The following is a 55803-nucleotide window of genomic DNA, read 5'->3' as shown; positions in this document are numbered from 1 at the left end:
TTGCCCAGCTATCTCAACTTCGACGGCGCCTATTGCCGCGACCTCGTCGAGCTGGGCCGCTGCGACGCCTGGGTGCAGGAGGCCGAGCTGCGCACGCTGCTCCGCCCCGGCACGGCCACGGTCGAAAGCCCGGTCGCCACCGGCCCGTGAACGCCCTCGGGCCCGCGCCGCCTCAGCCCTCTGGCGGCACCCGCCCGGGCGCGCGCCCCACGACCGCCATCATGCCGCCAAGCCCGAGGACCGTGAACCCGGCGCCGGCCAGGAATGTCGCCTCCGAGCCCACCAGGTCCCACAACAGCCCGGCGATCAGGCTCGCCAGCAGCACGGCGACGCCGCTGGCCAGATGGAACAGTCCGAACGCCGTGCCGCGGCGCGCCGCCGGGGCCGTGTCTGCGACCAGCGCGGCCAGCAGGCCCTGGGTCATGCCCATATGCAGCCCCCACAGCCCCACCCCCGCCATCACCGCGCCGATCCCCGACCCAAGCCCCAGCACCGCGTCGGCGACGGCCAGCACGATAAAGCCCGCCGCGAGCAGCCCCCGCCGGCCCAGCCGGTCGGACAGCGCACCCACGGGGTAGGCCGAGGCGGCGTAGACGACGTTCATCACCACCAGCACCAGCGGCACGAAGGTGTTCGACAGCCCCGCCTCCTCGGCGCGCAGGATGAGGAAGGCCTCGCTGAAGCGGGCCAGCGTCAGCACCGCGCCGACCGCGACCACGCCCCAGAAGTGCCCGCCCAGCGCGGCCAGGTCGGCCCGGCGAATCGGCGCGGCCGGCACGTCGGCCGCAGGGGCGGGGGCCGTCTCGCGCACCGCGAAGACCAGGATCGCGACCGCCACCAGCCCCGGAATCGTGGCAAGCCAGAACACCGGCCTGAAATTGCCGGCGAACAGCAGCATCAGGCCGATGCCGCCGAGCGGCCCGGCAAAGGCGCCGACCGTGTCGAGCGACTGGCGCAGGCCGAAGGCCGCGCCGCGCAGCGCCTCGGGCGCCAGGTCGCCGACCAGCGCGTCCCTGGGCGCGCCCCTGACCCCCTTGCCGACGCGGTCGGAGAACCGCGCGAACAGCACCCAGCCGGCCGTGGGCGCGATCGCGAACAGCGGCTTGGAAAGCGCGCCCAGCCCGTAACCTGCCACCGCCAGCAGCTTGCGCCGCCCCAGCCGGTCGCTCAGCCATCCCGAGAACAGCTTGGTGATCGACGCGGTCGCCTCGCCGATGCCCTCGATGGCGCCGACGGTGAACGTGCTGGCGCCGAGCACCGTGACCAGGAAGACCGGAAGCAGCGAGTGGATCATCTCCGACGAGACGTCCATGAACAGGCTGACGCAGCCCAGCGCCCAGATGCTCCGCGGCAGGCGGACGACCGCCCCGGCCCCCTGCGCCCCGACCCCCTGCGCCGCGGCCTCCTGCGCTTCGTCCGCCCTGCCCATCGAGGCCCCGTGCCGCGGCTGTCCACTCCCCGCGGATCATCGTCCGGCGGCGTGGCGATGACAACCGGCTTGCCCGGCCGGCCGCCGCGTTGCCCTCAGTGCACGCGATGCGCCACGAAGTCGAAGCTGACGGCGACTTCGCGGCCGATGTTCACGAACAGCGACATCGGCCCCACCCCGAGCCCGTAGTCGGTGCGGTCGATCCGCAGCGTCCCGCTGGCGTGGGCGGTCTGCGCGCCCACATCGAGCGTGAGCGTCGTCGTCACCGGCTTGCTTTTGCCGCGAATCGTCAGCTCGCCATCGGCGCGGTAGCGGTTGCCGTCGATCGGCGTCAGCTTCAGCAGGCGGTAGACCACGTCGGGGTGGTTCGCGGTATCGAACCATTCGGCCGAAGTGGCGAAGGCGCTGGCCCTGGAGTCGCCCAGATCGATGCTCCCGCTCTTGATATGCAGGTCGAAGGTCGCCTTGTCCGGCGCGCCGGGGGGAAACAGGCCCTGGCCGGAGAAGCGGTGGAACCGGCCCGCGGCCGGTTTGCCGTTGCTCACATACTCGAAGCCGATGCGGGATTTCGCCGGCACCACCGTCCATTGCGGCATGGCGGCGACGGCGCGCGACATCGCCGGCGCAGCGACCAGCACGCACAGCGCCACAACGCGCGCAGCCCGGCGCAGCCGCGGCGGCCGCGCGCGGCCCCTCCTGCCGGGGCACGGGGCGGACGGCATCTGTGGAATCGGCTCCGGCATCTGGGATGTCCTCATCGAAGGCTGTGCACGACGACCCGCGCCGCAATCTCGGTTGCCGGGCTAACGGCCTCGCCGCCTTTGCTAGTCGTTTCCCAGGCGCATGGCTGCTCACGACTTCGTCAACGCCGCGCGGCCGCCGGCCGCACTCGGCCTTCGGCGTCGCCGCAGCCGGTCGCGCGGGCCGGCCGGCGCCGCGGCGCACCGCCGTGCCGGGCGCGCGCCGCCGCGGCTCACTCGGCCGGCCTGGCCTCCGGCGCCCGGCTGTGCACGGCGGGGGGAATGCGCTCCTCCTGCAGCTGGCGCATCAGGCCCCAGGCCATCAGCACCAGGACCACCGAGAACGGCAGCCCCGAGGTGACCGATGCCGTCTGCAGCGCCGACAGCGGGTCGCCGCCGGTGGCCGAGCCGGCCAGCAGCAGGATGGCGCCGACCACGCCCTCCAGCACCGCCCAGAACAGGCGCTGCTGCCACACCGGGTCGGGATCTCCGCCATTGGTCAGCATGTCGACCACCAGCGAGCCCGAATCCGACGAGGTGGCGAAGAAGATCGCCACCACCACGATGGCCAAGAGCGACACGATCGTCACCAGCCCGCCGGGCAGGCCCAGCTGGTTGAGCAGCACGAACATGGCGTCGGTGGTGCCCGCGCCCTTCAGCGCCTGGTTGCCCTCCTGCAAGATGAAGTGCAGCGCGCTGCCGCCGAAGATGGTGAACCACACGATCGACGCCCCGGTCGGCGCCAGCAGGCAGCCGACGATGAACTGCCGAATCGTGCGGCCCTTGGAGATGCGCGCCAGGAACATGCCGACGAAGGGCGACCAGGCGATCCACCAGCCCCAGTAGAACAGGGTCCAGTTGCTGATCCAGTCCGAGCCCTCCTTCGAGAAGGTGAACATCCGCAGGCTGGTCTCCGGCAGGTGCTGCATGTAGTAGCCGGTGCTGCCGACCATGAACTTGAGGATGAACAGCGTCGGCCCCAGCACGAACACCACCACGGCCAGCGCGATCGCCAGGTACATGTTGATCAGCGACAGCCGGCGCACGCCGCTGTCCAGGCCCAGCATCACCGAGGTGATGGCCACCGCCGAGACCGCGGCGATGATGCCCACCTGCCAGCCGGCGCTGACCGGGATGCCGAACACCTGGGCCAGCCCGGCATTGATCTGCGTGGCGCCCAGGCCCAGCGAGGTCGCCAGGCCGAACAGCGTGCCGAACACGGCCAGGATGTCGATCATGTGCCCGATCCAGCCGTGGATCGCCTCGCCGATCAGCGGATACAGCGCCGAGGCCGGCCGCAGCGGCAGGTCGTAGCGAAAGCAGAAATAGCCGAGCGAGAGCCCGATCACGATGTAGATCGCCCAGGGGTGCACGCCCCAGTGGAAGAAGGTGATGTTCATCGCCTCGCGCGCCGCGGCGGGCGTGCCGCCGTCGCCGATCGGCGGGTTGTTGAGGTGAAAGATCGGCTCGGCGACGCCGTAGAACACCAGCCCGATGCCCATGCCGGCAGTGAACAGCATGGAAAACCACGACCAGGTGCTCCACTCCGGCTCGTCGGCATCCTTGCCGATCTTCACGCGCCCGTAGGGGCTGATCGCGAGATAGAGCACGAAGACCACCAGCCCGGTCACCTCGCCCACATACCACCAGCCGAAATTGGTCGAGATCCAGCTCATCAGGTCGCCGGCCAGCCGGCCCAGATTGGCCGGAGCCGTGGCGCCCCAGACGACAAAGGCCAGGATGACCGCTGCAGAGACAAAGAATACCGGGGGATTTGTGTGCGTCTTGAGATGTGTTCGAATGTCCGTCATCATCCCCTCCTTGAACATGATCTGTAGCTCCGAAATAACTGAAACGCCTAAGGCTTCAAACGGAGCCTGATTTTCGTTTAGGGTAACATCGAGTCAGCCAGAGCCAAAACGTGGTACTCAAAGCGGAGGAGTCAATGTTCTCAAAGATACTCGTTCCAATCGATCTCCAGCACGAATCATCCTGGCGCAAGGCCCTGCCCGTTGCAGCGGCGCAGGCGCGCCAGCACGGGGCCAGTCTGACCCTGCTCAACATCGTGCCGCACGTCCACCCGGTGGACCCCGCGCGCAATGTCGAGGAGGAGCACGGCAAGAAGCTGCGGGCGCTGGCCGCGCGCGCGATCGGCAAGGACGCGGCCTGCGATGTGCGCGTCGCGCACTATGATTCGGTCCACCGCGGCATCCGGCAGATCGCCGCGAAGGATGGCTTCGACCTCATCGTGATGAACTCGCACCACCCCGAGCTCAGCGATGTCCTGCTCGGCTCGAATGCCTCGCAGGTGGTGCATCACACCGACTGCTCGGTCTTCATCGTGCGGTGAGGCCGGCTGTCCCCGGAGGCCGCCGCCCGATTCGGCCTCGGGGTCAACTTTTTTTCGCAACCGACATTTTCGAAAGGGTAGAGGCACATGCATAAGACACAACGAGCCCACAAGGCAGCCATGCGCGCAGTCCGACCCGCCTGCCTTTTGACCGCCGCCGCGCTTGCCGGCGGGCTCGCCGGCCCGGCAGCGGCCAACCACCTCAAGCTAGATATCGTCAGCTGGGGCGGCGCCTACACGGCGGCGCAGATGCAGGCCTTCGTCGGGCCCTACCGCGCCCAGGTCGACCCGCAGGCCGAGGTCGTCCGCTATAACGGCGGACTGGACGAGGTGGCAGCGCAGGTGCGCGCCCACAACGTCACCTGGGACGTGGTCGATGTCGGCCGCTCCGACGCCCTGCGCGGCTGCAAGATGGGCCTGTTCGAGTCCATCGACCCCTCGATGCTGCCGCCGGCGGCCGACGGCACGGCGCCGCGCGACGACTTCCTCGACGGCATGCTGCCCAACTGCGCGGTGGGCGAGAACGTGTTCTCGAACGTGATCGCCTATGACGCCAACCGCTTCGCCGGCAATGCGCCCAAGCGCGCCGCGGCCTTCTTCGACCTCCGCGCCTTTCCCGGACGGCGCGGCATGCGCGACAACCCGCGCGGCAATCTCGAGCTGGCGCTGATGGCCGACGGCGTGCCGCCGGGCAAGGTCTACGACCTGCTCTCGACCGAGGCCGGCGTCTCGCGCGCCTTCGACAAGCTGGCGAGCATCGCCGGCGCCATCGTCTGGTGGACCGGCGCCGAGGAGCCCGAGCAGCTGCTGGCCGAGGGCCGGGTCTCCATGACCACCTCGTATAACGGCCGGGCGCAGAGCGCGATCGACCGGCGCGGCGCGCCCATCGGCATCGTGTGGGACCACCAGGTGCTGGACTATGAGCTGTGGGCCGTGGTCAAGGGCTCGCCGGTCCGGGACAAGGCGATGAACTTCATCCGCTTCGCCTCCGACCCCGCGCGCCAGGCCGAGCTGGCCCGCAGCATCGCCTACGGCCCGGCGCGCCGCTCCGCGATGGCGCTCTTGGGCGACGCGGCACGGGCGAAGCTCCCCACCTCGGCCGCGCACATGAAGACCGCGCTGGTCACCGACCCGCAATGGTGGGCGGCACACCAGGCCGAGATGCAGAAGCGCTTCGACGCCTTCATCGCCCGGGCCAGGTTCGTCTCGGGCGCGCCGGGCAAGGGCGGCACGCTCTAGGCGCCGCCCGGCGGACCGGGCGGCGCGGGCGCTTCTAGCTCGCCGCCGCCGTAGCCTTGGCCGGCTGGATGTTGTGGTTGACCCGGAACAGGTTGCCGGGGTCGTACTTCGCCTTGACGCCCGCCAGCCGCGCCAGGTTGGCGCCATAGGCACCGCCGATCCGGTCCGCCTCGTCCTCGGGCATGAAGTTCACGTAGACGCTGCCCGTGGCATGGGGCGCCGCGGCATCGAACAGCTTCCTGGCCCAGCCAATGCAGGCGGCGTCCTTGCCCGGATCGCGCCAGCGCGTATGCACGTTCATGATGAAGTGCGAGTCGCGCTGCGGATAGGCGGTGGCGTCGGCTGCCACCAGCGCCATGGCGCCGCCGACATGGGCGACGAAGATCTCGCATTCCGGGTCCGGCAGGTTGCGCACCGCGTCCAGCACGATGTCGATCGCCGCGTCCGACAGCTTCGTAAAATCGTGGCTCTTCCAGTAGTTGCGGGCGCCCGGCGTCAGCAGCGGGTCGAAGGCGGCCTGCCAGCCGGCGAAGGGATGCGGCCCGATCACGTCGGCGATCGGCGTGCCCAGCCCGCGCAGCTCGGCCAGCGCCTTCTCGCCCTCGGCCATGTCGCCGCAATAGCAGGCGGCGAACACCAGCACCTCGCGCCCGTGCCACTCCTCGGGCAGGAAGGGCAAGGGCGGCGCCTTCCTCATCACCGTCCAGATCGTCAGCTCGTCGGGCGCCTCGTCGGCGATGCGCCGGTAGGCGCGCAGCAGCTCAGATGCGGCGTCGATGGGGTGGACCACCAGCCCGGACAGCACCTCGGGCCCGACCGGGTGCAGCGCGAACTCGAACGAGGTCACGACGCCGAAATTGCCGCCCCCGCCCCTGAGCGCCCAGAACAGGTCCGGGTTCTCCTCGGCATCGACCCGGATCATGCTGCCGTCGGCGGTCACCACGTCGGCCGAGATCAGGTTGTCCACCGTCATGCCGTGCTTGCGGGTGATCCAGCCGAAGCCGCCGCCCAGCGTCAGGCCGGCGATGCCGGTGGTCGAGTTGATGCCGGTCGGCAGCGCCAGTCCGTGCGCCTGCGTCTCCTTGTCGAGGTCGCCCAGGCTGGCGCCGGGCTCGACCCGCGCGCGGCGCCGGCGCGGATCCACATGCACCGACTTCATCTGCGACAGGTCCAGCATGACGGCGCCGTCGACCACCGAATGGCCGGCGATCTGGTGCCCGCCGCCGCGCACCGACATCAGCAGGCCGTGCTCGCCGGCAAACGCCACCGCGTGGCGCACGTCGTTGGCACCCAGCGCGCGGATGGCCAGGGCCGGCCGGCGCTCGTGCATGCCGTTCCAGATCGTGCGGGCCGCGTCGTAGCCCGGCTCGCCCGGCAACGCGACCTGCCCGCGCAGCGCACCGCGCAGCGAATCGATGGCATCCGACGCAATCTCGCCGTCCCGCCCATCGAGCGTCTTCACCTTAATGTTCGCCATGTCGTCCTCCTCGCTGGAGATTCAATGCCCGCTCCGCGATCCCGCCGCCTCGGACGGCGTGCGATTTTACCCGCCATCGCCCCGTCAACGCTACTGACGGTTTGGTGAGTCGCGTGGCCCCGCGCCAGGCAGCGCCAGGAATGGCCCCCAAGCCGCACCCTGCGCTGCTTGCACTGGCTGGATCGAAGCAACCGGCATCCCGAATCTCGAAAACTGAGCTCCTGACAGTTGCGCCAGATCGGGCGGATTGCCCGCTCTGCGCCCCGGCACAGTGCCGCCGTGGGCGCAGCCGTTCCAGTTCAGGAACTGAATCAGACCGGTTCAGAAACTGAACTGGAGCCGCGGCCGGGGTCGCGATACCATCGGCACGCAAGCGGACACAGCGCAGACTCGGGAGCACAGCGCAGACCAGGGTTCACAGCGCAGCGAGGCCCAGATGAGCAAAACCGGATACCAGCAGTTCTGCCCGGTCGCCATGGCGTCGGAAATCCTGTGCACGCGCTGGACCATCGTGCTGCTGCGCGAGCTGCTCGCCGGCTCGACGCGCTTCAACGACCTCAGGCGCGGCGTGCCGCGGATGTCTCCGGCGCTGCTCTCGAAACGGCTGCGCGATCTCGAAGGCGCCGGCATCGTCGAGCGGGTCGGGCCGTCGGCCCCGGGGGGGGCGCGCGAATACGCGCTCACCCAGGCCGGGCGCGACCTCGGCCCGGTGATCGAATCGATCGGCGTATGGGGCGCGCGCTGGATCCACTCCGAAGTCTCGCTCGCCTATCTCGACGCGCAGCTCCTGATGTGGGACATGCGGCGCAACATCCGGGCCGAGCCGCTGCCGCCCCGGCGCACCACCGTGCTCTTCACCTATCCCGAGCAGGAGCCGGCGCTCAGGAAATGGTGGCTGATCGTCCAGCCGGACGGCGAGACGGATCTGTGCTCGGTCGACCCGGGCTTCGACGTCGACCTCTACGTCACCACCGACCTGCGCACCATGACCGGGATCTGGATGGGCCTGACGCGGCTCGGCCAGGCGCGCCGCGAGGACCGCATCAGCATCATCGGCGACCGGGCGATCGAGGACGCGATGCCGTCCTGGCTCGGCTTCAGCCCGTTCGCCCGGATCGAGCGACACGTCGCCTGAGCACTGCCCGATGGGCGGGCCGCCCCGGCGCGTCGCGCCAGGGCGGTTTTTAACGGTCAACTCGCCGCGCGCCTGCGCTCGACCGGACGGGACGCCCGACGCGGCGCCTGGGCGCGGCGCGGCCGCTCGTCGCGGGGAAACGCGGCGCCTCGGCCCGTGCCGCCCGTCGCGCCGTCCGAGCGGATGCGGCGCAGTTCGGCAAGCGTCGCCGCCGTCCCCGGCGGCTGGGCGGCGACAGCGCGCGCGATGTGGCGGATCTCCGCGCGGCTGACCCCGATATCGGCCAGCACCCGGTCGCTCAGCCCGCTCAGCTCTGCCTCGGTGCGGCGCGCCCTTTGGGCCCGGCGATGCGCCTCGGCGAGACGGTGGAAGACGGCCGCGACCGCCCGCGCGACGGCCTTCCAGCCCGCGTAGATGGCGGCTGCCCGCTCCTGATTGGCCCGCTCGAGATAGGGACGCAGGGTCGGATTAGCGGTCAGATAGGCGTAATGCAGGGCCATGACGAAGCTCCTCTTGTGATCGCGAGCCTGGCCGGTATGGGTCAGCATCGCTTTTCCGTTAGTGTATCATCGGTTTCCGCTTTCTTGTCTTCGGTGCTAATATCTGCGCATAAGGCCGACTCGACAAACGAGAAGTTGTTGCAAGACAGATTAGAGAAACTAATTCATTGGGGGTCCCATGAACCGCCGCCTTCCACCCCTGAACAGCCTGCGCGCCTTCGAGGCCGCGGCGCGTCACCTCAGCTTCAAGCGCGCGGCGGAGGAGCTGCACGTCACGCCCGCGGCCATCAGCCAGCAGGTGCGTACGCTCGAGGAGTATTGCGGCAACGCGCTGTTTCGCCGCCTGACCCGCGCGCTCAGGCTGACCGAGGCGGGCGAGGCGGCGCTGCCCGCCCTGCGCGAGGGCTTCGACAAGCTGGCCGAGGCGGCAGCGGCGATGCGCGCCGAACGGCGCGCGGGGATCCTCACGGTCTCGGTGCCGCCCTCCTTCGGCGCCAAGTGGCTAGTGCCCCGTCTCGAGCGCTTCCGCACCGCGCATCCCGAGCTCGACGTGCGCATCGACGCCACCGATGCGCTGACCAGCTTCGCCGAGGACGGCGTGGACGTGGCGCTGCGCTATGGCCGCGGGGTCTACCGCGGGCTGGTCGCCGAGCGCCTGATGGGCGAGGTCGCCTTCCCGGTGGCGAGCCCTGAGCTGATCGAGCGCGGGCCCCCGCTCAGGCGGCCCGAGGACCTGCGCCGGCACACGCTTTTGCATGTGCAGTGGCGCAGCGACGACGAGGCGGCGCCGAACTGGCGCATGTGGCTGAGGGCCGCCGGGGTCGAAGGAGTCGATGCCGAGCGCGGGCCGCGCTTCAGCCTCGAGAGCATGGCCATCGAGGCGGCGATCGAGGGCCAGGGCGTGGCCCTGGTCAGCGGCACGCTGGTGGCGGCGGACCTCGCCGCCGGCCGGCTGGTGCGCCCCTTTCCGCCCTCGGTCTGCGAGGCCACCGCCTTCGCCTACTATCTCGCCTATCCCGAGGCGAAGGCCGGCGACGCCAGGGTCACCGCCTTTCGCGACTGGGTGCTGGCCGAGGTCGAACGCGACGGGGCGGCGGACTCCCCCGACGCGCCGACGGCGAAGGCGGCCGCCGGCTGACAGGCGCGCGCAGGGCGTGCACGGCCGGCGACGTCAGGGGTCGGGATGAAACGCAGCGAGCCGCCGAAAGGGCGGTCAAAATTCTTACAGGTCTTATATAAGACCTGTAAGAGTTAACGCAGCCAAACCGGGCGCCGCCCGGCCCCTTCGCGCCGCGCTCCTCAGCGCCCGCCAGGCGAGCCGGCGGCCTCGGGCGCCCGCTGCAGCGACAGGCGCGAGGTCGAGGCCATCAGGCCGCCGATCAGCCCCAGCGTGGCCAGGTAGACGATCAGCTGCACGCCCGCCGGACGGGCGATGTAGCCGATCAGGGTGTGCAGGAGCTGGCCGAGCAGGCTCTGCTCGGACAGGATGTGCGAGGTGTCCCACAGCGCGTGGCCGAGCGCCGGCAGCGCGCCGGCCTGCACGAGATAGCCGGCCCCCTGGGCCGCCAGCCCGGCGGCGAGGAACAGGATCATCGCGCCGGTGACCCGGAACAGGTGGCGCACCGGAAGCCGGAGCAGGCCAAGATAGAGCGTCGCGCCGACGGCGCCGCCGCCGACGAGCCCGAGCAGCCCGCCGGCGAGCATCGAGCTGTGCTGCCCGGCGCCGGCCACGGCGATGCCGTAGAGGAACAGCACAACCTCCGAGCCCTCGCGCAGCACGGCGAGGCCGACCACGATCGCCACCGCGTAGAGCGGGCGCGCCCCCAGCGTGACGGCATGGCCAAGCGCGCTGATGCGGTGCTTGAGCTCGCGGGCATGGCGGGCCATCCAGATATTGTGCGATCCGAGCATCGCCGCCGCCGCGAACAGGATCGCGGCGTTCAGGTATTCCTGCCCCATGCCCGAGGCCGCCGAGGTGATCTCGCGCGCGAGCGCCGCCAGAAGCGCCGCGCCGGCCAGCCCGGCCACGATCCCGGCCGAGACCCAGCGGAAGCGCCCGGCGACGCCCCTGGTCGCGGCCAGCACGATGCCGACGATCAGGGCCGCCTCGAACACCTCGCGGAAGACGATCAGTGCGGTTGCTGCCATGCCATTGTTCCCGACGTTATTTCACCACGATGCGGCCCTTGGCCGTCTTCTCGTGGAACTCACCGACGAACGGATAGGTGCCGGCCTCGAGCGGGCCGATCAGGATCGCCCCCTCCGCGCCGCCGGTGATGATCTTCTCGATATTCAGCTCGCGGCTCTCGAATTCCTCGGGCGTCGCATCCATGTTCTTGACGACGAGCTTCACCCGCTTGCCCGCCGGGACGGCAATCTCGGCGGGATCGAATCGATGGTCCTTGATCGAGATCATGTAGCTGTCCTCGGCCGCCGGGGCCGGCGCGGCCAGCAGGCAGGCGGCGAGGAGCGCCGCGGCGCCCGGCGCCATGCGGCTGGGAGCGAGGCCTCGTGCCCGCAGCGCGCGGCGGGCTCCCGTCAGGGCGGATCTCTCCATGCTCTTCGATCTCCTGTCTCAACCGTTGCCGGCAGGTCTTTTCCGACTTTTTTAGTCTGGTATAACCCGAGACGTATTTCGTCAAGTGCCTGCGTCAAGCGAGGACAGAGTCGAGCCGCAAATCCCCCATAGCGCGGGATTGACCAGCGGGCCAACCGATCTGTCGCCCTATGCCCGAAAGTACCAGGGGGAGTCCCGGCGCAACGGGGCTGAGAGGCCAGAAGGCGCCGGGCGCCCGGTGAAGCGACCCTTCGACCTGATCCAGTTCATGCTGGCGTAGGGACCGTGGACATGCGCTCGCCCGCCGAAACATCCGACGACATGCGCCCGGCCACGACTCCGGCTCCGGACTGGATCGCCCTTGTCCGGAACCCAGGAGCACACCATGGACGCCGTCACCCCGAAGGTCACCTGCGGGGCCGCTGCCGCCTCGCACAAGCTGCATCGGCCCGGAGAGCGCGTCCCCGAGCTGCACGTGCCACTGCGGCTGATCGACCTGCACCCCACGGCACCGGCTGCACGCTTTCGTCGGCCATCGCCGCGCGGCTCGCGCTCGGCCACCACCTGCTGCGCGCGCTGCGCGGCCTAAGGATCGTGTCGCGGGCGCCATCGCGGCGGCCGGGATGCTCGGCGTTGGGAGCGGCACGCGGCCGGTGCATCACGGCTGTCGGAGCGCGGGGCGGCCGTGAAGGGCGGCGGCCGGGCCGTCGCTGTCCGGACCGTCACCAGCCTGGCCACCAGTTCCAGCGACCGGCCAGGCGCATGAGCGCCGAGCTCATCACGATGCGCACCAGGGTGGCGTCGAGGAACACCGCGGTGGCCAGCGTGAAGCCAAGCATCTTGGCCGGCAGAAAGCCCGTGCCTGCGAAGGACCCGAACACCAGGATCATGATCGCCGCGGCGAAGGTGATCACCGCGCCGGTGTGCGAGATGCCGTGGACGATGGCATCGGTCTCGCCCGACTCGCTCCGGCGCGCCGCGGCGATGCGCGAGATCAGAAACACCTCGTAATCCATCGAGACGCCGAACACGGCGCAGAACACCACCAGCGGCATCCCGGGAAACACGCCCTGGACCGGCCCGTCGACCCCCATCAGCGAAGCGCCGAGCCCGTGCATGAAGACCAGCGTCGCCAGACCGATCGCCGCCGCGGCGGAGAACAGGTCGAGCAGCACCGCCTTCACCGCCACGACGATGCCACCGAAGGAAATCGTCAGCACCAGGACAGCCCCGACGATGACCAGCCCGAAGACCTTGGGCATCCAGTGCAGCATGATCGCGACATAGTCGAGCGACGCGGCGGGCATGCCGCCGACCTGGACACTGGAGCCCTGCCAGGTCCCCTCGGCGCTGGACCCCAGCGCACGAACGCGGTTGACCAGCCGCCCCAGCGCCGGGTCCCCAAGCCCGCTGTCGGGCACGACCCGGAACAGCATCTTGCGGTTGTCGCTGCCGAGGAACGGGGCGAGGGTCTGGCGCGACATGCCTTTCAGGGTCTGGGGCGTCGCGTCCTTGGGCGCCACCTGAGGCAGGCCGATCACCGTCTCGACATTGTCGAGCGCGGCGAGGCGGTGCTGCAGCGCGCGCGCGAAGGCCCAACCGCGCTTGTCGAGGAAGCCCTGTCCCGGCGGCGCCTCGGCGACCACCAGGATCTGGTTCGCCACGCCGCCCCGGCCGATGGCCTGCAGCGCGTCGAGCCCGCGGGTCGATGGTGCGTCGGCGGGCAGCCAGTCGCGGCTGTGCGCCGTGACCTGCAGCCCGCGGACCGGCAGGGCGAGCAGCACCAGGGGGGCCGCGGCGAGCAGCAGAAACACGGCGGGGCGCGCGCAAACCGTGCGGCTGACTTTGGCGAAGAACCGCCGCGCCGTCGCCGTGCCGGCCAGGCCGCGGCCATCGACCAGGCCGGGCGCCAGCAAGAGGAAGACCACCGGCAGGAGCGTGGTGGAGGCGAACACGGCCGCGGCGCTGGCCAGCGCGCCGGCAGCGCCGATCGAGCGAATCTCGTCGATCGGCACGATCAGCATGGCGGCGAAGCCGAGGAACACCGAGCAGCCCGCGACCACGATCGTCGGCGCCGACTTGCGCACCGCGGCAACAACCGCCTCGCGCGGCATGCGCCCGGACTCGGCCTCCTGGCGGAACAGGTTCACGGTCAAGAGCGAGTAATCGATGGTCAGCGCCAGGCCGATCAGCGAGATCACGGTCTGCGTCAGCGCCGACGGCGCCCAGGGCAGCAGCACCGCCGCAAGCCCGGCACATCCGTAGCCCACCGTCACCGCCGCCGCAGCGCACAGCACCGGACACAGCGCCGCCCGGACGCTGCCGAGAATCGCCACCAGGAACAGGAGCGTCAGCGGCAGGGCCGCGATCTCGCCCCGGCGCGCGCCGCGCCGGCTGGCCCGCACGACGTCGGCGCGCGCGAAGAACGGCCCGGTCCAGGCGATTTGCACGGCCGCGTGCTGGCCAGACGCCGGCCGCGCCATCTTGTCCGCGAGCCGATGCAGCGAGCCCTCCAGCGCATGCGGGTCCGATCCGGGGCGGAACTGCACGGCGATGATGGCGCCGGTGCCGCCCTTGCCGACCAGAAGGTCCGTGGGAAGGTCGAGCGCGGACCGGGCGTTGAGCACCTGCGGCCATTTGCGCAGGGCCGTGACCGTGGTCTTCAGGAGCTGCGCGTCGGCAGGGGTCTTGTACGGCCGCACGCCGGTGAAGACCACGAGGGCGCTGTGCCCGGCCACGTCGCCGAACGTCTTGGCAATCTGCTGGTCGACCCGCGCCGACCGGGTTCCGGCGACGGTGCCGCCCGCCGCAAGCGCGTGCTGCAGGGCGAAGAAGCCGGGAACGGAGGCGCCGCAGGCGACCAGCCACAGAACCACCACCCGCCAAGGGTGTCCGGCGATCACTCTCGCCAGTCGGCCCCAGATGGAAGTCTGCGCCGTTTCCATGGAGCGGCTGGTCACCCTTTCCCTTCCGCCGGGGCGCTCCGACACCCGGCTTGCGATCACGCGTCGCCGCAGCCCGCTCGGCCGGTATGCCCGACCGCACGCGGGGTGAGCGTGCCCCGCCCTCGCCTGCCGCGACTGAGAGAGGAACGGTCCTGAGCTCAGGACGTTCTCTGCCGGCCGCCAAATTGCCCCGGGAGGGCGCGTCGCGCAACCGTCTGATCAGGGGGCGGATCGCGGCGCGCCCATGGTGGCGCGCGAGGCGTCGAGCAGCGCGAGCATAAGGGCCTGGGTGTTCATGCTCGTCTCCTCGAAGACGGAGCCGGGACTCGACCAGGCAAGCGCGATGCGCGCGTCGCCGCGGGTGGGAAACTGCGCGACCGTCACGCCGCAGCCCCGCAACAGCCGGCGGACTTTCTCGTTCTCGGGCAGAAAGACCATATAGACCGAGTGCACCAGCCGGTTGCGCGCGACGGCGAACGCCCTTGCCAGGAGCCTGCCGCCGATCCCCCGGTTCTGGAAGTCGCGCTCCACCGAGAGGGCGACCTCGGCGCGGATCGGCCACGCGTCCGAGACCCGGATCAGCTCGGCCACGCCCCTGAGCGTTCCGTCGACCAAGCAGCCAAGCGCGATCGTGCGCAGTGGATCTATGCGGTCGCAGTAGGTGTCGATGTACCGGTCGCCGGCCGGGGCGCAAAAGCGCATCTGCCGGTCATCCGGGTCGAGCCGCAGCAGGTGCGCGCGCAGCTCGCGCCACTCCCAGGGCAGCAGTCTCCTGACGATCATGCTCGGATCCTCCGATCCGCGCGGCGAGCCAGACCCCGGGCAACTCGCAACCTCCGACCCTGCCGCGCGGTTCCATTCGCCGGGCGGCGCTCAGTCGCTCTCGTAGATCAGCCGACGTGCGTAGGCAGGGATGTCCGCCCGCCGCAGGCCGATGGCGGCGAGCTCCTTGTCGGGCAGGCGCCGGAGCACCTGCATCATGCGCCCGTATTCGAGCTGCTTCAGAGCCGCCGGAAGCGCGCGTCCGGCCCGCCTGGCGATGCCCCGGACCGTGGCCAAGGCGCGAACGGCGCCGCCGCCCGCATGGGACAGGCTGAATGTGCTCATTTCTGCCTCCTCGGTGTCGTGTTGCGTTACTTGCTCGCGGCCCAGGCATCGACCTCGTCGGCAATCCGCTGAAGGATCTCGTCGTCGAGCCGACGACCCCGTGCGCGCGCCCGCTCGCAGCGCCGCCGCATCTCGCCTGCCCAGCGCAAGCTCTCAGCGAGGGCGTTGAACGCGTCGGGTAGCGATCCCCTCGGGTGGGTCGCACGTGCCGGAACAAGGACTTCGCTCGTCATCGATACCTCCTCTCGCAGCCGTTCCCGGCTGTTCGTGGCTCGCGCTTCCACCGCCGCGCGCGGTATCCGCGCTTTACAGGATTGCTGCGGCGCACTACGATTTACCGCACCGCACAAAATAAACCTGCGGGGGCGCCGCGGAACCTGGAACGGGGTCAAAGCGGCTGTGCGCCGCGCGCAAAAGGGGACGAGTCCGATGGAGCTTTCGAGCCAGATGGTCCTTTTCGCGCGCGTCGTGGAGGCGAAAAGCTTCTCGGCCGCGGCGCGCTCGTCGGGGCATTCGCCCTCGGCGGTCAGCCGCCAGATCGGGCATCTTGAGGACCGACTCGGGGTACGCCTGCTCAACCGCTCGACGCAGGGACTGACGCTGACCGACGAAGGCCGCGCCTTCTACGAGCGCTGCGCCGACGTGACGGCGCGGATTTCAGACGCGGAGAGCTTTGCCGCCGGGCTGGGCGGGCACCCGCAGGGCGTGCTGCGCATCGTCTCGACGGTCGCCTTCGCCAAGGCCCAGCTTCTGCCGCTGATGCCGGCGTACCTGGCCCGCTACCCGGCTGTCGAGATCTCCATCGAGCTGACCGACCGGCAGGTCGACCTGGCGACCGACGGAGTCGATGTCGCCATCCGATTCACCGAGCAGATCGACGATCCCGCGGTGATCGTGCGCAAGCTGGCCAGCAACCGCCGCGTGATCTGCGCCGCGCCGTCCTATGTGGAGCGGTTCGGCGCACCGCAGACACTGGGTGAGCTGGTGCACCACAACTGCCTGCAGCTGTTCACTGTCGGCCGCTGGAACGACTGGGAGATCGACGACCCCGACACCGGCGACCGGATCGAGCTGTCGGGGAACTTCGAGGCGAACAGCGCCGACGGCATCTATCACGCGGTGCTCTCGGGCATCGGCATCGCGCGCCTGTCGACCTATTTGGTGGGAAAGGACATCCGGGCCGGCCGCCTGGTCCGGCTGTTGCCGGATTACATCGCCGAGGGCTCGGATATCTGCGTCGTCTATCCGGAGAAACGCAACCTCGCGCCGCGGGTGCGCGCCTTCATAGATCACCTGACCGATCATTTCGGCTCTGTCCCGCCGTGGCAGCGGGAAATACCCGAGCCGCGCGGCGAGCGATGAGGATCGCCGCGGGCCCGGACTGCAGCGCGGGTCAGATGGCTACATCTTCTTGAAGACGCTGCACACCGAGGTCGTCTTGGCGGGCTGGTGCGTCTCCATGTGGTTGACGTTGCCCGTCACCGTGCCGAGATTTACGCGCCACTGGTGGTCGTGCTGCTTGGCATCGCAGACGCCCAGCGTGCCGCCGCCGAAGTTGGAGTCGATCCAGTAATCCACCTCGTAGCTCTGGCCGTCCTTCAGCACGCCGGGGAAGGTAAACGAGAACGAAGGATTGGCCGTCTTGGAGACCGTGCCGGATTTCTCCGCCACCACCTTGTGGGTCGTGCTGTTCACCACCGCCACGTGGATGGGCTGCCCGCCGTGGGGGCCGTGGAAGGTGGCATTGCCGCTGAAGGTCAGGTCGCTCGTACCGGCAGCCAGCGCGAGGCCGCCGCCCGCCAAAAGCGCCGCCAGCGCCAGCGCCGGGATCGCGTTGAAGCCTGGAAAATGTACTCGTCTCATCACCTTGCTCCTGAACTGGGCCATCCGCTTGCTCGTGGCCTGCACGGTTGAATCTGTGCCGCGGGCGGTCGCGGTCAATCTCGGCCCCTCTGCCGGAGTGCCTGGCGCGAGGGGCCCCGGGAGCACGGAGAACCGCCAAGATCCCGGGTCTAGCGCCCGGAGGTGCCCAGGACGTGCTCCCAGCTGCCGATGGCGGGGGCATAGCCGGCGCCGGCGAGCACGAGCGTCCGACCGACCAGCCAGGCGGTGCCGGCGGGGTAGCCTGTGCCCGACGGTGCCCTGGCGGGCGTGAAGTCGGGCACCCCGAGCCGGTAGCTGACCGCGCCCGTGCGCGGGAAATTGGCGGTCAGCACGAGGGCGCGGTGCGCGAGCGGAACCGGGCTGTGCCGGGCGTCGAGCACCAGCGTGTCGCCGACCCGGGTCAGCGGACCGACCCGGACACCGCGCCGCTTTGCATCGCCCGGGGCCAGGCGGCCGCGAAAGAGCTGGCCGATCAGCGGCACGCCGGAGAGATTCACGTGCTCCTCCGAGCGGGCATGAAGGGTCGCGGCGGGGAGCCGGGCCGCACGCACGCCGTGCCGGCCCAGCACCACGAGACGGTCGGGCTGGAAGACCAGGCCGGCGGCGTCGGTGAAGCGCACCGGCTGGCCGACCCCGGGACGCTCCTGGAAGGTCGGCGGCCCGTGGTCGCGGGCGCCAGCCTGGGCCACGAGAGAGGCACCGAGCAGCGCGCCGAGGGCGAGGGCCATGATCCGCATGGACCTCAGATAGGGCGCCCGGCGGCCGGCGAAAGGGGGGACGGAGCATTCCATACCCGGGGGAGCCCCCCGGCGCGGCGCGGACCTGCCTAGCGCCCGAGCGCGTAGAACTCGTCGTTGGGGCGCATGTTGGTGACGTTGGCCATGCGGTTCGACATGCCGAAGAAGGCGGCGATGGCGGCGATGTCCCAGGCATCCTCCCCGTCGAGCCCGTGCCGGGCCAGCGTCGCGAAGTCGTCCTCGCCGACCTCGTGGGCGGCGAGCGCCACCTTCATGGCGAAGTCCAGCATGGCGCGCTGGCGCCCGGTGATGTCGGCCTTGCGGTAGTTGACCGCGACCTGATCGGCGATCAGCGGATTCTTCGCCCGGATGCGCAGGATGGCGCCGTGCGCGATGACGCAGTACTGGCAGTGGTTGGCGTTGCTGGTCACGACCACGATCATCTCGCGCTCGGCCTTGGTCAGGTTGCCCGGCTTGTCCATGAGCGCGTCGTGATAGGCGAAGAAGGCGCGAAACTCGTCGGGCCGATGCGCCAGCGCCAGGAACACGTTGGGGATGAAGCCGGACTTCTCCTGCACGGCCTCGAGCCGGGCGCGGATGTCCGGCGGCAGGTCGGTCAGGGCGGGAACCGGGAAGCGGCTGATCGGAGCCGGGGGGGCGGAGTCCATGGACGTGTCTCCTGCTCGGTTGCGCCGTCGATGGCAGGGCGGACGGCGTAGCCCGCCGGGCGCGGGGCGCGCAAGGCCCGCGGCGGGCCGTCTCTGAGGCCTGATAGCGCATGTCCGGCCCCCGGTCCATCGAAGCGGCAGCCGGGCAGCGCGGAAGCGGGCGCGCGGACGACGGAAGCGACCGCCCGGCCCGTTTGACAGGGCGACCGGGGGTGGGACCGGGGGTGGGATCGCGTCCGGATTACAGGCGCATCGCCGGGCCTTCGACGGGGCCGGTCGAGAGGGGAAAGACCATCGTTGTTCTCGACTATGCCGGACGCTTGAAGTACCTGCTGAAGGCATCACGAGCCTGCACCCTCGGTGTCGTGATGCCGTGTCCCGCGTCGAAAGGCCGATGATGGCCCTCTGGAAGCAGTTTCTGGCCGTGGTCGTCATCGCCGTGCTCGGTGTCGGGGGCTATGCCGCCTTCCGCACCCTGGCGCCGCCGGGTGGCAGCGCGGGCCCGCCCAGGGCCAAGGCGCGTCCGGTCCCGGTCGAGCTGGCGGCCGTGCAGCGCAAGGTCCTGTATCGCACGGTCGAGGCGGTGGGCACGACGCGCGCGCGCCGGTCGGTCGAGATCGTGCCGCTGGCCGCGGGCCGCGTGGTGGCGATGAACATCCACCCCGGCGCGTCGGTGAAGGCGGGCGACGTGCTGGTGCATCTCGACGACGACATCGAGCGCGCAAACCTCGCCGAGGCCCAGGCCAAGCTGGTCGAGCAGCGCCAGGCCTGGGACCGCGCGAAGCGCCTGCGCCAGTCCAACACTGTCTCGGTCGCCACGCTCGAGCAGGCTAAGGCGCAGATCGCCATCGCGGAAGCGGCCGTCGAGCGCGCGCGCCGCCACCTGAGCGACCGCGAGATCCGCGCGCCCTTCGATGGCGTGGTCGGGTTGACCAATATCGATCTGGGCGCACGCGTGGACGACAAGACGGTCCTGACCACGCTCGACGACCTCTCCGAGGTCGAGGTCCAGTTCTCGCTGCCCGAGACGCTGTTCGCCGACATCGCCATCGGCCAGGCGATCACCGCGCACAGCGCCGCCTTCGGGGACCGGATTTTCAAGGGCCAGGTGGCCGCGATCGACAGCCGCATCGACCCGGTCAGCCGCGCCTTCAAGGTGCGCGCCGCGATCCCGAACCCCGAGGGGATCCTGCCCGCCGGCATGTTCATGTCGCTGACGCTGACGCTGTCACAGACCAACGCGCTGGTGGTGCCCGAGGACGCGATCGTCGTGCAGGCGGCGGACACGTTCGTCTATGTGGTCAAGGACGGCCGCGCCATGCGCCGCGCGGTCAAGACCGGGCAGCGCCGCGAAGGCCTGGTGGCCATCACCTCGGGCCTCAAGCAGGGTGAGCAAGTGGTGTTCCGCGGGCTGCAGCGCCTGCGCGATGGCTCGCAGGTCCGGGTGCTTGGCGCGAACGCGCCGCCCGCCACGGCCGCGAGCGGCACCAGGAGCGGGTCGTGACGCTATCCGACCTGTCGGTCCGCCGACCGGTTCTGGCAGCGGTCGCAAACCTGCTGATCGTGGTGTTCGGCATTGCCGCGCTGCAGAGGCTGCCGATCCGCGAGCTGCCCAACGTGGATACCGCCGTGGTCACGGTGACCACCACCTATACCGGCGCCGCGCCGGCGGTGGTGGATACCGACATCACCGAGGTCATCGAGGGCGCGGTCGCCGGGATTGCCGGCATCCGCTCGATCAGCTCGGAGAGCCGCCAGGGCCGCAGCCAGACCACCATCGAGTTCGTCACCGGCCGCAACATCGACCAGGCCGCCAACGATGTGCGCGACGCTGTCGGGCGCATTCGCGGCGACCTGCCGACCGAGGCCGACCAGCCGCAGGTGGTCAAGGCCGACGCCAACGCCGACCCGGTCATGCGCCTCGCGGTCACCTCGAGCCGCATGACCACCGCGCAGATCACGGACTACATAGACCGCTTCATCCTCGACCGGCTGGCGACCGTCGACGGCGTGGCAAATGTCGAGGTCTATGGCGAGCGGCCCTTCGCCGTGCGCATCTGGATCGATCGGCGCAAGCTGGCGGCGCGCAACCTCACGGTGGCCGACGTCGAGGCGGCGCTTCAGCGCAACAACGTCGAGCTGCCCACGGGCGACGTCAAGTCGATCGATCGCCAGCTCAGCGTGCGGCTCAACAGCCGCCTCACCAGCCTCGCCGATTTCCGCGACATCGTGCTCGACAAGGTGGCCGGCTACCCGGTGCGCCTGGGCGACGTGGCCCGCGTGGCGCCGGGCGTGGCCGACGACTCGACCATCGTGCGCAACAACGGGGTCGACGCCGTGGGGCTCGCCATCCTGCGCCAGAGCCAGTCGAACACGCTGGCGATCTCCAAGGCGGTGCGCGCCCAGATCGCCGAGATCACGCCGACCCTGCCGCCGGGCATGTCGATCGAGGTCGGATCGGACGACGCGCTGTTCGTCGGCGCCTCGATCCGCGAGGTGGTGACGGCGCTGCTGATCTCGCTCGGCCTCGTGGTCACCGTGATCCTGCTGTTCCTGCGCTCCGTGCGCGCCACCATGGTGCCCGCGATCACCATCCCCGTGGCGCTGATCGGCTGCTTCGTGCTGATCGGCGCGTTCGGATTCTCGATCAACACCCTGACGCTGCTGGCGCTCCTGCTGGCCATCGGACTGGTGGTCGACGACGCCATCGTCGTGCTCGAGAACATCCAGCGCCGGATCGAGCTGGGAGAGGGCCCGATCGCGGCCAGCTTCCGGGGCTCGCGGCAGGTCACCTTCGCGGTGCTCGCCACCTCGGTCACCCTGATCGCGGTGTTCGTGCCGCTCTCGTTCCTGCCCGGCCAGATCGGACGGCTGTTCGTCGAGTTCGGCTGGGTGCTGGCGAGCGCGGTGGCGATCTCCACCTTCGTCGCCCTGACCGCCTGCCCGGCGCTCGCGTCGCGCATTCTCAAGCCGCATTACGGTCGTGCCGCCGCCGACGGGGCGCCGCGCCGCGAGGCCGCCTTCCGCCGCATCTACCGGGCGCTGCTGGTGCGCGCGATCCGCATGCCGCTGGTGGTGATCGCCATCGTCGTCGCCGTGACCGCCGGCGCCGTGCCGCTCTATGGCAGCCTGCCGCGCGAGCTCGCCCCCAAGGAGGACCGCGGGGTGGCCTTCGTGCCCCTGACCGCGCCGCAGGGCAGCACGCTGGAGCACACCGACATCGCCGCCCGCCAGGTCGAGCGCATCGCCGAGCCGCTGCGCAAGTCCGGCGAGATCAAGACCATCTTCACCTTCACCGGCAGCCGGGGCCGGTCCTACCGCTCCTTCGTCGTGTTCCGGCTTGCGCCGTGGAGCCAGCGCCATCGCACCGCCGCGCAGATCATGCGCCAGATTGCTCCGAAGATGGACCAGGTCACCGTCGCCAAGGGCTACCCGGTCACGCCGACCGGGCTCGGCCTGCGCGGCAACTCGACGCCCGTGCAGATGGTGATCGGCGGCCCCGACTTCGAAAGCGTCAAGCAGTGGGCCAAGACCATGCTGGCCAAGGCCGAGGCGAACCCTCGCCTGATCAACCCCGAGCTCGACTACGAGGAGAACCTGCCGCAGCTCGACATCAGCATCAACCGCGCGCGGGCCAACGATCTCGGCATCTCGGTCGAGACCATCGCCTCGACACTGCAGACCATGCTGGCCTCGCGCGAGGTCACCCGCTTCGTCAGCCGCGGCCGCGAGTACCCGGTGATCGTGCAGGCCGAGGACAAGGACCGGCGCCTGCCCTCGGACATCACCAACATCTTCGTGCGCGCCGGCGACGGCAAGACGCTGGTGCCGCTGGGCTCGCTGGTGTCGCTGAAGGAGGATGCCGCCGCGCCGACGCTGCGCCGCTTTGACCGGCTGCCCTCGATCGAGCTCTCGGCGGCGCTGGCGGACAATTACGACCTCGGCAGCGCGCTCAGCTATCTGCAGAAGGCCGCGCACGAGTCCCTGCCCCCCGAGGCGAAGGTTGGCTTCACCGGGCAATCGCGCACCTTCCAGGACACCGCCGCCGGGGCCAACCTGGTCTTCGGCCTGGCGATCCTGATCGTCTTTCTGGTGCTGGCGGCGCAGTTCGAGAGCTTCGTGCACCCGCTGGTCATCATGCTCACCGTGCCGAGCGCCTTTGCCGGCGCGATATACGCCATGGCGATCGGCGGGCTGTCGATCAACGTCTACAGCCAGATCGGGGTGATCCTGCTGATCGGGCTGAGCGCCAAGAACGGGATCCTGATCGTCGAGTTCGCCAACCAGCTGCGCGACCAGGGCCGCAGTGTGCGCGAGGCGGTGATCGAAGCCTCGGTGCTGCGCCTGCGCCCGATCGTGATGACCGTGGTCTCGACCGTGCTTGGCGCCCTGCCGCTGGTGCTCGCCGGCGGCGCGGGGGCCGAGAGCCGGACCGCGATCGGCACCGTGATCATCGCCGGGCTGCTGCTCTCGACCACGCTGATGCTGTTCGTCACGCCGGTGCTCTACGACCTGATGGCCCGCTTCACCCGGCCGCGGCACGCCATCGAGCGGGCGCTGGAGCAGCAACTGGGCGCGAGCACGCTGGCGGAGTAGGCGCCCGGGCCGCGCGGCCCTCGGAGTGTCCGCCGAAGGGTGGCTGTCGCGGCGTCGTCGGGGTCAGACCGCCGCGTCCGCACCCGTCATCAGGGCGACCAGACTTTCCACCAGGCTGTCGGTCGAATGCGCCAGTGGATCGCCGACCGCGTCGGCCAGGGCGACCATGAGCACGACGCCGAGGGTCGAGAAATGAATGTTGACGGCTCTCCGGCGGCACCCAGCGCGCGTCGCGCCCGGGCCTGCGCCGAGCGCCGCCTCCAGCGCATCGTACATGCCTGAGGTGACGGGATGGATGCGTTGCACCAGGCCTTTCGGAAACCGCGCCACGGCCGGCTTCTGGGGCAGCTGGGGGACCAGGTACATCATGCGGAAGCGGTCGAGGTCGGCGAGATGGTAGGCCGCGACCGCCCGCACGAAGCGCGCGACCGCCTGGCTGCCGCCAGCGCCGTCGAGCACCGCCGCCGTCCCGGCCTCGACCTCGCCCTTGAGGGCCGGCAGCACCACCTCGGTGACTAGCGCCTCCTTGGCGGGAAACCAGTAGATCACCGCCTGCTTGCTGATGCCCAGGCGCCGGGCAACGGCGTCGAAGGTCAGCGCGCCGGGGCCGCCCTGGCGCACGATCTTGCGCGCCGCCGCGAGTATCTGGCTCCGGGTATCCCGCCGTTTTCCCTGCATTGCACAACGCCCTTGACTTGCTTACCGGCGGTAAGGTAAATCACTTACCTATGGTAAGCAAGGAGCTTCGCATGAGCACCCTCGAGGTCTACGCCTTCGCGCCGGACTGGGGGCTGCCGACCGTCGGCCCTTTCGCACTGAAGCTGTTCGCCTGGCTCGGCCTCAACGGCATTGCCTTCGAGCACCGGGTGGAGAACAACGCCGCCAAGGGGCCGCTCGACAAGAGCCCCTGGATCGTCGACGACGGGCAGCGCCTCGGCGACTCCGACGCAATCATCGCGCATCTCTCGCGCAAGCACGGCATCGCTCCGCACCGGCCGGCCTCGCCGGCAGCGGCAGCCGCGGGCCATGCCTGGCAGCGCTGCTTCGAGGAGCATTTCCACCAGGTGCTGGAATGGGAGCTGTTCGTGCACCCCGAGGGCGCGCGCTACATGAAGCGGTGGATCAGCCAGTCGCTGCCGCCCGTGATCGGCGGGCTTGTGGCGTGGTCCGCGGCGCGGAGTTTCGGTCGGCAGCTGTATGCGCGCGGCATCGCCCGCCACGATGCCGAGACCGTGGCGGCGAAGGGCCGCGCCGATCTCGACGCCTTCGCGGCCTTCCTCGGCCAAGCCCCCTTCCTGGGCGGCGAGCGGCCGTCTGTGGCCGATCTCGCGGTGTTCGGCCAGGTCGCGCCGCTGGTGCACTGGCCGATGCGCACGCCGGTGGCCCTGCATGCACGCAGCACGCCCCAGATCGTCGCCTTCTGCGAGCGGGTCGCGGGCATGTGCCTGGGGAGCCGGGCCCCTGAACCGGGTTCGGTCGCCTGAGGGCACAGCGCAGGCGCGCCTTTGCTACCCAGGCGTTGCGCGCGGCCCGCGCCCGGTGCGGGGAGCGGTGCCGCGATCCGTACGGGGATCAGTGCCGGGACGATCCCTGCCCGGCGCTGATCTCGGCGTCGCGGCGCCGCGCGGCGCGGTGCACCGATTCAAGGACGATCGCGACGCATCCCAACAGCAGCACCGCGCCGCCGAGCAGTGGCGCGGCATGGGCCAGATCGATCAGCGCGGCCGCCAGGGCGACCACCCCGAGAATGGCCGTCGAGAGCCGCGCGTCGCCGAGAAACATGCCGAACAGCTCGGAAATCACGTCCCTGAGAATCGTCATCGCGCAACCTCCATGACAGGCCGCCTCGCCATCGACGCCGCCATCAGGCCGACCCCGAGGAAAACCGCGGCGAAGACCGGCAGCGCCAGGTCCTGGCCGGGCCAGGCCACGCCCAGGCCCTCGCCGGTCCAGAACACGCCGAAGGCCGAGAGCATGACGCCGACACCGAACTTGAGCGTGTTCTCGGGCACCCGCGACAGCGGCCTGTGCACCACGGCGCCGACCGCCAGCACCAGCGCGCAGGCAGCGAGCGCGCCCAGCGCCGCCACGCCGATCAGCCCGCGCCCGGCGCCGACCGCGATGACGATGAAGACCACCTCGAGCCCCTCGAGCAGCACCGCCTTGAAGGCCGCGAGCCCCGCGATCCAGTCGAGCGACGCGTGGCGGCGCCGTTCTTCCTCGCTCAGAGCGTCCCTTTCCCGCGCGAAGATCGCGTCCTCGTCGTGCAGCGCGATCACCCCGGCCGCCCGCAGCGCCGCCTTGCGCAGCCAGCCGATGCCGAACAGCAGCAGCAGCACGCCGACCACCAGCTGCAGCAGGTGGAGAGGCACCCGGTCGAGCAGTGGCCCGAGCACCAGCACGACCACGCCGAGCAGGCCGAGCGCGGCCGCGGTGCCCGACAGCGCCGGCCGCCAGCCGCGCAGGGTGGCGACGGCGAGAAGGATGGTGAACGCCTCGACCACCTCGACGAGCGAGGCGAGAAAGGCGGCGCCAATGGCGGGCGCGTCGGTTGTCCAGGTCTCCATCAGCGCATCCCTCCGAAACGGCCCCAGGCGGCGCGGGGCGGATTCAGCCGTTCTCGTCGTGGGCGTCGAACACCCGCTTCGCGTATTCGTCGAGCAGCGCCTCGCAGCCCGTCAGCCGCTCCTCGGCCTCCGCCGCACGGGCGGCGCCGTAGAAGTCGAGCTTGCGGATCTTGGCCAGCCAGCCCTGCAGCTTCTTGAGGTCGACGTCATTCTCCTCGAGCTCGGCATAGGTGAAGTGGTTGGCCGCGACCTCCTTGGCGATCTCGTGCTCGAAATCGTCGCACTTGTCGATGAACTCTTCGTAGGCGTCGTCGCGATCCGCCTTGAAGCGGCCGACGACCTTGCCGCGCTGGGCATGGTCGAGCGCCACGGTCTCGAGCAGGACGCAGGTGCCGTTCATGCCGGCGATGTCGTTCTCGATCATCTTGAGCTGGCGCACGTGATCGTCGGTCCGCGGCAGCAGGCACACGCCGTTCTGAAGGTAGACGGCGCCCAGGCCCTTCAGCCGGCGCCACAGCGCGACCCGGCCCTTGGCCGGCTCGGGAGGCACCTTGTAGACCATCAAGAGCCAGTTCTCCAAAGGCATGTTCGTGGATTACCGTAACGATCGTAACAAATCAAGTGGACCTGTCATTACACGATTGCCGATCCGCCGCAGCAGCCGGATCGCGCTCGCGCGACCCGCTTACAAATGCGTAAGACGCCGGACAAGCCCAGACGAAACTGCCGCCTTAAGCATTGAGGCACGCGGCGGGGCGGCCGCCGCCAATCCCTGAATCAACTCAAGCCCTGCGGGAGAGCCTTCATGACACCGTCCCGAAGCGACGCCACGCGCATGCTCAACAAGGTCCCGGAGGTCACCCTCTACTTCTGGGTGATCAAGATCATGGCGACCACCGTGGGCGAGACCGCCGCGGACTATCTCAACATCAATCTCGGCTTCGGCCTGACGAACACGTCGTGGATCATGGCCGGCCTGCTGGCCGTGGTCCTGCTGGTGCAGCTGGCCAAGCGGCGCTATGTGCCGGCGGTCTACTGGCTGACCGTCGTGCTCATCAGCATCGTCGGCACGCTGATCACCGACAATCTGGTCGACAACATGGGCGTGCCGCTCGAGACCACGACGATCTGGTTCAGCGTCGCCCTGGCGATCACCTTCATCGCCTGGTACGCCAGCGAGCGCACGCTTTCGATCCACACCATCTTCACCACCCGGCGCGAGCTGTTCTACTGGGCGGCGATCCTGTTCACCTTCGCGCTCGGCACAGCGGGCGGAGACCTGGCCTCCGAAGGGCTCGGCTGGGGCTACCTGCAGGCGGCGCTGATCTTCGGCGGCCTGATCGCGGCGATCACGGTCGGCTATTACGGGCTGGGCCTGGACCCGGTGCTCGCCTTCTGGCTCGCCTATATCCTGACCCGGCCCCTCGGCGCCTCGCTGGGCGATCTGATGTCCCAACCGACCAGCGCCGGCGGGCTCGACTGGAGTTCGTCCGCGATCAACGCCGCCTTCCTGATGACGATGATAACCCTGGTGGTCTACCTTACATGGTCGGGCAAGGATCAGCCGGAGCGCGTCAGGGTCTCCGCTGCATCGGACGACGGCAATGCCTACCGACGCTGAGAGGCGCCGGTGGCGGGGTGCGGGAGGCGAGCCATGCCTCCCGACCCGGCGGACGGGAGCATGTCCTTCGGGGGGAAATGCCATGCGGATCCTGCTGATCGAGGACGACGCCAAGACCGGCGCGTACGTGGCGCACGGCTTCGCCGCGGCGGGCCACCAGTGCGACGTGCTGAGCGATGGCAAGGACGGCCTGCTGCGCGCAATGCACGAGCCCTACGACGTTCTGGTGGTGGATCGCATGTTGCCCGGGCTCGAGGGCCTGTCCCTGGTGCGCGCGCTCAGGGCGGCGGGCCTTGAGACGCCGATCCTGTTCCTCACCGCGGTCGGCGGCATCGACGACCGGGTGGAGGGCCTGGAGGCTGGCGGCGATGACTATCTCGTCAAGCCGTTCGACTTCTCCGAGTTGATGGCGCGGACCAGGGCGCTGGCCCGGCGGCCGCGCGGCATCAGCGAGCAGACGGTGCTGCAGGTCGCCGACCTCGCCATGGATCTGCTGCATCGGCGCGTGACCCGCGGCGGCACCGAGATCGCGCTGCAGCCGCGCGAGTTTACGCTGCTCGAGGTGCTGATGCGCAACGAGGGGCGGGTGGTCACCCGCACCATGCTGCTCGAGCGAGTCTGGGACTTTCACTTCGACCCCAAGACCAGCGTGGTGGAGACGCATGTCAGCCGGCTCAGGGCGAAGATCGACAAGCCCTTCGACGTGCCGCTGCTGCATACCGTGCGCAATGTCGGATATGCGCTGCATGCGCCGCGATAGCCTCCTGCGCAGCACGCCGCTGCGTCTGGCCCTGTTCTTCTCGACCCTGTTCGTCGCGGCGTTCCTGGTCACCGGCTTCACCGTCTACCAGCTCGCCAAGTGGGAGCTTCAGCAGCGCCAGCGCCAGACGATCCGCTCGACCTTCCAGGTCATCGCGGCCGCCTACGGCGACCACGACATGACCGACCTGCTCGACACCGTGGCGACCAATGTCCGCACCACGCGCGGCCATCAGCGGCTGTTCCTCGTGGTCTCGGCCGCGGGCAAGGCGCTGGCGGGCAACATGCCGCCGATCCCCGTCGCCGAGGGCTGGTCCGAGATCTCGGGCGCGCGCGTTGGCCTCGATCCGGACCTGCGCTTCCTGCTCTATTCCGGTGCAGTCGACGGCAACCGGGTCGTGGTTGGCCGCAGCCGCCAGGAGATCGACAGCCTCGAGGAGATCATGCTGGCCAGCTTCGGCTGGGCCTCGATCTTCGTCGTCATCGCCGCCGTGCTGGGCGGAACGATCATCGCGTCGAGGGCGCGGCGGCGCTTCGACGCGCTGCTCGCGACCATGGTGCGCGTCTCGCATGGCGAGCTGGATGCGCGCGTGCCCCTGCTGGGCAAGGGCGACGACATCGACATGCTCGCGCGCGACATCAACGACGCGCTCGACCGGCTGTCACGCACGATCGAGGGGATGCGCCAGGTCAGCGCCGACATCGCGCACCAGCTCAAGACGCCGCTCAACCGGCTCAAGATCACGGTCGAGGAGGCGCTGGAGAAGCAGCAGCGCGGGACACTGGCGGCGACCGATCTCGAGGCCACCGCCGCCGAGGCGGATGAAATCAACCGCACCTTCGCGGCGCTGCTGCGCATCGCGCAGATCGAATCGGGGGCCCGCAAGGCCCGGTTCGCGCCCGTGGATCTCGATGACGTCCTCCTCGCCCTGACCGAGGTCTACGGCGATGTCGCCGACGATGCCGGCCAGAGCCTGACCCTGACCCCGGCGCCCGACGCGACCGGGCCGAGCACGATCCTGGGCGACCGCGAGCTCATCACCCAGATGCTGGCGAACCTGATCGAGAACGCGATCCGGCACTGCCCGGCGGGAACGCGTATCCGCCTCGGGACAGAGGCGCGCGAAGGGCGCGTGGCGGTCTGGATCGAGGATGATGGGCCGGGCATCCCCCGGGCCGAGCGCGACAAGGTCTTCCGCCGTTTCTACCGGCCGGAGACCAGCCGCACCTCACCCGGCACGGGCCTGGGTCTCAGCCTGGTCAAGGCGGTCGCGGACCTGCACGACGCCGCGCTTCAGGTCGAGGACGCGGGACCGGGCCTGCAAGTCGAGGTCAGCTTCCGGCGCGGCGCCGACCGGGCTCAACCGGGCTCCTTGTAGCGCCGGGTCAGCCGTCGCTCGCGCAGCCACAGCCGCAGGAGGTGCAGCGGCCCGATGCCGGTGAACCCGCGCGCGCGGTTGGCGGCGCCGAACTCGAACAGCGTGCGCTGCTGGTTAAACAGGGCCCGGTATGCGTCAAAAAGTCGCGTCTTGCGGTCCCAGATATGGGTGACCTCGCTGCCGGCCCCGTTCGCTTCGATCACGGTGAAGTTCTCGCCGCGCTTGAGGTCGTCGAGCGAGTCGTAGCGCACGTCGAAGCGGCCGAAATAGAACTCGGGCATGCCGCGCGCTATGGCATCGAAGCGCGCCGTCATGGCCGGCGTGACATGCGCGTTGCCGTCCTGGAAGATGGCGCCGCGACAGTGGTTGCCGCGGAACACGAGACGGAAGACCTCGCCGGGCGCAAGCACCCGGTCCCGGTGGGCGGCATGCCGGCGCAGGAAGATGTCCTTCAGCCGGCACGCGCGATGGTCCGCCATGATCAGCTCTTCCAGAGTCGACTTGCCGTCGCCAATGACCTTGGGAAAGATCTTGATGGTGAGCGACACGATGCGGCCGGTGCTCTCGCCGGGTCGGCGCATGTAGAACACGCCGGCCTCGCCTTCGCGATCGACCAGTTTCTGGAAGATCACGCGCTGGCGGCGCGGGAAGGCGGCGAGATAGCTCGCAAACTCGTCCGGGCCGGCGATGATGCTCACACCCGATCCGCGGCAGCCGATATCCGGCTTCGCCACGAAGGGGTACTCGATCTCGGCCGTCTCGAGCGCGGCCTGCGCCTGGGCCAGATCGGTCATCGGGGTGCCCGCCGCCAGGCCGACCGTGATCGTGGCATGGGGGGCCACCCACTTGCGGCCCTCGCAGCCCATCTGCGCGAGGATCTCGGACTTCGATTCGCCGACGAGCCCGCCCGCCTGCATGCCTGGATTGGCCAGAACAGGCAGCGTCAGGCTGCGATGGCGCACGGCCTGGCCGATCCAGTGGATCACCAGCGGCGAATAGAACAGGAATGCGGGCCACAACTCGAAGGTCGAGAACACGCGCTCGGGCGGCTCGCCTCTGCGCCAGGCCAGAGGCCATAGCACCGGTTTATCCCGCTTGGCTTCGATCGTGGCACTCATCATCCGGGTCTATCTCCACTGCCGGCGCGGCTTGCCTTGCGCGCAACATATCGACCAACGGCCAGAATTAACACTGCCAGAACCAGCCCGACCGGCCAGCGCCATGCGCCCAGCCGCGTCATGACCACGCCGCCGACACCCAGCGTCAACGAGAACAGGAAGACCGTCCAAACCGCTGTTCCTATGATGACCGCGAGCGCGAAGCGGCGAAAGGAAAGGCCGAGGAAACCGCATGCGGTATATGTGGGCAATCGTGCGCCAGGCAAGAAGCGCGTCGAAATCACCGCCGACACGAGCTGGCTGTGCATCCACGACTGCACCGACCGCACCTTCTCCATGGCGATCACCTTGCGCGCCCAGGGATGGCGCGCCGCCAGCCGGCCGATCGCGAACAGTCCCATGTCGCCAAGCGCGATCCCGGCAAAAAGGCTGAACAGGGCGAGCACCGGGTCGATGCGCCCGTCGGCCGCCGCAAGGGCACACATGATCGTCGTGGCATCCTCGAGCACGAAGGTCGCCAGAATGATGGCGAGCGCCACAACCCAGCCGCTTGACGACGGATCGAGGAAATGCGCGAGATATTGGGTATCTATCGTGCCCACCGTCATTACGTTCGTCGCGAACGCCGTTTCCCGGACTCTTCTTGGCGGAAGGCCGTCGCGCCGATCCCGATGCCGAAAGCGACCGCATCGCCGATCAGCCCCGGCGCCGGCGCCAGAACATCGCAGCCCCGACCGGCAAAGGCAACCCGGAGCCAACCGGCACGACCCGTTGCGATTTTGCGGCCGGCCTGTGCCGGACCGCGAACCGGGCCAAAGGACCGGCGACCCGGCTGGTGCCGGCGCGCACGACATGTGCGCCGCCGATCGACGCGCGCAGTCGGTCGGTCTTAACCGGCATGGCTGTCTTCGCTCCAGCGGGTCGTCCCCCGGCGGCGGCGCGACCGCGTCCCGCGCGAACCCGGGCCTCGGCCGGCCCAGGCGTCGCGCCAGACCGAGCCGGGAAGATGTCAAGACGGATCACGTTGCATCCCCGCCCTTGCTCCCGGCTCCACCGGATGCGGAGCCTGGCAAACCGGACCCTGACACCCAAGGTTTGCCAAGCCTTTGCCCAAAAGCCACAGTTTCGTAATGTTTCATTCGCCGGCGGAAGCGCCGTGCTCGTCGAATCGCGTGCCGGCGCGGCGGGCGCACGTGGTCAGCCTGGGGCACCGACGCCGGCGTACGCGATGCAGTGATCGGGGCCGGCTCGGCCCGCGGGGCGCCCGGCCCGCATATTCGCTCGCTGCGGCGGTGTCAGCCTTGCGGCTGCTTGACCAGCGCGTCGGGGGTCCAGCCGATCACGTCGGTCACCGAGTTGCCCAGCTGGAAATCATAGCCGTGCGCGCGCTTGGCCAGCGTGGCGACGGCGGGAAGCGGATCCTTGCCCACCGGCGGCGCCGTCTCGACGCGGTACCAGGGATGCTGGTCCGAGCCATTCCCCAGCCGGCTCAGCGTGACGCGCGAGCCGTCCTCGAGCGCGATGGTGATCGTTGGCGCGGTCGGAGGCACGTCGCCGGCGCGCTTGCGCACGTCGTCGAAGCTCAGCGCTGCGACCGCCTGCACGATGCGGTCGATCTTGTCCTGGTTGGGTGTGGCGCCCTGCGGCACCGAGGCCAGCTTCAGCCCCTTGTCTCCGCGCACCAGCATGATCGAGCCCTTGGCGTTGTCAATGGTCACAGCCGAAATATGCGTCGGCTTGAACTCGGCCAGCGAGGTGTCGAACCAGCCGGCGCGCGTCGAGGGCAGGCTCACCGCGCCCTGCACCAGCCATGCCTGGTTGTCGCCCGCGCGACGCACGAATTCGCCGCCGTTGACGCCGCCGACCGTGTAGTTGCGCTCGCCGACCACCACGCCGGCGATTTGCTTGTGATCCGCGGCCTCGAGCAGCACCCGCGTGCCGGCGCCCTTCTTGGCATCGGGTGCCGCCAGCCCGATCTCGGCATGGCGCTTGGGATCGGAGGTCTTGCGTTCCTCGATGGTCAGGCCGGCGAGGCTGCGCACCAGCCGGCGCACAGCATCGGTCTTCGCCGGGTAGCCCGAGGCGTCGACGAACTTGTCGCCGGTCCTGGTCAGCGTTGTCTGGCCGTCGCTGCGCTCGATCCGGACGGTCCCGATCTTCTTGGCCTGGCCGAGCAGGTCGGGGAACAGCGACGTGCCCTGCGCCGCCATGATGCCGCTGCCGCCACGCGGCGCCGAGGTTGCCACCGCGGCCGCCACGGCGACCACGGTCAGCCCGGCAAGGACGGAAAACGACCTTGGCGTCATTTCGTGCCTCCTTCGGACTTGCCGTTGTCACGCCGGCGCGGCAGCCGCCTCTTGGGCCGGCGGAACGCGGCGCCGAGCGCGAAGATCGCGACCACTCCGGGCACCACGCCCACATTCGCGGCGGTGATCCAGGTCTTCAACTGCTCGACATTGCGGCGCAGCTCGTAATGCACGTGGCGCAGCTCGGCCCGCGCCGAGAGCAGGTCCGCGCGCAACTGATCGATCGCCCCCTTGGCCCCCGCCCCGACGAGCTCGCCCTGGCCCTTCTGGCCGGTGTCGAGGTTCTCGAGCTTCTTCTCGGTCGCGCTGATGCGCTTGGTCAGCGCGCGCTGGCGGTCCAGATACTTCTCCTGGGCCTTCTTCTTCAGCTGATCGATGCGGTCGAAGGGGCGCCACGAGACGCCGCGGCCGCGCAGGTCGGCCAGCGCCGGGCCGCCGGCCATCTGCTCGACCGCGTTCAGCACGAAGTCGCCGTTGTTCGCGAAGGCGCGCGCGACGTCCTGGCCGAAGATCTGCTGGTGCTGGATCCAGTCGCGGTCCATCAGCATATCGGCGTCACCCACGAGGATCACGTTCGCCGGCGCTGCGGAGACGGTAAGCGTCTTGCCCTTGGCCTCGGACTTGGCGGGCTTGCCCGCGGCGAAGGCGGAGTGGAGCTTGCCTGTCAGGCGCGCGGCGATCACCAGCGGCTTCTTCGGCGGCTTGATCTTGTCGACCAGCGCGCGCGGGTCGGCGAACGGGCTGCCGGCCGCGCTTGCGTCCACCAGGCCGGCCTGCGGCGAGGCGGTCAGCAACGGCTCGAGCTTGACGCCGGGCTTGTCGGCGGTGAAGGCGCCGGCCGTGGTGACGATGATGGTCGAGAGCTGGGCCAGCGACGGCTCGGAGCGGTTCATCGCGTCCGTCCCCAGGGCGAGCCAGGGGTAGTTGGTCACCTGCACCTCGCGCCCGCCGATCTTACGGTGCGCTTCCAGTCCGTAGGTGGGATCGGCCACGGCCTTCTTGGGGTTGAAGCCCACGCCCCAGGCCTTGAACAGGCGCGGCAGGTCCGAGGACGGATCGTGCGGCATCTGCCCGCGCGGCCCGCGGGCGGTCTCGGCATAGGGGTCGACGAAGATCATCGCCGGCTTGCCCGCCATCACCCACTGGTCGATGGCATAGCGCGTACGGTCGGACAGGTGCTTGGGGTGCACGACCATCAGAGCATCGGTGCCTTTGGGGAAGGAGTCGATGTCGCCGCCCAGAACGTGCACGTTGAAGAAGTCCTGCAGCTGGGTGAGGATCTGCTGCTGGCCCGTGCGCTGCATCGGATTGCCCGTGAGCCCGAGCCCGTCGATCAGCGCCACGCCCGGCTTGCCCCGATCGCCGAGCTGCACGACCAGGCGCGTCAGGTCGTACTCGAGGAACGCCTCGCGGTCGGGCGAGAACATCGGGATGGTCTTCAGCCCGTCGGTCGAATTGGTCGCCGCCAGGCCGAAGAACATCGCATCCGAGGCGCCGGGCACCTGGACGCGGTCGATGCCCAGCCCCACGGCATGGTCCTCTTCGTTCGAATAGGGTTTGGGGTCGATCACGTCGAGCTTGATGTGGCCGTTGGACAGCTCGGCATAGGTCTCGAGCATGGTCTTGACCCGCGCCGCATAGGCCGCGATCTGGGGCGCCTCTTTCACCAGGTTCTTGGACAGGAAGAAGCGGAAATGCAGCGGCTCTTTGAGGTTTTGCAGCACATGCCGCGTGCCGTTGGACAGGGTGTAGAGACCGTTTTGGGTCAGGTCCGCGCGATCGCCCCTGAGCACGTTGCCCGCAGCGACATTGATCGCCAGGAACAGGACGACGGAAAGCGCGATCGCCCAGGGGATCAGGCGTGAGCGGTTCTTCCCGGCCATTGCGTCACCTCGCCTTGCGGAGTTCGACGATCTGCACGTTGATCCAGAGCCCGAGCACGATCAGCGAGCTGAAGAACACCAGCGTCGGGGCCTCGATCACGCCGCGCGTGAGGCGGCGGAAATTGTCCACGAAGGACAGCGACTGCACGATCTGCATCACCCAGGCCGGCGCCCAGTCGCGCAGCGCCCCGAGCACCAGCTCGGTGCCCGCCATGACCAGCACGAAGCCGACCACCGCCGCGGTGATGAAGGCGATGACCTGGTTCTTGGTCAGGGCCGAGAGGCAGGCGGCGATGGCGAGGAATGCACCCGCCATCAGGAAGCTGCCCAGGTAACCCGCCAGGATCACCCCGTTGTCCGGGTTGCCCAGGTAATTCACCGTCGCCCACAGCGGCGTCGTCAGAATCAGCGCCACGCCGGTGAACGCCCAGCCGGCGAGGAACTTCGCCACCACAAGCTCCCAGGTCCTGACCGGCAGGGTCAGCAGCAGTTCGATGGTGCCGCTGCGCCGCTCCTCGGCCCACAGCCGCATGCCGATCGCGGGCATCAGCACCAGGTAGAGCCAGGGGTGCCAGTTGAAGAACGAGACGAGATCCGCCTGCCCGCGCGCGAAGAAGCCGCCGACGAAGAAGGTCATGCCCCCGGCAAGCGCGAGGAAGACGACAAGAAAGACCGCCGCCAGCGGCGTGGCGAAATAGCCGCGGAACTCGCGCCCGAAAACGACGGTCACCGTGCGAAGCGACGCACCCATGGCGTTCTCCTGTCTGAGGGTCAGGTCCCGCGCCCCCGCGTGATCTCGCGGAAGACGTCTTCGAGCCGCGGCCGGCACGGCCCGATCTCCTCGATCGCGACCCCCGCCTCGGTCAGCGCGGCGGCGAGCCGGGAAGGCCCCGCGGTGCCATCGGCCGTGCGCACCACGAACCGCGCTCCGCCGTTCGCGGTGCCGGTCAGCTCGATGTTCTCCACGCCCGGCACCGGCGCGATGCGCGCGCGGGCGGTCTCGGCATCGGTCACCGCCACCGTCACGCGGATCGCGTTCACCGCTGCCGCGCGGCCGACCAGCTCCTCGGGCGTGGCATCGGCGACGACGCGGCCGCCGGCGATGATCACGGCGCGGCTGCACACGGCCTCGACCTCCTCGAGAATGTGGGTGGAGACCACGATCGCCTTTTTCGGCGCGATGCGGCGGATCAGCTCGCGCATGTCGTGCTTCTGGTTGGGATCGAGCCCGTCCGTCGGCTCGTCGAGGATCAGGACATCGGGGTCGTGCACCAGCGCCTGCGCGATCGCCACCCGCCGCCGAAAGCCCTTGGACAGCGCCTCCACGGGCCGGTTCCAGACCTCCTTGAGCCCGACCATGTCGACCATGTCGGCAAGCCGCGCCTCGAGGCCTCGCCCGCCCAGCCCGCGCGCGCGACCGACGAAGTGCAGGAAGTCCGCCACCAGCATCTCCGGATAGGCGGGCGCGCCTTCGGGCAGGTAGCCGAGGCTGCGCTTGGCGGCGATGGGCGCGGCAAGGACATCGTGCCCGCAGACCCGGATCTGACCCCGGTCGGGGTCGAGGAACCCGGCGATCATGCGCATGGTCGTGGTCTTGCCGGCCCCGTTCGGGCCGAGAAACCCGACGACCTCGCCCCTGTCGACGGTGAGGTCGACCGCCTCCACGGCGATTATGTCGCCGAACCGCCGGGTCAGATCCGTTGCTTCCAAGAGTGGCATGACAGTTGCTCTCCGCGCGGGGCTTGTTGCGTCGAATGCCTGTCGGGACCTTTCGTTTACTCGCACCGGCCTGCCGGTCAAGGCCGGTCGCCGGGCCGAGCCCCCGTTCGCAGGCAAGCAAGCTGCAAGGGCCGGTCGGCGGCGCCAGCTCGATTTTCATTCCGGGTCAGGCCATGTTCGGAGCCCAAAAAGCAGTCGTCCGCTTCGTCCGCTTCGGCGAAAGGCGCGCGCGCCGGTGCCGCCCAAAGCGGACCGGCTCAGTTCAGATACGAGTCGCCGCGGAAAACAACCCGCCAGGCTGCGACAAAACCTCACGCCCCGGCCGCGGGCTGGCGCGAGGGCCAACGGCGCGTCAGGTCGTCCGTCCCCGAGCCGGCGTGAGCTGCATCAATCCGCGAAACGGCCTCGCGGCCCAGGCAAGACGCCGGCTTCAGACAATCCGGCGGGGAGCGGATTGCCTGCCTCGCCAAAAACCCGTTCGCCGCGAGGCCGGAGAATCCCGGCCAGGGCATCGGCGGCGTGTGGACCAAGCCGCAGGTGACGAAGTAGCGCGCCGCGCCGGCCCCATGCGCCTGCTCGGCCCCGCCGCCGTTACGGCGCGGCGAGGCCGATCGCGGGCTCGGAGGCGTTTGCAACCAGCGTGACAAGGAAAAGCACGAGGAAAAGCACGAAGAGAAAGCGCGCGATGCCCGCCGAGGTGGCGGCGATCCCGGTGAACCCGAAGATGGCCGCGATGAACGCGACCCCAAGGAAGATCAGGGCCCAGGTCAGCATCGGTTCGGTCCTCCGGTCCGGTGTTGGTCCGAAGCTTCAAACGCCGATGCCTGCCCATCGGTTCACCATCGTGTCGCAGAAGGCGCGGGCCGTCCGGCATCGCTGCTCGCGCCCGGCATCTACCGATCGGCGGCCCGCGCGATGCGCGCCCTCAGCCGGCCAGCTGCATTGCGGCGGCGTAGAGGTTGGAGCCAATGGTGATGCCGAGCGCGAGCAGGCCGACCGAGAGGAACGTCCAGTCGATCGCCGACGCGCCCGTCTCGGTTTCCAGGAATGCGATTGCACGCGCCATGCCAGGGTCAACGTGCGCCGGACCGGGCGGTTCCGCGCCGGCTCGCCGCGGCCATGGCGGGAACCGCGGCAGCGGCCCGTGCGTTTGAGGATCATCATCTCTTGAGCCATTGCACGCGCGGGGCCGGCGTCAGGCCGAGACAAGGAGCAGCGCATGAGCAGCCGAACCTCGGGGCCCGGTCCGGGCCCCGGTCCAGGACCGACGCCCGGTCAAAGCCGCGAGACGACGTTGCGGATCATCGCCTGGAGCGTCGCCGCTCTCGCCGTGGTGGCGGTCCTGTCCGCCGCCAGGGTCGCCGGCATCATTGTCGCTCCGACTGTGCTGGCCTGTCTGGTGGCCCTCACCCTCGCCCCCCTGGTCGCGTCCGTCGAGCGGCTCGGCATCCCCTCGTCGCTGTCCGCCGCCGCGGTGGTCGGGCTGTGCGTGCTGGTCGTGGCGGGCGGCATCTACCTGCTGCTGCCCTCGGCCGAGGAGTGGCGTCTGCGCGCGCCCGCGGTGTTCCGCTCGATCGAGTGGCAGCTGCGCCATTTCGAGCGCGAGATCGAGCAGGCGGTCAATACCGCCGACCTCGGGGCCGCCGGCAAGCTCGCCGGCCCGGATTCGCCGGCCAACGCGGTGATGAAGTCGGGCCAGAAGATGGCCACCGACGTCCTGCTCGCCACACCGCAGGCGGTGCTGACCTTCCTTTATGTCGGATTCCTGTGCTTCTTCCTGTTGGCCGAGCGCGAAGCCCTGCGGCGCGGTGTCCTGAGGCTGTGCCCCGACTCGCGCACCCGGCTGCGGCTCAGCCGCGCGATCCGCGACATGCGGCTCAGCGTCAGCCGCTACCTCTTGACCATCGCGATCATCAACGCGGCCCTCGGCATCGCCGCCGGAATCGCCTTCCGTCTGCTCGGCCTGCCGAACCCGACGCTGTGGGGCGCGATGGTCGCGGTCTTGAACTTCATGCCCTATATCGGGCCGTTCATTTCGAACATCATCGTCTTCGCGGTCGGGCTGGTGAGCTTTTCCGGCGTGGTCGAGGCGTTTTTTCCAGTTGTGGCGCTGGTGGCGCTCAACGTGGTCGAGGGCGAGATTGTCACGCCCATGGTGGTGGGCCGGCACCTGCGTGTCGGCTCGCTCTCGGTCTTTCTCGCGCTGGCGTTCGGCGCCTGGATGTGGGGCGCGCTGGGGGCGCTCGTCGCCACTCCGTCGCTGATCGTCGCGCACCGCTTCTGGCAGGGCATGATCGCCCCGCGCGTGCGCCCGGCCCCCCCGGGCAACAGTGCCGGCCGGCCGCTTGCTCCCGGCGTCGCCGGCACCGTCGACCCGAGCACCGTCGAGCAGAGCACTTCTGGGCCCGGCCGGGCCCCGGCGCCGATGACACTGACGTCCGAGTGACAGCGCCGCCGACTTGCCGCCCGGAGGGCGAAGCAGCAGCCGGAGGCCGCATCAGGCGACGAACCGCAGCCCGGTGAAGCGCTGCCTGAAGGCGGTGACCGCGGCCGCCAGCGTTTCGGGATCGGGCCCCAGCGCGCGAGCGATCAGCCCCGCCAGCTCGCCCATCTCGGCCGCCGTCATGCCGCGCCGCACGATTTCGGGCGTGCCGAGTCTGAGCCCGTTCATGTCGCCTGCGACCGGCGCGGCGGGCAAGCCGATGCCGCAGGCCAGGATGTTCGCCCGCCGAAGCTGCCTGGCCATGCGCTGGCCTCCGCCCCAGCGCGCCGCCTCGATGGCGAACTGGTGCGAGGCCGTGGCCACGCCCCCGGCGCGGAAGACCGGCAGGCCCTCGGCCTCCAGCGCCTCGGCCAGCGCCGAGGCGGTCGCCACCATCTCCGCCGCATAGGCCGCGCCATGCGCGCGCCAGTCCAGAAGCGCCAGCGCCAGCGCCGCCACCCGCCCGGCGTCGAAGTTCGCCGTCAGTCCCGGGAAGGCGATGCGATCGAGCCGCTCGGCCAACCCGGCATCGTTGGTCACCACCAGCCCGCCGGCCGGCCCGCCGAGGCTCTTGTAGGTGCTCATGGTCATCAGATGGGCACCGTCGGCAAGCGGGTTCGGCCAGGCCCGGCCGGCGATCATGCCGCACAGATGCGCGGCGTCGAACAACACCCTGGCGCCCACGTCGTCCGCGATCGCGCGCACCTCGGTCACCGGATGCGGCAGCAGGTTCAGGCTGCCGCCGAGGCTGATCAGGCTGGGCCGTACCTCCACCGCCAGCCGCTGCAGGCCCGCCACATCCACCGTATAGCCGTCTTCTGCCACCGGCGCGGCGTGGATCGTCAGGCCGTAAAGCCCCGCGGCCCCGGCCGCGTGGTGCGTGACGTGCCCGCCGATCGCGGCGGGCGGAACGATCACCGCGTCGCTCGGGCGGCAGCAGGCCATGAAGGCATAGAGGTTGGCCATCGCGCCCGAAGGAACCCGCACCTCGGCGAAGCGGGCGCCGAAGGCCTCGGCCGCCAGCTCGGCGGCGATCACCTCGATCTGCTCGATGGCCTCGAGGCCCGTCTCGTACTTGTCGCCCGGGTAGCCGAGCGAGGGCCGCACGCCAAGACCCGCTGCCAACGCCGCCTCGGCGCGGGGGTTCATCACGTTGGTCGCCGGGTTGAGGTTCACGCAGTCGCGCTCGTGGATCTCCCGGTTGCGCTCGATCAGGCCGGCAATGCGGGCCGCCACCTCTTGCGTCGCGGCCGCGGCCGCCTCCGCGGCGAGCCGTTGCACGTAAGCTTCGCATTCGTCGGGCACCCAGTCGCGCCGCGCCAGTTGCGTCATCCCCGCCTCCCTCGGTCAGACCGGATCGAGGCAGCGCGCCGCGGGAAACGACAGCCGCGCGATCAGCCCCTCGCCGGGCGCCGTCTCGAACTCGAGCTCGGCCCCGCTAACCTGCGCCAGGCTGCGCGCAAGCGCGATGCCGCCTCCGATCCCCTTGCCGTCGAGGAGCCGGGCCAGCGCATCCGCCTCCAGCCCGGGGCCATTGTCGGCCAGCTCCAGCACCAGCCCCTGCCCGCGGCCCGGCGCGCGCAGCGCCACCCTTACCTCGGCGCCGCGCCCGGCGTGGCGCAGGGCATTGTCGACCAGGGCATCCAGCACGCTCCACAATGTCCGCTCGTCGCCCAGCACCACCGGACCCTCGCCGCGCCCTGGCAAACCGCCGGTGTCGAGCGTCACGCCGGCCAAGTCCGCCGTCGGCGTGGCCAGCCGGACCACCCGGCGCATGAGCCGGGCAATATCCACCTCGCCCGCGGCCACCGCTGGCCCCGGCTCGCCCGTCGCGCCGGCCGCTTCCAGGTCCTCGGCGACGCGCGCCAGGCGCCAGGCCGCGGCGACGATGTCGGAGGCATAGCCCGCCGCCTCGGCCGGTTTCAGCCGATCCGCCGCGCCGCGGATGGTCTCGGCAAAGCCCATCACCGCAGCCAGCGGCGAGCGCATGTCATAGCCAAAGCGGAGCAGCGCCTCGCGGACACGCTCCGAAAGCCCCGGCGCCGCCTCCTCCCCGGCCGCCTCGCACGACGAGAAGGCGGCGAGGATGCGGATCCGCTCGCCGCCGCGCTGGCGCCACAGACTGACGCGAAAGCGTCCCTGGCCGGCGCCGGTGACGAGCCAGGCGGTGCCCTCGGCGCTGCCGTCGGTCGCGGCGCGGGCCAGCAGCGCCTGCCCGCGGTCGCGCTGCACGAAGCGCTCGACCAGCCGCGCGGCCCCCTCGCCGAAGATGGCGAGATCGGCCGGGCTGCGCTCGCGGATCTGCCCGGCGACGTCGAGCGCGGCCATCGCAACGGGGCTGACCCGCTCCGGACCGCTCTGCTCGGCGGCTCTCACAGGACGGCACGCGGGAGGGTCGCCACCGGCGTCGCCGGGGCGGAGCCTTGCATCGCCGGTGCGAGCCCCGCCTTGTCCTCCGCGACCATGCTTCCCCTCCCCGAGACCGGACAGCCTCAAGCCCTCCGATACTATGCAAAGCGGGGCGCCGTTCCAGCCCAGATGACCCCTGGGCGACCGAATCCGACCATCCGAAGCTTGAAAAGCGCCGCGCCCGACGGTAGATCACGCCCCAAGCGGGCCGCACACTGCCGCGGCGCGCCCGAGAGCCGCCTTAGCTCAGCTGGTTAGAGCACCAGATTGTGGATCTGGGGGTCTCTGGTTCGAATCCAGAAGGCGGTACCAACCTTATCGATGCGTTGGAACGGTGCTTAGACTCGGCTCGCCCCAAGCCGTGTCAGTGCCATGTCGGCACACGACCGGAAAATCGGGCGTCACCCGTTCCCCCGATTTTCCCTGTCTATACGTCAAGTCCGAGCAGGGATTGGTCCTTCATCGCCCGGCGGCTGGCGTCGAGGGCACGCATGGTCCCGCTCACGCCAGCGCCCCGCGCACCCAGCCGTGCAACGCGACGATGGCGTGCTCCGAGTTGATGCCGCAGGCCGGCGAGATCACCAGCGGGCCCGGCCGGTAGCCGCGCGAGCCGAGGCCGCGCTGCACGTTGCGCACCAGCTTCAGGTCCTCGGCGAAGGTGGTGTCGCGGTCGCGCTCGATCACCGCCTGCAACCGGTCGTCGACCACGCCGTCGCGGCTGAACCAGCCGCGGTGGACGACCGTGTCGTCGTGGCAAAGCGGCCGCCAGCAGTAGCTGTTTACGAGCCCGCCCGGATAGATCTGCAGGCTGAAGGCCGGGAACAGGTAGAAGCTGCCATAGTCCGAGCCGGAGGTGTCGTACCACTTGCCCTGACGGCCCGCGGGCCTGGCGGTGTGATGCAGTACGCGGCCCTCACCGAAGGGCTGGATGTCATAGGTGTCCGGGTCGATCACGCCGCTTGAGAAGGCCTTGTGCACATGGCCGCAGTGGTAGCACTCGTTGTAGTTCTCGACCGCCACCAGCCAGTTGCAGAATTCGTGCGCGGTGTGCTCGTGGGCGAAGGCCCGGGCCTCGATGTCCGGGCACAGCGCCCGCGCCGCCTCGGCGACCCCGGGATAGCACGCGGACATCGGCGCGGCGCCGGCGTCGAGATTGACGAACACGAAGCCGAGGAAGACCTCGAGCAGGACCCCAGTCAGGCAGATCTTGGTCCGCTCGAAGCCCGGCGTGTCCCTGGAGCCCGGCGCGGCGCGCAGCCGGCCGTCGAGCTCGTAGCTCCAGGCGTGGTAGGGGCAGACCAGGACGCGGGTGCGGCCCGTTCCCTCGACGAGGCTGTGGCCGCGGTGCTGGCAGACATTGTAGAAGCACCGCAGCGCCCCGTCCCGCCCGCGCGCCACGAACAGGTCCTGGTCGAGCAGGGTGAAGGCGTAGTAGTCACCCGGCTCGGGCACGCTGGTCGCGTGGCAGACATAGTGCCACGAGCGCAGCAGGATGCGCTCGCGGGCCTGCGCGAAGATCCCGGGATCGGTGTAATAGCGCGCGGGCAGCGCCACGGCCGGGGCGGGTGCGTCTATGGGCGCGTTCACGGGGCGGCTCCGTCAGCCACGTTGCACCAGCGGTGCCGGCTCCTCGTAGAGCCCCGCCGCCAGTCTCTCGTCGTGGAAGGCCTCGACCCGTGCCGCGGCCTCCTCGCCCGCGCGCGCCACCATGACCGCGATCAGCCCCTCCAGGAGCGCCGTCACCGCGGCCTGGCTCTGGAAGAACTGCGGCGTGTGGGTCGGCGAGACCAGCAGGTGGTCCGAGTGCTTCGCTAGCGGCGAGGTGAGGCTGTCGGTCACCCCGACAATCGTCGTTCCGATCTCGCGTGCCCGGCGCACGGCTTGCATCGTCTCGGCCCGGTAGGGCTGGAAGGTCAGCGCCACCAGCACATCCTCGGGCCGGACCCAGGCCAGGTCGTCGATCGGCTGGCTGCCGTGGCGCGGGATCGGCACGATGTGCTCGAAGGCCATGCGCGCGACGTACCAGAACTGCTGCGCCAGGCAGTAGGCCGAGCCCATGCCCAAAACGAAGACCCGGGGCGCGTCGATGATCGCGTCCGCGACCGCATCGAGCGCCCGGGTGTCCTGCCGGCGCCACATCGCCTCGAGGTTCTGCCCGGTGGCCCCGGCCATCTCGGCGATCACCTCCGCGGTGCCGCCGCGCGCCTCCATCTCCTGCAGCCATTTCGCCCGGTCGCGGAAGCTGCCCAGCCCCCCGGCCACCATGAAATCCCGAAACCGCTCGCGCATGGCGTCGTAGCCGTCGAAGCCGATGGTCTGGGCCAGGCGCATCAGCGTGTTCGGATGCACCTCGATTTTTGCCGCCAAGGCGCGCATCGACTGCACGCCCACCTCGCGCGGGTGGTCGATGATGAAGCGCGCCGCGCGCTGGAGCTGCGGCGAGAGGGCATCGAATTCGGCGGTCAGCGCCTTGACCACCTCCGCGGCGCTTCGTTGCTCGTTGTGCCGCATGTCACATTCTAATTGACTTTGGTTCATTTGTATCACAGATAGCCTTGACGCTGTCGCCCCGCAAGTGGAATCGCGCCATGGCCGTTGCCGAGATTGCACAGCTGAGCGCCCAGCACCGCTTCGACGCGCTGCTCCACGCTTTGGCCACGATCTATGAGGCCGAGGGCCGCCCGGGCGGCAGCGAAGCCGCCGCGGCGCTGCGTGCCTCGCTCGGGCAACCCTTGCCGCCGCCCGGGACCGCCCTTGCGATCGACAACGTCATGACGCGGGCGTTCGCGCTGGCAACCGCCCATTCCGTGATCGGCGCAGGGCGCGATGCGGCCGACCTGATCACCTGGCATCATTTCGGCCTTGCGGACGGCCGCATCCGGCCGGAGATCGGGCTCGCCATGGCCACGGCCGAGCTGATCGGCCCCGACGGCATGATTCCCAACCAATCGGTGCGCGTCGGCCTGTTCGTGCAGGGCCCGGGGCTGCACTACCCCACCCGCACGCACGCCGCCGAGGAAACCTTCTTTGTCATCGCCGGGACGGCCGCGTGGCAGTCCGCCGGCGCACCCGCCGCGCCACGCCGGCCCGGAAGCTACATCTTCCATCCCTCGGGCATACCCCATGCCAGCACCACATCGGCCGAGCCCGTGCTCGCCGCCTGGCGCTGGAGCGGGGACATCGCGGTCGAGACCTACGCGCTGAAAGGATAGCCGCTTGCGGGACCAGGCCAGGGTCGTGATCATCGGTGGCGGCGTCATGGGCTGCGCGCTCGCCTATCATCTGGCGAAGGAGGGCTGGACCGACCTGATCCTCTTGGAGAAGGCGGAGCTGACCTCGGGCTCGACCTGGCACGCGGCCGGCCAGATCACCCACTCGGTGAGCCACTACGGGCTGGCCAGGATGGCGGCCTACGGCACGCAGCTCTATGCGCGGCTCGAGGCCGAGACGGGCCAGAGCGCCAACTGGCACGGCTGCGGCTCGCTGCGCGTCGCCTACACCGAGGCGGAGCTCGACTGGCTCGGCTACACGCTCTCGGTCGGCCGGGGCCTCGGCCACACGATGGAGATCGTCGGGCCCGAGCGGATCCGCGCGCTGCACCCCTTCTACAATCTCGACGGCGTCAAGGCGGCCCTGCACACGCCCCACGACGGCCATGTCGATCCGGCGGGCGTTACCTTGGCCATGGCTGCCGGCGCGCGCCGGATGGGCGCGGCGGTCATCCGCCGCAACCGGGCAACCGGCCTCGCGCAGACCGCTTCGGGGGAATGGCTCGTGCACACCGAGCAGGGCGACATCCGGGCCGAGATCGTGGTCAACGCCGGCGGCACCTATGTGCGCCAGATCGGCAAGTGGGTCGGCCTGGACCTGCCCATCGCGAACCTCTTGCACCACTACCTGATCACAGAACCGGTGCCGGAGTTCATGGAGCTGGGCGCGGAGCTGCCGGTCGTGCGCGATGACCGCGAGGTGTCGGGCTATATCCGCATGGAGCAGAAGTCCGGGCTGATCGGCATCTACGAGAAGGCGAACGCCACCACCGTGTGGGACGACGGCACGCCGTGGGAGGCGGAGAGCGAGCTCTTCGAGCCCGATTACGACCGCATCATGCCCTGGCTTAAGAACGCGCTCGAGCGCATGCCCGTGCTGGCCGAGCGGGGCATCAGGCGCGTCGTGCACGGCGCGATCACGCATCCGCCCGACGGCAACATGATGCTGGGGCCCTCGGGGGTGCGCAACTTCTGGCTCTGCTGCGGCAGCCAGGTCGGCATCGCCTGGGGGCCGGGCGCCGGCCGCTACCTCGCCCAGTGGATGGTGCACGGCGCGGCCGACATCAACATGGCGTCCTTCGATCCGCGCCGCTTCGGCGCCAGGATCGACGAGACCTACCGGATCGAGAAGGCGAAGGAGGACTATCTCCTGCGCCACGAGATCCCCTTCCCCCACCTTGACCGCCCCGCCTGCCGGCCATCGCATTCCAAGACCTCGCCGCTCTACGAGGCTCTGAGATCAAGGGGGGCGGTCTACCAGGAGGTCTATGGCTGGGAGCGGCCCTACTGGTACGCCCGCGACGGCATGGCCCGGGCGCACATCCACAGCTTCCGCCGCTCGGCGCTGCACGACGTGGTCGGCGCCGAGGTCAACGGCCTGCGCTCCGCCGCAGGCATCGCCGACCTCACCGCCTTCGCCAAGCTCGAGCTGCACGGGCCCGATGCAACCGCGTTTCTCGAGCGCGTCTCCTCGAACCGGCTGCTGCGGCAGGTCGGCTCGGTGACGCTGACCTACCTCGTCAATCCAAACGGCCGGGTCGAGGGCGAGGCGACCGTCGCGAGACTCGCCGAGGATCGCTTCTACCTCGTCTACGCCGCGGCGAAGGAGGCCGCGCTCCTCGGCTGGCTCGAGGAGCAGCGCGCCGGGGGCGAGCGCGTCGGCCTCGACAACGTCTCCGAGGCGCGCGGCGTCATCATGCTGGCCGGCCCGCGTTCGCGCGAGATGCTCGCGCGCTGCACGCGGGCGCCGCTCGACAATGCCGCCTTCCGCTGGTTGTCGGCGCGGCACATCGCCATTGCCGGCATCGCCGACGTGCGCGCCATGCGCGTCAGCTACACGGGCGAGCTCGGCTGGGAGCTGCACGTGCCCATAGCCGGCATGCGCGCGGTCTATGACGCGCTGGTCGCCGCCGGCGAGCCGCTCGGCCTCGTCCATGTGGGCGCCGCGGCGCTCAACGCCATGCGCATGGAGAAGGCCTACAAGTCCGGCCACGAGATCACCCCCGAGGTGACGCTCGCCGAGGCCGGGCTGACGCGCTTTGCGCGCGGCGGCGGCTTCCAGGGCGCGCAGGCCTCGCTTGCCGGGCCGAGCCGCTGGGCGCTGACGCTGCTGCGGCTCGAAGAACCCGCCGACGCGCCCGCAGCGGACCCGCTCGGCTCCGAATCCGTCTGGAAGGGCGGCGTCAGCGTGGGAGCGATCACCTCGGCCGGCTTCGGCTACGGCATCGGCGCCTGCCTCGCCTGGGCCTATCTGCGGCCGGCGCTGACCGCGCCGGGCACCGAGCTCGAGGTCCTGGTGCTCGGCCGCCCGCGCCGCGCCACCGTGATCGAGGGGGCCGTCCGGGACGCGCGCAACGAACAGCCCCGACTCGACACCCTGCCGGCGACGGTGTGAGCGCGATACGCTCCCGGGCGCGCCGTCGGATGCAACCGGCCGCCGGCTTGGGGGAGCGCGGCACCGGCCGCCACGCCCCTTGCCGGCCCCGCCGCCCGGTGCCGGCCTCACTGGGCCGCTGCGCGATCCGCCCGGTCGGACCGGCTCGATGCCGTGCCGGCGCCGGCGGTTCGCCCCGCTCCGCGCAGGGTCCGCTTGCGCCGCAGGGCTGGTGGATTTCGGCCCTCTCAGCTTCGGCGCCGGCCGCTGACCCTCTTCCCTTCGCCGGAGATGGCGTCGGTTGAGGCGGTCACGGTCGCCACATCGCGCAGATATGTGCGGCTGGCCGGCAGAGCCAGCGCCGAGGCGCCGACCAGAGAAGCCAGCATGGCCAGGAAGGTCCACATCAGGCCACGCATGCCGCCCCCGGCGAGCACGCCCGACAGCGCCCCGAAGACCAGCGGAGCGACACCCTCGAAGCTGGCCCGCAGGACCATCCGCCCCGCCTCGGCGCGGCCCCACAGCCGCGGGTGCACGATGTCCTGGCGCGCCGCGTCGACCGGTCCGATCGAGGCGGTCATGGCGGCGCTGCCCGCGGTGATCAGCAGCAGCGCCAGCCATGCGCTCGCCGTCCAAAGGCCAACGGCCAGCAGTGGCACCGAGAGCGCCAGCAGCGCGGCAGGCAGGAAAATGCGGGCCACCACCGGGCCACGTCCCATCAGCCGCTGCGACAGCCGCCCGCCGCCGACCGCGCCCGCCAGCGCCCCGCCCCCGATCACCACCATCATCCAGCTGACGGCGCCGCGCGACAGCCCGAGATGCCCGGTCAGATAGATCATCACGAAGGCCCGGATCCCGGCGAAGAAGAAATAGGCCAGCGCCGAGGCCAGCACCAGCAGCGGGTAGGTCGGCAGCCGCACGAGGTAGCCGATCGTTCGGTGCCAGCTCAGCCGCGTCGGGTCCCGCTGCAGCACCAGCGCCGCGCGCGGCTCGACGTGCATGCGGCGCACCGCCTCGCGCGCCGCGCCGTCGCCTTTCGCCGGCTGCCGCCCCGGCCCGTGGGACAGAAGCAGGTTCTGGCTGCCGCGCCGGGGCTCGGGCAGGTAGCGCCAGATCGCCCAGACCAGCGGCAGCGGCGCCGCGCCCATGGCATAGAGCGCCCCGCGCCAGCCGACAAAAGTCGAGACCTCGGCCGAGACGAAGAAGCCGATCCCCGCCCCGGCCAGCTCGCCCGCCGCGATCAGGCCATAGATGCGCGCTCGCTCCTGCGCCGGGAAGAAGTCCCCGATCAGCGACACCACGCAGGGCCAGGCGGCCGCGGTCGCCACCCCAAGCAGTACCCGCACGCCGAGGAGATAGGCCAGTGAGGAGCTGGCGCCGCTCAGCACGGTGGCGCCCGACCAGGTGGCGATCGCGACCATCAGGATCGTCTTGCGGTGCGTCCGGTCGGCCAGGATGCCCATGGGCAGCGCGCCGGCGGCACCGACGAACGAGACCACCGCCAGGACCAGGCCTACCCCGGTGTTGCTGATGTCGAACGCCGCCTTGATCTGCCCCGAGACGGCCGAGACGGCGCCCTTGTCGGCCGCGTCGAGCGCGAGAACGGCGCCCAGCATGAAAACCGCGCGCAGGCCCACGGCCCCGCCGGCCACGGCCGTGATCGTCGCCTTCAGCCTTGCGGCCGTGTCGGCTGCGCTGAACATCAACCTCTCTCGCCGCTCTCGGCCCCGGGCGCTTGGCGACGGCGTGCCCGGCTCTCCTGACCGCGCCCGCCGGGCGCTGACGCCGCCTCCGGTCTGCGCAATTTCCTGTCCCCTTAACGATGCAAGGGTACGCCCGTTTCTTCGCAACCCTCGGGCGGCGCGCGCTGCCGTCGTACTCCCGGCTCGCACGGCGCCGCGCCCCGGGCCGAGGAAGCGCCGCGGCCAGGAGGCTCAAACATCTGAAATCCTTGTATATTCTATCTCCCTTCGGCGCGTCCGACCGGCGCCGCACGGCGGGGCACGGTGCCCGGCACGGTGATTTTATCGCCGATCTGGAATAAAATGCTGCCGAATGCAGTTAGTGTGTCGCATGCGGTCGAACCTGCCGCCTTTCGGCATGGCGTGCCGGCGCGAAGGGCGCCGCAGCGGGTGCGTTCGTAGACGAGTGTGTTGAAGTGCCGGCGAGGGCGGCCGTCATGAGTCACAAGACACTGGAAGAAATCACCACGCACGAAGAGCCGGCCGGCCGGCCGGATTCGACGAAGGCGCTCGACGCCTGGCTGCGGCGAGAGCTCGAGTCGCTTTACGACGAGACCGCGGACAAAGAGCTGCCGCCGGGCATTGCCGACCTTGCCAAGCGGCTGGAAGCCAAGCTGCGCAGCGCGAACGGCGCCGACGGCGACATCGACTCCAACGAGGAAAACAGTGTCGAGGCCGTCCCCTGCCGCGACCGGGCGGTGGGCCGGACCTCTCCAGACACGGGCAGGAAGCGATAACATCCAACGGAGGCGCAACACCATGTCGAGTGCACAATGCGAGATCGTCCGCCACCTGCCGTCGCTCAGGCGCTATGCCCGCTGCCTCACCGGCTCGCAGGAGCGCGGCGACCGGTATGTCGAGGCGTGTCTCGAGTCGCTGCTGGCCGATGTCTCGCTGATCGAGGCGGACGAGGATATCCGGGTCGGGCTCTACCGCATCTTCCACGCGCTGTGGAACAGGGTGCTCGCGCCCCTGGGCAGTGACCCGATCGAGGGCAGCTCGGGGGCCGAGAAGCTCGAGCGGCATATCCGCGCCCTGCCCGCGCACGAGCGTGAGGTGCTGCTGCTCACCACGCTGTGCGACTTCACGCTGGACGACGTGGCGCAGATCCTCGAGCTGACGCGCAGCGAGATCGAGCACCACCTGGCCCGGGCGCGCGAAGACCTGAATGCGCAGACCCGCACGCAGGTGCTGGTGATCGAGGACGAGCCGGTGATCGCCTTCGACCTGGCCAGCATCGTCGCCTCGATGGGCCACGGCGTGGTCGGCATCGCCGACACCAAGGACCGCGCGGTCGAGATGGCCCGCGCCCGCGCGCCCGGCGTCGTGCTGGCCGACATCCAGCTGCGCGACGGCAGTTCCGGCATCGACGCGGTGCACGAGATCCTCGAGGCCATGGACGTGCCGGTGATCTTCGTCACCGCCTTCCCAGAGCGGTTGCTCACCGGCGAGCGCCGCGAGCCCACCTATCTGATCACCAAGCCGTTCGACGCCGAGGAGCTGCAGGTGACGCTCAGCCAGGCGCTGCTGCTGCATCCGGCGGCGCCCGTGGCGGCGGCGAGCTAGGGTCGGGAGCCGGCTTGCACCCGGGGGACAAAGCGGCGGCGCGGGCCGGCCGCGGCCTGCGCTTCATCGCCGACACGCTGTCGGGCCGGCTGGCGCTCGTCTTCACCCTGCTGGTGCTGCCGCCGACCATCGTCAGCCTCTACCTCGCCTGGGATTCCTATCTCGAGCAGACCGCGCGCGCCAAGCTGCAGGTGCGTCAGTTCGCCACCCTGACGGCCACCTACGAGAGCAAGTTCTTCGACGACGCGCAGAAGACCCTGCAACAGCTCGGCAAGGAGAGGGTGATCCGCAACGGCGGCGGGCCGAACTGCGACGCGGTGCTCAAGAAGGCGCTGGACCGCACGCCGGAATTCGCCAGCCTCGGCTACTACGACCCCGAGGGCAAGAAGCTGTGCGTGACCAACCAGGACATCACCGACGTCTCGGGCCGCAGTTGGTTCCAGGAGGTGCGCGGCTTTCGTGCCTTCACCATCAGCGACTACACCGTGCCGCCGCATTCGCACTATCCGGTGATCGTGGCGGCGCAAGCGGTTTACGGCAGCAACTACCAGTTCCAGGGGGTGCTCTCCGCCTCGATCCGGCTCTACTGGCTCTCGGCCTTCATCCGCGAGGTGAGCCTGCCGCCCGAGAGCGTGTTCTTCCTCATCGACCGCAACGGCAACATCCTGGCCGACCGCGGCCTTCTGAGCGAATCGGGCGCCGCGAAAGGCGGCGCCAGCAAGCACACCGCCGCTGAGGTCCCTGCGGCCAGCATCACCGAGGGCAAGGGGCTGGATTCGCTCTCCTCGGTGATCGGCACCAAGCTGGCCACGGCGGTGCTGAACCGGCGGCTGACCGACTTCGAGGCCACCGGCGGCGACAACAAGCGCCGGGTGTTCTCCTCGGTGGCGCTGCCCCATGGCGACGTCACGGTGCTGTTCGGCATGCCCGCGGTCAGCGCGCTGGGCGGCGTCGAGAAGGACCTGTTCAACCGGGTGCTCGGCCTCGCCGCGATCTGGCTGGCCGGCATCGTCGCGGCCTGGCTCGGCACGCGCTATCTGGTGACCCGCTGGATCGGGCGGCTCAGGGGCATGGCGCGCGCCTACGGCCGCGGCAGCTACGACCAGCGTCCCGCCTTCGACGAGGCCCCGCGCGAGCTGCGCGACCTGTGCGAGACGCTGGCGCTCATGGCGCACCGCATCGAGGTGCGCGAGGAGGAGCTGCGCGCCTCGCTGAACCAGAAGGACATGATCCTGCGCGAGATCCACCACCGGGTGAAGAACAACCTGCAGATCGTCTCGAGCCTCCTGAACATCCGCGGTGGCGCCGCCGGGGGCAGCGAGGGGGCGGCGGCGCTGGGCGAGGTCAAGGCGCATGTGCGGGCGCTCGCCCTGGTGCACCGCCACCTCTACGAGAGCGACGACGTGCAGCGCGTCGACCTGCGCGCCTTCATGACCGAGCTGTGCCAGAGCATGCTCTCGGTGCTTTCGGGCACGGCGGGCCGTGTCGAGCTCGACATCAACCTGCCGTCCTTCATGATCGCCACCGATCGCGCCATTCCCCTGGCGCTGCTGGTCACCGAGGCGATGACGAACTCGCTCAAGCACGCCTTTCCCGACGATCGCCGCGGCCGGATCTCGGTCGCCTTCAAGAGCGAGGGCGAGGACGCGGGCACGCTCACGGTGGCCGACGACGGCGTCGGCATGCCCCCTGCAGCGCGCAAGCACGGCGGCATCGGGCTGCAGCTCATCGAGGCCTTCGTCAAGCAGATCGACGGCGATCTGGAGATCACGGGCCCGCCGGGCACGGTGATCCACGTCCGGCTACACGGGCCGGTCGGCAACAGGCCCGAGCGGCCTCCGTCCCACGACACCGAACCGACGCCTGCGCGCCGTCAGCCCACCGGCGCGGCCTGAGCCCGCCGACCGCCCCCCGCTGACCGTCCCCCGCGCCGGTATCCGCTTGCCAGGTTGCGAGATTCGGGGCTAGCCTGGCCCCTCGTGTGAGGGGGAAATGGTGAGCTGACGCCAGATGGGGATGTGGCAAGGTCACGCCTTTCGGGATCGCGAAAGCACAAGTCCACCGCCGGTCCCGACCGCGCCCTGCATTGCGGGCGCGGCGCCGGGATACGTGCCCCTCGTCGTCACGGGAATGACGCCGGGACCCGGTAATCTCGGGCAGGCGGCACAAGGGCCGCGCGCCATGCGCCTGCGCCCCGATCGGCCCTGAGGGCCGGGACGACGGCTCGCCAAATGCAGAACAGGGAGGAAAGAATGCATCTGACTTCACGCTGGTACGGGGCCCTGGCGCTGGCCGCCGCCATCGCCTGGGCGGGCACCGCCTCGGCCGAGCGGATCAAGATCCAGTGGTGGCACGCCATGGGCGGCGAAAACGGCAAGAAGGTCGAACAGATCGCCCAGGGCTTCAACGACAGCCAGAGCAAATACGAGGTCGTCCCGGTCTACAAGGGCAACTACACCGAGACCATGACGGCCGCGATCTCGGCCTTCCGCGCCCACCAGCAGCCGCACATCGTGCAGGTGTTCGAGGTCGGCACCGCCACCATGATGGCGGCCAAGGGCGCAGTCTATCCGGTCTACCAGCTCATGGCCGACGCCGGCGAGCCGTTCGACAAATCGAACTACCTGCCCGCCGTCGCCAGCTACTACACCGACACCCAGGGCCACCTGCTGTCGATGCCGTTCAACAGCTCGACGCCGGTCCTGTGGTACAACAAGGACGCCTTCACCAAGGCCGGGCTCGACCCCAGCAAGCCGCCCAGGACCTGGGCCCAGATGGGCGAGTACTCGAAGAAGCTGCAGGCGGCGGGCTATCCCTGCGGCTTCACCATCGGCTGGCAGTCCTGGGTCGCGATCGAGAACTTCTCAGCCTGGCACAACTCGCCGATCGGCACGCTTCAGAACGGCTTCGGCGGGCTCGGCACCAAGCTCGTGTTCAACAACGACCTGGTGACGCGCGAGATCTCCGATCTCGCCCGCTGGCAGAAGACCAAGATCTTCGACTACGGCGGCCGCCGCGGTGAAAGCCTGCCCATGTTCACCACCGGCAAATGCGCCATGTGGATCAATTCCTCGGCCTATTACGGGGGCATCAAGGCGCAGGCGAAGTTCAAGTTCGGCCAGTCCTTCCTGCCCTACTACGCCGACGTGAAGGGCGCGCCGCAGAACTCGATCATCGGCGGCGCCACGCTGTGGGTGCTGCGCGGCCACCCCAAGCGGGACTACAAGGGGGTCGCCAAGTTCTTCACCTATCTCTCCTCGCCCGAGGTGCAGTTCGACTGGCACAAGTCCACCGGCTACGTGCCGATCACCAAGGCGGCCTACGAGCTGGCCAAGCAGAAGGGCTACTACAAGGAGAACCCGGGCACCGACACGGCGATCCGCCAGCTCAGCCTGCACCAGCCGACGCCGAACTCGAAGGGCCTGCGCTTTGGCAACTTCGTGCAGATCCGCGACATCATCAACTCGGAGCTCGAAGCCGTCTGGGCGGGCGACAAGACCCCGAAGGCGGCCCTCGACGAGGCGGTCAAGCGCGGCAACGAGCTGTTGCGCAAGTTCCAGGCGGCGCACAGCTAGGGCGCCCGCGCGCGCTGGCCGAACCGGGGCCTTCCCGCCGCGCGGGCGGGCCCCGACGCCACCTCGAGGGGGCCCTCACCGCATGCTCAAGCGGGTCCATTTCCGCCGGCCGATCCTGCCGTATCTGCTGGTCCTGCCGCAGATCGCGGTGACGGTCATCTTCTTCCTCTGGCCGGCCGGCCAGGCGCTGTGGCAGTCGATGCTGGTGCAGGACGCCTTCGGGCTTTCCACCAAATTCGTTTGGTTTCGCAACTACGCCGCCATCTTCCAAGACCCGAAATACCTCAATTCGCTCGAGGTCACGGCGGTCTTCACCAGCGCGGTGACGGTGCTGGGCATCTGCTCGGGGCTCCTGTTCGCGGTAATGGCCGACCGGGTGATCCGCGGCTCGGCGGGCTACCGCACGCTGCTGATCTCGCCCTACGCCGTGGCGCCTGCGGTCGCGGGCGTGCTCTGGCTCTTCATGTTCAACCCCACGGTGGGCATCCTCGCCTACGTGATCCACGGGATGGGCATCGACTGGAACCCCTACCTGCACGGCTCGGACGCCATGATCATGGTGGTGATCGCGGCCGCCTGGAAGCAGGTCAGCTACAACTTCGTGTTCTTCCTCGCCGGGCTGCAGGCGATCCCGCGCTCGCTGATCGAGGCCGCGGCCATCGACGGCGCCGGACCGTTCCGGCGCTTCTGGAGCATCGTCTTCCCGCTGCTCTCGCCCACGACCTTCTTCCTCCTCGTGGTCAACCTCGTCTACGCCTTCTTCGAGACCTTCGCCACGATCCACGCCACCACGCGCGGCGGCCCGGCCAACGCCACCGAAATCCTGGTCTACAAGGTCTATCGCGACGGCTTCGTCGGGCTCGACCTGGGTGGCTCGGCGGCGCAGTCGGTGGTGCTCATGGCCATCGTGATCGGGCTGACCGTGGTCCAGTTCCGCTATGTCGAGCGGCGCGTGCAGTACGCCTGAGGAGAGAGCCATGGTCGAGCGCCGCCCCGGACTGACGATCCTCGCCCACGCCATCCTGCTCGCCGGGCTCGCGGTGGTGATCCTGCCCGTCTACCTGGCCTTTGTCGCCTCGACCCACACGCAAAGCGACATCATGACGGCGCCGATCCCGCTCTTGCCCGGCGACCAGTTCTGGACCAACTACCGCGCCGTGCTGACCGGCGACGTTGCCAATTTCGGCGGCGCACCGGTCATGGTGATGCTGGGCAACTCGCTGGTCATGGCGCTGGGCATCGCCATCGGCAAGATCGCCATCTCGATCATCTCGGCCTACGCCATCGTCTATTTCCGCTTCCCGCTCAGGATGGTGTTCTTCTGGATGATCTTCATCACCCTGATGCTGCCGGTCGAGGTGCGTATCGTGCCGACCTTCGCGGTGGTCGCCAATCTCGGCATGTTGAACACCTATCCGGGCCTGGTGATTCCGCTGATCGCCTCGGCCACCGCGACCTTCCTGTTCCGCCAGTTCTTCCTCACCGTGCCCGACGAGCTGCTCGAGGCGGCGCGCATCGACGGCGCCGGGCCCGTGCGCTTCTTCACCGACATCCTGCTGCCGCTCTCGCGCACCAACATCGCGGCGCTGTTCGTGATCCTGTTCATCTACGGCTGGAACCAGTACCTGTGGCCACTGATCGTGACCACCGATCCCTCGATGAGCACGGTG

General features: G+C 69.9%; 52 protein-coding genes, 1 tRNA gene and 1 pseudogene (1 of these 54 only partly in view). 23 read left to right on the top strand and 31 right to left on the bottom strand.

Annotated elements, in window-relative coordinates:
* Nucleotides 1-150, top strand: the final stretch of a protein-coding gene (locus tag AC32QD_RS10985) for a patatin-like phospholipase family protein (RefSeq protein ID WP_492010542.1). The gene continues 1050 nt to the left of window position 1, outside the view; only the last 150 of its 1200 coding nucleotides appear in the window; its start codon lies off the left edge, out of view; the stop codon is at nt 148-150.
* 22 nt (nt 151-172) lie between these two features.
* Here the strand turns inward: AC32QD_RS10985 and AC32QD_RS10980 are convergent, their stop codons facing one another.
* The 3 genes from AC32QD_RS10980 to AC32QD_RS10970 all read right to left on the bottom strand — a co-directional run bounded on the left by AC32QD_RS10980 (nt 173) and on the right by AC32QD_RS10970 (nt 3980).
* On the bottom strand, nt 173-1429 hold the full coding sequence (locus AC32QD_RS10980) for an MFS transporter (RefSeq protein ID WP_492010541.1): 1257 nt from the start codon (nt 1427-1429) through the stop codon (nt 173-175).
* A gap of 95 nt (nt 1430-1524) precedes the next feature.
* Entirely contained in the window at nt 1525-2172 is a 648-nt protein-coding gene (locus AC32QD_RS10975) for a YceI family protein (RefSeq protein WP_492010540.1), read from the bottom strand.
* A gap of 230 nt (nt 2173-2402) precedes the next feature.
* Nucleotides 2403-3980, bottom strand: coding sequence for a BCCT family transporter (locus AC32QD_RS10970; protein ID WP_492010539.1), 1578 nt, complete (start codon nt 3978-3980; stop codon nt 2403-2405).
* A gap of 134 nt (nt 3981-4114) precedes the next feature.
* Between AC32QD_RS10970 and AC32QD_RS10965 the strand changes: the two genes are divergently transcribed.
* Together AC32QD_RS10965 and AC32QD_RS10960 are read left to right on the top strand one after the other, a co-directional pair.
* Nucleotides 4115-4519, top strand: coding sequence for a universal stress protein (locus AC32QD_RS10965; RefSeq protein WP_492010538.1), 405 nt, complete (start codon nt 4115-4117; stop codon nt 4517-4519).
* 120 nt (nt 4520-4639) lie between these two features.
* A complete protein-coding gene (locus tag AC32QD_RS10960; protein WP_492010537.1) occupies nt 4640-5758 on the top strand; it encodes an ABC transporter substrate-binding protein in 1119 nt (372 codons plus the stop codon).
* Between the two features lie 34 nt (nt 5759-5792).
* On the opposite strand, the gene AC32QD_RS10955 is transcribed toward AC32QD_RS10960, so the two are convergent.
* On the bottom strand, nt 5793-7235 hold the full coding sequence (locus tag AC32QD_RS10955) for an FAD-binding oxidoreductase (protein ID WP_492010536.1): 1443 nt from the start codon (nt 7233-7235) through the stop codon (nt 5793-5795).
* 436 nt (nt 7236-7671) lie between these two features.
* On the opposite strand from AC32QD_RS10955, the gene AC32QD_RS10950 reads away from it, so the two are divergent.
* On the top strand, nt 7672-8370 hold the full coding sequence (locus tag AC32QD_RS10950) for a winged helix-turn-helix transcriptional regulator (RefSeq protein ID WP_492010535.1): 699 nt from the start codon (nt 7672-7674) through the stop codon (nt 8368-8370).
* Nucleotides 8371-8426: 56 nt separating this feature from the next.
* On the opposite strand, the gene AC32QD_RS10945 is transcribed toward AC32QD_RS10950, so the two are convergent.
* Nucleotides 8427-8918: a DUF1127 domain-containing protein gene (locus tag AC32QD_RS10945; protein WP_492010534.1), complete on the bottom strand. Its 492-nt coding sequence runs from the start codon at nt 8916-8918 to the stop codon at nt 8427-8429.
* 130 nt (nt 8919-9048) lie between these two features.
* Between AC32QD_RS10945 and AC32QD_RS10940 the strand changes: the two genes are divergently transcribed.
* Entirely contained in the window at nt 9049-10008 is a 960-nt protein-coding gene (locus AC32QD_RS10940; protein ID WP_492010533.1) for a transcriptional regulator GcvA, read from the top strand.
* Nucleotides 10009-10169: 161 nt separating this feature from the next.
* On the opposite strand, the gene AC32QD_RS10935 is transcribed toward AC32QD_RS10940, so the two are convergent.
* Both AC32QD_RS10935 and AC32QD_RS10930 read right to left on the bottom strand, forming a co-directional pair.
* Nucleotides 10170-11018: an FTR1 family iron permease gene (locus AC32QD_RS10935; protein WP_492010532.1), complete on the bottom strand. Its 849-nt coding sequence runs from the start codon at nt 11016-11018 to the stop codon at nt 10170-10172.
* Between the two features lie 16 nt (nt 11019-11034).
* The gene (locus tag AC32QD_RS10930) at nt 11035-11427 is read right to left on the bottom strand and encodes a cupredoxin domain-containing protein (protein WP_492010531.1); all 393 of its coding nucleotides are present in this window, start codon (nt 11425-11427) and stop codon (nt 11035-11037) included.
* 291 nt (nt 11428-11718) lie between these two features.
* Here AC32QD_RS10930 and AC32QD_RS10925 point away from each other — a divergent pair.
* Nucleotides 11719-11958, top strand: a pseudogene (locus AC32QD_RS10925) (hypothetical protein); the annotation flags it as partial.
* A gap of 191 nt (nt 11959-12149) precedes the next feature.
* Here AC32QD_RS10925 and AC32QD_RS10920 read toward each other — a convergent pair.
* From AC32QD_RS10920 to AC32QD_RS10905, 4 genes are all read right to left on the bottom strand, one after another.
* The gene (locus tag AC32QD_RS10920) at nt 12150-14387 is read right to left on the bottom strand and encodes an MMPL family transporter (RefSeq protein WP_492010530.1); all 2238 of its coding nucleotides are present in this window, start codon (nt 14385-14387) and stop codon (nt 12150-12152) included.
* A gap of 204 nt (nt 14388-14591) precedes the next feature.
* Nucleotides 14592-15155 (bottom strand): GNAT family N-acetyltransferase, encoded by a 564-nt coding sequence (locus tag AC32QD_RS10915; RefSeq protein ID WP_492010529.1) that lies wholly within the window; start codon nt 15153-15155, stop codon nt 14592-14594.
* 90 nt (nt 15156-15245) lie between these two features.
* Nucleotides 15246-15479 (bottom strand): hypothetical protein, encoded by a 234-nt coding sequence (locus AC32QD_RS10910; protein ID WP_492010528.1) that lies wholly within the window; start codon nt 15477-15479, stop codon nt 15246-15248.
* 26 nt (nt 15480-15505) lie between these two features.
* A complete protein-coding gene (locus AC32QD_RS10905) occupies nt 15506-15712 on the bottom strand; it encodes a hypothetical protein (protein ID WP_492010527.1) in 207 nt (68 codons plus the stop codon).
* Between the two features lie 196 nt (nt 15713-15908).
* Here AC32QD_RS10905 and AC32QD_RS10900 point away from each other — a divergent pair, with 196 nt between their 5' ends.
* Nucleotides 15909-16841 (top strand): LysR family transcriptional regulator, encoded by a 933-nt coding sequence (locus AC32QD_RS10900; RefSeq protein WP_492010526.1) that lies wholly within the window; start codon nt 15909-15911, stop codon nt 16839-16841.
* A 39-nt stretch (nt 16842-16880) separates the two neighbouring features.
* Here the strand turns inward: AC32QD_RS10900 and AC32QD_RS10895 are convergent, their stop codons facing one another.
* The 3 genes from AC32QD_RS10895 to AC32QD_RS10885 form a co-directional block, all read right to left on the bottom strand.
* Nucleotides 16881-17342, bottom strand: coding sequence for a hypothetical protein (locus tag AC32QD_RS10895; protein WP_492010525.1), 462 nt, complete (start codon nt 17340-17342; stop codon nt 16881-16883).
* A gap of 149 nt (nt 17343-17491) precedes the next feature.
* Nucleotides 17492-18091 carry a hypothetical protein gene (locus tag AC32QD_RS10890; protein WP_492010524.1) on the bottom strand — a complete coding sequence of 200 codons (600 nt, stop codon included), beginning with the start codon at nt 18089-18091 and terminating at the stop codon, nt 17492-17494.
* Nucleotides 18092-18189: 98 nt separating this feature from the next.
* On the bottom strand, nt 18190-18768 hold the full coding sequence (locus AC32QD_RS10885) for a peroxidase-related enzyme (RefSeq protein WP_492010523.1): 579 nt from the start codon (nt 18766-18768) through the stop codon (nt 18190-18192).
* 394 nt (nt 18769-19162) lie between these two features.
* Here AC32QD_RS10885 and AC32QD_RS10880 point away from each other — a divergent pair, with 394 nt between their 5' ends.
* Complete coding sequence (locus AC32QD_RS10880; RefSeq protein ID WP_492010522.1) at nt 19163-20272, top strand: efflux RND transporter periplasmic adaptor subunit; 1110 nt, start codon at nt 19163-19165, stop codon at nt 20270-20272.
* Nucleotides 20269-23364, top strand: a complete 3096-nt coding sequence (locus AC32QD_RS10875) for an efflux RND transporter permease subunit (RefSeq protein ID WP_492010521.1) — start codon at nt 20269-20271, stop codon at nt 23362-23364. The genes AC32QD_RS10880 and AC32QD_RS10875 overlap by 4 nt, the downstream gene beginning before the upstream one ends.
* Nucleotides 23365-23427: 63 nt before the next feature.
* On the opposite strand, the gene AC32QD_RS10870 is transcribed toward AC32QD_RS10875, so the two are convergent.
* Nucleotides 23428-24042: a TetR/AcrR family transcriptional regulator gene (locus tag AC32QD_RS10870; RefSeq protein ID WP_492010520.1), complete on the bottom strand. Its 615-nt coding sequence runs from the start codon at nt 24040-24042 to the stop codon at nt 23428-23430.
* Nucleotides 24043-24113: 71 nt separating this feature from the next.
* Here AC32QD_RS10870 and AC32QD_RS10865 point away from each other — a divergent pair, with 71 nt between their 5' ends.
* On the top strand, nt 24114-24848 hold the full coding sequence (locus tag AC32QD_RS10865; RefSeq protein ID WP_492010519.1) for a glutathione S-transferase C-terminal domain-containing protein: 735 nt from the start codon (nt 24114-24116) through the stop codon (nt 24846-24848).
* Between the two features lie 88 nt (nt 24849-24936).
* Here AC32QD_RS10865 and AC32QD_RS10860 read toward each other — a convergent pair whose 3' ends face one another.
* Genes AC32QD_RS10860 through AC32QD_RS10850 form a run of 3 tightly spaced genes read right to left on the bottom strand, consistent with a single transcriptional unit; the run spans nt 24937 to nt 26493 of the window.
* Nucleotides 24937-25185, bottom strand: coding sequence for a hypothetical protein (locus tag AC32QD_RS10860; protein WP_492010518.1), 249 nt, complete (start codon nt 25183-25185; stop codon nt 24937-24939).
* The gene (locus AC32QD_RS10855; protein WP_492010517.1) at nt 25182-25931 is read right to left on the bottom strand and encodes a COG4280 domain-containing protein; all 750 of its coding nucleotides are present in this window, start codon (nt 25929-25931) and stop codon (nt 25182-25184) included. The genes AC32QD_RS10860 and AC32QD_RS10855 overlap by 4 nt, the downstream gene beginning before the upstream one ends.
* 43 nt (nt 25932-25974) lie before the next feature.
* Nucleotides 25975-26493 carry a Chromate resistance protein ChrB gene (locus AC32QD_RS10850; RefSeq protein WP_492010516.1) on the bottom strand — a complete coding sequence of 173 codons (519 nt, stop codon included), beginning with the start codon at nt 26491-26493 and terminating at the stop codon, nt 25975-25977.
* Between the two features lie 243 nt (nt 26494-26736).
* Between AC32QD_RS10850 and AC32QD_RS10845 the strand changes: the two genes are divergently transcribed.
* The 3 genes from AC32QD_RS10845 to AC32QD_RS10835 all read left to right on the top strand — a co-directional run bounded on the left by AC32QD_RS10845 (nt 26737) and on the right by AC32QD_RS10835 (nt 29690).
* Complete coding sequence (locus AC32QD_RS10845; RefSeq protein ID WP_492010515.1) at nt 26737-27552, top strand: COG4705 family protein; 816 nt, start codon at nt 26737-26739, stop codon at nt 27550-27552.
* Nucleotides 27553-27634: 82 nt separating this feature from the next.
* Complete coding sequence (locus AC32QD_RS10840) at nt 27635-28312, top strand: winged helix-turn-helix domain-containing protein (protein ID WP_492010514.1); 678 nt, start codon at nt 27635-27637, stop codon at nt 28310-28312.
* Nucleotides 28299-29690, top strand: a complete 1392-nt coding sequence (locus AC32QD_RS10835) for a sensor histidine kinase (protein WP_492010513.1) — start codon at nt 28299-28301, stop codon at nt 29688-29690. The genes AC32QD_RS10840 and AC32QD_RS10835 overlap by 14 nt, the downstream gene beginning before the upstream one ends.
* On the opposite strand, the gene AC32QD_RS10830 is transcribed toward AC32QD_RS10835, so the two are convergent.
* The 8 genes from AC32QD_RS10830 to AC32QD_RS10795 all read right to left on the bottom strand — a co-directional run bounded on the left by AC32QD_RS10830 (nt 29672) and on the right by AC32QD_RS10795 (nt 37782).
* A complete protein-coding gene (locus AC32QD_RS10830) occupies nt 29672-30811 on the bottom strand; it encodes a hypothetical protein (RefSeq protein WP_492010512.1) in 1140 nt (379 codons plus the stop codon). The genes AC32QD_RS10835 and AC32QD_RS10830 overlap by 19 nt on opposite strands.
* Entirely contained in the window at nt 30808-31416 is a 609-nt protein-coding gene (locus tag AC32QD_RS10825; RefSeq protein WP_492010511.1) for a DedA family protein, read from the bottom strand. Before AC32QD_RS10825 ends, AC32QD_RS10830 begins: the two co-directional genes overlap by 4 nt.
* 687 nt (nt 31417-32103) lie before the next feature.
* Nucleotides 32104-33114 carry a DUF4340 domain-containing protein gene (locus tag AC32QD_RS10820; RefSeq protein ID WP_492010510.1) on the bottom strand — a complete coding sequence of 337 codons (1011 nt, stop codon included), beginning with the start codon at nt 33112-33114 and terminating at the stop codon, nt 32104-32106.
* Nucleotides 33111-34997 carry a GldG family protein gene (locus AC32QD_RS10815; protein ID WP_492010509.1) on the bottom strand — a complete coding sequence of 629 codons (1887 nt, stop codon included), beginning with the start codon at nt 34995-34997 and terminating at the stop codon, nt 33111-33113. Before AC32QD_RS10815 ends, AC32QD_RS10820 begins: the two co-directional genes overlap by 4 nt.
* A gap of 4 nt (nt 34998-35001) precedes the next feature.
* Nucleotides 35002-35748 (bottom strand): ABC transporter permease subunit, encoded by a 747-nt coding sequence (locus AC32QD_RS10810; protein WP_492010508.1) that lies wholly within the window; start codon nt 35746-35748, stop codon nt 35002-35004.
* 20 nt (nt 35749-35768) lie between these two features.
* Nucleotides 35769-36716: an ABC transporter ATP-binding protein gene (locus tag AC32QD_RS10805; RefSeq protein WP_492010507.1), complete on the bottom strand. Its 948-nt coding sequence runs from the start codon at nt 36714-36716 to the stop codon at nt 35769-35771.
* Nucleotides 36717-37307: 591 nt separating this feature from the next.
* On the bottom strand, nt 37308-37490 hold the full coding sequence (locus tag AC32QD_RS10800; protein ID WP_492010506.1) for a DUF1328 domain-containing protein: 183 nt from the start codon (nt 37488-37490) through the stop codon (nt 37308-37310).
* Nucleotides 37491-37641: 151 nt separating this feature from the next.
* The gene (locus AC32QD_RS10795) at nt 37642-37782 is read right to left on the bottom strand and encodes a hypothetical protein (RefSeq protein ID WP_492010505.1); all 141 of its coding nucleotides are present in this window, start codon (nt 37780-37782) and stop codon (nt 37642-37644) included.
* A gap of 228 nt (nt 37783-38010) precedes the next feature.
* On the opposite strand from AC32QD_RS10795, the gene AC32QD_RS10790 reads away from it, so the two are divergent.
* Complete coding sequence (locus AC32QD_RS10790) at nt 38011-39162, top strand: AI-2E family transporter (protein WP_492010504.1); 1152 nt, start codon at nt 38011-38013, stop codon at nt 39160-39162.
* A gap of 51 nt (nt 39163-39213) precedes the next feature.
* Here AC32QD_RS10790 and glyA read toward each other — a convergent pair whose 3' ends face one another.
* Entirely contained in the window at nt 39214-40530 is a 1317-nt protein-coding gene (gene glyA, locus AC32QD_RS10785; protein ID WP_492010503.1) for a serine hydroxymethyltransferase, read from the bottom strand.
* Nucleotides 40531-40545: 15 nt separating this feature from the next.
* Nucleotides 40546-41526 (bottom strand): sensor histidine kinase, encoded by a 981-nt coding sequence (locus AC32QD_RS10780; RefSeq protein WP_492010502.1) that lies wholly within the window; start codon nt 41524-41526, stop codon nt 40546-40548.
* Nucleotides 41527-41842: 316 nt separating this feature from the next.
* On the opposite strand from AC32QD_RS10780, the gene AC32QD_RS10775 reads away from it, so the two are divergent.
* A tRNA-His gene (locus AC32QD_RS10775) sits at nt 41843-41919 on the top strand.
* A 189-nt stretch (nt 41920-42108) separates the two neighbouring features.
* On the opposite strand, the gene AC32QD_RS10770 is transcribed toward AC32QD_RS10775, so the two are convergent.
* Both AC32QD_RS10770 and AC32QD_RS10765 read right to left on the bottom strand, forming a co-directional pair.
* Nucleotides 42109-43194, bottom strand: coding sequence for an aromatic ring-hydroxylating oxygenase subunit alpha (locus tag AC32QD_RS10770; RefSeq protein WP_492010501.1), 1086 nt, complete (start codon nt 43192-43194; stop codon nt 42109-42111).
* A gap of 12 nt (nt 43195-43206) precedes the next feature.
* Nucleotides 43207-44118 carry a MurR/RpiR family transcriptional regulator gene (locus tag AC32QD_RS10765; protein WP_492010500.1) on the bottom strand — a complete coding sequence of 304 codons (912 nt, stop codon included), beginning with the start codon at nt 44116-44118 and terminating at the stop codon, nt 43207-43209.
* A gap of 77 nt (nt 44119-44195) precedes the next feature.
* Between AC32QD_RS10765 and AC32QD_RS10760 the strand changes: the two genes are divergently transcribed.
* The gene (locus AC32QD_RS10760; RefSeq protein WP_492010499.1) at nt 44196-44819 is read left to right on the top strand and encodes a dimethylsulfonioproprionate lyase family protein; all 624 of its coding nucleotides are present in this window, start codon (nt 44196-44198) and stop codon (nt 44817-44819) included.
* 4 nt (nt 44820-44823) lie between these two features.
* Nucleotides 44824-47271: an FAD-dependent oxidoreductase gene (locus AC32QD_RS10755; RefSeq protein WP_492010498.1), complete on the top strand. Its 2448-nt coding sequence runs from the start codon at nt 44824-44826 to the stop codon at nt 47269-47271.
* 227 nt (nt 47272-47498) lie between these two features.
* On the opposite strand, the gene AC32QD_RS10750 is transcribed toward AC32QD_RS10755, so the two are convergent.
* Nucleotides 47499-48953, bottom strand: coding sequence for an MFS transporter (locus tag AC32QD_RS10750; protein WP_492010497.1), 1455 nt, complete (start codon nt 48951-48953; stop codon nt 47499-47501).
* A 476-nt stretch (nt 48954-49429) separates the two neighbouring features.
* Between AC32QD_RS10750 and AC32QD_RS10745 the strand changes: the two genes are divergently transcribed.
* The 6 genes from AC32QD_RS10745 to ugpE form a co-directional block, all read left to right on the top strand.
* Nucleotides 49430-49729: a hypothetical protein gene (locus AC32QD_RS10745; RefSeq protein ID WP_492010496.1), complete on the top strand. Its 300-nt coding sequence runs from the start codon at nt 49430-49432 to the stop codon at nt 49727-49729.
* A 22-nt stretch (nt 49730-49751) separates the two neighbouring features.
* Nucleotides 49752-50558: a response regulator gene (locus AC32QD_RS10740; RefSeq protein ID WP_492010495.1), complete on the top strand. Its 807-nt coding sequence runs from the start codon at nt 49752-49754 to the stop codon at nt 50556-50558.
* A gap of 14 nt (nt 50559-50572) precedes the next feature.
* Nucleotides 50573-52453: a sensor histidine kinase gene (locus AC32QD_RS10735; protein WP_492010494.1), complete on the top strand. Its 1881-nt coding sequence runs from the start codon at nt 50573-50575 to the stop codon at nt 52451-52453.
* A gap of 357 nt (nt 52454-52810) precedes the next feature.
* Complete coding sequence (ugpB, locus tag AC32QD_RS10730; RefSeq protein WP_492010493.1) at nt 52811-54133, top strand: sn-glycerol-3-phosphate ABC transporter substrate-binding protein UgpB; 1323 nt, start codon at nt 52811-52813, stop codon at nt 54131-54133.
* Between the two features lie 82 nt (nt 54134-54215).
* Nucleotides 54216-55100, top strand: coding sequence for a sn-glycerol-3-phosphate ABC transporter permease UgpA (gene ugpA / locus AC32QD_RS10725; RefSeq protein WP_492010492.1), 885 nt, complete (start codon nt 54216-54218; stop codon nt 55098-55100).
* 10 nt (nt 55101-55110) lie between these two features.
* Nucleotides 55111-55803 (top strand): sn-glycerol-3-phosphate ABC transporter permease UgpE (gene ugpE / locus AC32QD_RS10720; RefSeq protein ID WP_492010491.1); only part of this gene is annotated, 693 nt, incomplete at its 3' end.

It is taken from the genome of Thermohalobaculum sp. (assembly GCF_058622915.1).
This window is presented reverse-complemented; position numbering and strand designations above follow the sequence as displayed.

Bases quoted from the DNA above. Each gene is read 5' to 3' on its own strand.
- AC32QD_RS10980 (WP_492010541.1), bottom strand. From the start codon at position 1,429: ATGGGCAGGGCGGACGAAGCGCAGGAGGCCGCGGCGCAGGGGGTCGGG.
- AC32QD_RS10975 (WP_492010540.1), bottom strand. From the start codon at position 2,172: ATGCCGGAGCCGATTCCACAGATGCCGTCCGCCCCGTGCCCCGGCAGG.
- AC32QD_RS10970 (WP_492010539.1), bottom strand. From the start codon at position 3,980: ATGACGGACATTCGAACACATCTCAAGACGCACACAAATCCCCCGGTA.
- AC32QD_RS10965 (WP_492010538.1), top strand. From the start codon at position 4,115: ATGTTCTCAAAGATACTCGTTCCAATCGATCTCCAGCACGAATCATCC.
- AC32QD_RS10960 (WP_492010537.1), top strand. From the start codon at position 4,640: ATGCGCGCAGTCCGACCCGCCTGCCTTTTGACCGCCGCCGCGCTTGCC.
- AC32QD_RS10955 (WP_492010536.1), bottom strand. From the start codon at position 7,235: ATGGCGAACATTAAGGTGAAGACGCTCGATGGGCGGGACGGCGAGATT.
- AC32QD_RS10950 (WP_492010535.1), top strand. From the start codon at position 7,672: ATGAGCAAAACCGGATACCAGCAGTTCTGCCCGGTCGCCATGGCGTCG.
- AC32QD_RS10945 (WP_492010534.1), bottom strand. From the start codon at position 8,918: ATGCTGACCCATACCGGCCAGGCTCGCGATCACAAGAGGAGCTTCGTC.
- AC32QD_RS10940 (WP_492010533.1), top strand. From the start codon at position 9,049: ATGAACCGCCGCCTTCCACCCCTGAACAGCCTGCGCGCCTTCGAGGCC.
- AC32QD_RS10935 (WP_492010532.1), bottom strand. From the start codon at position 11,018: ATGGCAGCAACCGCACTGATCGTCTTCCGCGAGGTGTTCGAGGCGGCC.
- AC32QD_RS10930 (WP_492010531.1), bottom strand. From the start codon at position 11,427: ATGGAGAGATCCGCCCTGACGGGAGCCCGCCGCGCGCTGCGGGCACGA.
- AC32QD_RS10915 (WP_492010529.1), bottom strand. From the start codon at position 15,155: ATGATCGTCAGGAGACTGCTGCCCTGGGAGTGGCGCGAGCTGCGCGCG.
- AC32QD_RS10910 (WP_492010528.1), bottom strand. From the start codon at position 15,479: ATGAGCACATTCAGCCTGTCCCATGCGGGCGGCGGCGCCGTTCGCGCC.
- AC32QD_RS10905 (WP_492010527.1), bottom strand. From the start codon at position 15,712: ATGACGAGCGAAGTCCTTGTTCCGGCACGTGCGACCCACCCGAGGGGA.
- AC32QD_RS10900 (WP_492010526.1), top strand. From the start codon at position 15,909: ATGGAGCTTTCGAGCCAGATGGTCCTTTTCGCGCGCGTCGTGGAGGCG.
- AC32QD_RS10895 (WP_492010525.1), bottom strand. From the start codon at position 17,342: ATGAGACGAGTACATTTTCCAGGCTTCAACGCGATCCCGGCGCTGGCG.
- AC32QD_RS10890 (WP_492010524.1), bottom strand. From the start codon at position 18,091: ATGGCCCTCGCCCTCGGCGCGCTGCTCGGTGCCTCTCTCGTGGCCCAG.
- AC32QD_RS10885 (WP_492010523.1), bottom strand. From the start codon at position 18,768: ATGGACTCCGCCCCCCCGGCTCCGATCAGCCGCTTCCCGGTTCCCGCC.
- AC32QD_RS10880 (WP_492010522.1), top strand. From the start codon at position 19,163: ATGATGGCCCTCTGGAAGCAGTTTCTGGCCGTGGTCGTCATCGCCGTG.
- AC32QD_RS10870 (WP_492010520.1), bottom strand. From the start codon at position 24,042: ATGCAGGGAAAACGGCGGGATACCCGGAGCCAGATACTCGCGGCGGCG.
- AC32QD_RS10865 (WP_492010519.1), top strand. From the start codon at position 24,114: ATGAGCACCCTCGAGGTCTACGCCTTCGCGCCGGACTGGGGGCTGCCG.
- AC32QD_RS10860 (WP_492010518.1), bottom strand. From the start codon at position 25,185: ATGACGATTCTCAGGGACGTGATTTCCGAGCTGTTCGGCATGTTTCTC.
- AC32QD_RS10855 (WP_492010517.1), bottom strand. From the start codon at position 25,931: ATGGAGACCTGGACAACCGACGCGCCCGCCATTGGCGCCGCCTTTCTC.
- AC32QD_RS10850 (WP_492010516.1), bottom strand. From the start codon at position 26,493: ATGGTCTACAAGGTGCCTCCCGAGCCGGCCAAGGGCCGGGTCGCGCTG.
- AC32QD_RS10845 (WP_492010515.1), top strand. From the start codon at position 26,737: ATGACACCGTCCCGAAGCGACGCCACGCGCATGCTCAACAAGGTCCCG.
- AC32QD_RS10840 (WP_492010514.1), top strand. From the start codon at position 27,635: ATGCGGATCCTGCTGATCGAGGACGACGCCAAGACCGGCGCGTACGTG.
- AC32QD_RS10835 (WP_492010513.1), top strand. From the start codon at position 28,299: ATGCGCCGCGATAGCCTCCTGCGCAGCACGCCGCTGCGTCTGGCCCTG.
- AC32QD_RS10830 (WP_492010512.1), bottom strand. From the start codon at position 30,811: ATGATGAGTGCCACGATCGAAGCCAAGCGGGATAAACCGGTGCTATGG.
- AC32QD_RS10825 (WP_492010511.1), bottom strand. From the start codon at position 31,416: ATGACGGTGGGCACGATAGATACCCAATATCTCGCGCATTTCCTCGAT.
- AC32QD_RS10820 (WP_492010510.1), bottom strand. From the start codon at position 33,114: ATGACGCCAAGGTCGTTTTCCGTCCTTGCCGGGCTGACCGTGGTCGCC.
- AC32QD_RS10815 (WP_492010509.1), bottom strand. From the start codon at position 34,997: ATGGCCGGGAAGAACCGCTCACGCCTGATCCCCTGGGCGATCGCGCTT.
- AC32QD_RS10810 (WP_492010508.1), bottom strand. From the start codon at position 35,748: ATGGGTGCGTCGCTTCGCACGGTGACCGTCGTTTTCGGGCGCGAGTTC.
- AC32QD_RS10805 (WP_492010507.1), bottom strand. From the start codon at position 36,716: ATGCCACTCTTGGAAGCAACGGATCTGACCCGGCGGTTCGGCGACATA.
- AC32QD_RS10800 (WP_492010506.1), bottom strand. From the start codon at position 37,490: ATGCTGACCTGGGCCCTGATCTTCCTTGGGGTCGCGTTCATCGCGGCC.
- AC32QD_RS10795 (WP_492010505.1), bottom strand. From the start codon at position 37,782: ATGGCGCGTGCAATCGCATTCCTGGAAACCGAGACGGGCGCGTCGGCG.
- glyA (WP_492010503.1), bottom strand. From the start codon at position 40,530: ATGACGCAACTGGCGCGGCGCGACTGGGTGCCCGACGAATGCGAAGCT.
- AC32QD_RS10780 (WP_492010502.1), bottom strand. From the start codon at position 41,526: ATGGCCGCGCTCGACGTCGCCGGGCAGATCCGCGAGCGCAGCCCGGCC.
- AC32QD_RS10765 (WP_492010500.1), bottom strand. From the start codon at position 44,118: ATGCGGCACAACGAGCAACGAAGCGCCGCGGAGGTGGTCAAGGCGCTG.
- AC32QD_RS10760 (WP_492010499.1), top strand. From the start codon at position 44,196: ATGGCCGTTGCCGAGATTGCACAGCTGAGCGCCCAGCACCGCTTCGAC.
- AC32QD_RS10750 (WP_492010497.1), bottom strand. From the start codon at position 48,953: ATGTTCAGCGCAGCCGACACGGCCGCAAGGCTGAAGGCGACGATCACG.
- AC32QD_RS10745 (WP_492010496.1), top strand. From the start codon at position 49,430: ATGAGTCACAAGACACTGGAAGAAATCACCACGCACGAAGAGCCGGCC.
- AC32QD_RS10740 (WP_492010495.1), top strand. From the start codon at position 49,752: ATGTCGAGTGCACAATGCGAGATCGTCCGCCACCTGCCGTCGCTCAGG.
- ugpB (WP_492010493.1), top strand. From the start codon at position 52,811: ATGCATCTGACTTCACGCTGGTACGGGGCCCTGGCGCTGGCCGCCGCC.
- ugpA (WP_492010492.1), top strand. From the start codon at position 54,216: ATGCTCAAGCGGGTCCATTTCCGCCGGCCGATCCTGCCGTATCTGCTG.